64 protein-coding genes (1 of these 64 only partly in view) are annotated in these 57,054 nt (G+C 30.2%); 21 read left to right on the top strand and 43 right to left on the bottom strand.

Features of this window, described 5'->3' with window-relative positions:
• The 5 genes in view from AMN80_RS00910 to AMN80_RS00890 are tightly spaced (each overlapping or abutting the next) and all read left to right on the top strand, a layout consistent with a single transcriptional unit that may run on beyond the window.
• A protein-coding gene (locus tag AMN80_RS00910) for a GMC family oxidoreductase (RefSeq protein WP_075520154.1) crosses the window boundary here: on the top strand, positions 1–1,145 show its 3' portion. It extends 475 nt beyond the left edge of the window; only the last 1,145 of its 1,620 coding nucleotides appear in the window; its start codon lies off the left edge, out of view; the stop codon is at positions 1,143–1,145.
• Positions 1,142–1,723, top strand: a complete 582-nt coding sequence (locus AMN80_RS00905) for a TerC family protein (protein WP_075520153.1) — start codon at positions 1,142–1,144, stop codon at positions 1,721–1,723. The genes AMN80_RS00910 and AMN80_RS00905 overlap by 4 nt, the downstream gene beginning before the upstream one ends.
• Positions 1,723–2,490 (top strand): SDR family NAD(P)-dependent oxidoreductase, encoded by a 768-nt coding sequence (locus tag AMN80_RS00900; protein ID WP_075520152.1) that lies wholly within the window; start codon positions 1,723–1,725, stop codon positions 2,488–2,490. Before AMN80_RS00905 ends, AMN80_RS00900 begins: the two co-directional genes overlap by 1 nt.
• Positions 2,475–3,287, top strand: a complete 813-nt coding sequence (locus tag AMN80_RS00895; protein WP_075520151.1) for a M23 family metallopeptidase — start codon at positions 2,475–2,477, stop codon at positions 3,285–3,287. The genes AMN80_RS00900 and AMN80_RS00895 overlap by 16 nt, the downstream gene beginning before the upstream one ends.
• A complete protein-coding gene (locus AMN80_RS00890; RefSeq protein WP_075520150.1) occupies positions 3,284–4,060 on the top strand; it encodes a fumarylacetoacetate hydrolase in 777 nt (258 codons plus the stop codon). Before AMN80_RS00895 ends, AMN80_RS00890 begins: the two co-directional genes overlap by 4 nt.
• Positions 4,061–4,073: 13 nt before the next feature.
• On the opposite strand, the gene xsc is transcribed toward AMN80_RS00890, so the two are convergent.
• Entirely contained in the window at positions 4,074–5,858 is a 1,785-nt protein-coding gene (gene xsc, locus AMN80_RS00885) for a sulfoacetaldehyde acetyltransferase (RefSeq protein WP_075520149.1), read from the bottom strand.
• A gap of 81 nt (positions 5,859–5,939) precedes the next feature.
• Between xsc and AMN80_RS00880 the strand changes: the two genes are divergently transcribed.
• Positions 5,940–6,227, top strand: a complete 288-nt coding sequence (locus tag AMN80_RS00880) for a UxaA family hydrolase (RefSeq protein WP_075520148.1) — start codon at positions 5,940–5,942, stop codon at positions 6,225–6,227.
• 2 nt (positions 6,228–6,229) lie between these two features.
• Positions 6,230–7,396 carry a UxaA family hydrolase gene (locus tag AMN80_RS00875; protein WP_075520147.1) on the top strand — a complete coding sequence of 389 codons (1,167 nt, stop codon included), beginning with the start codon at positions 6,230–6,232 and terminating at the stop codon, positions 7,394–7,396.
• Positions 7,397–7,398: 2 nt separating this feature from the next.
• Here AMN80_RS00875 and AMN80_RS00870 read toward each other — a convergent pair whose 3' ends face one another.
• The 12 genes from AMN80_RS00870 to AMN80_RS00815 all read right to left on the bottom strand — a co-directional run bounded on the left by AMN80_RS00870 (position 7,399) and on the right by AMN80_RS00815 (position 19,134).
• Positions 7,399–8,493, bottom strand: a complete 1,095-nt coding sequence (locus AMN80_RS00870; protein WP_075520146.1) for a sulfite exporter TauE/SafE family protein — start codon at positions 8,491–8,493, stop codon at positions 7,399–7,401.
• A gap of 237 nt (positions 8,494–8,730) precedes the next feature.
• Positions 8,731–9,081, bottom strand: a complete 351-nt coding sequence (locus tag AMN80_RS00865) for a hypothetical protein (RefSeq protein WP_075520145.1) — start codon at positions 9,079–9,081, stop codon at positions 8,731–8,733.
• A 19-nt stretch (positions 9,082–9,100) separates the two neighbouring features.
• Positions 9,101–10,960, bottom strand: a complete 1,860-nt coding sequence (gene aprA, locus AMN80_RS00860) for an adenylyl-sulfate reductase subunit alpha (RefSeq protein WP_075520144.1) — start codon at positions 10,958–10,960, stop codon at positions 9,101–9,103.
• Positions 10,960–11,430 (bottom strand): adenylyl-sulfate reductase subunit beta, encoded by a 471-nt coding sequence (aprB, locus tag AMN80_RS00855; RefSeq protein WP_075520143.1) that lies wholly within the window; start codon positions 11,428–11,430, stop codon positions 10,960–10,962. Before aprB ends, aprA begins: the two co-directional genes overlap by 1 nt.
• 31 nt (positions 11,431–11,461) lie before the next feature.
• Complete coding sequence (locus AMN80_RS00850; RefSeq protein ID WP_075520142.1) at positions 11,462–12,250, bottom strand: adenylyl-sulfate reductase; 789 nt, start codon at positions 12,248–12,250, stop codon at positions 11,462–11,464.
• A 94-nt stretch (positions 12,251–12,344) separates the two neighbouring features.
• Positions 12,345–12,743: an HIT family protein gene (locus AMN80_RS00845; protein WP_075520141.1), complete on the bottom strand. Its 399-nt coding sequence runs from the start codon at positions 12,741–12,743 to the stop codon at positions 12,345–12,347.
• A gap of 2 nt (positions 12,744–12,745) precedes the next feature.
• The gene (locus tag AMN80_RS00840) at positions 12,746–13,495 is read right to left on the bottom strand and encodes an aminotransferase class IV (protein WP_075520140.1); all 750 of its coding nucleotides are present in this window, start codon (positions 13,493–13,495) and stop codon (positions 12,746–12,748) included.
• Between the two features lie 65 nt (positions 13,496–13,560).
• Complete coding sequence (gene glnT / locus AMN80_RS00835) at positions 13,561–14,883, bottom strand: type III glutamate--ammonia ligase (RefSeq protein WP_082256517.1); 1,323 nt, start codon at positions 14,881–14,883, stop codon at positions 13,561–13,563.
• Positions 14,884–14,998: 115 nt separating this feature from the next.
• Entirely contained in the window at positions 14,999–15,556 is a 558-nt protein-coding gene (locus tag AMN80_RS00830) for an aminodeoxychorismate/anthranilate synthase component II (protein WP_075520138.1), read from the bottom strand.
• A complete protein-coding gene (locus AMN80_RS00825; RefSeq protein ID WP_075520137.1) occupies positions 15,553–16,695 on the bottom strand; it encodes a chorismate-binding protein in 1,143 nt (380 codons plus the stop codon). The genes AMN80_RS00830 and AMN80_RS00825 overlap by 4 nt, the downstream gene beginning before the upstream one ends.
• A 49-nt stretch (positions 16,696–16,744) precedes the next feature.
• The gene (locus AMN80_RS00820; protein ID WP_075520136.1) at positions 16,745–17,962 is read right to left on the bottom strand and encodes an MFS transporter; all 1,218 of its coding nucleotides are present in this window, start codon (positions 17,960–17,962) and stop codon (positions 16,745–16,747) included.
• Positions 17,959–19,134 carry a trans-sulfuration enzyme family protein gene (locus tag AMN80_RS00815; protein WP_075520135.1) on the bottom strand — a complete coding sequence of 392 codons (1,176 nt, stop codon included), beginning with the start codon at positions 19,132–19,134 and terminating at the stop codon, positions 17,959–17,961. Before AMN80_RS00815 ends, AMN80_RS00820 begins: the two co-directional genes overlap by 4 nt.
• A gap of 171 nt (positions 19,135–19,305) precedes the next feature.
• On the opposite strand from AMN80_RS00815, the gene AMN80_RS00810 reads away from it, so the two are divergent.
• Complete coding sequence (locus tag AMN80_RS00810) at positions 19,306–19,995, top strand: hypothetical protein (RefSeq protein ID WP_075520134.1); 690 nt, start codon at positions 19,306–19,308, stop codon at positions 19,993–19,995.
• Here AMN80_RS00810 and mnmA read toward each other — a convergent pair whose 3' ends face one another.
• On the bottom strand, positions 19,996–21,111 hold the full coding sequence (gene mnmA, locus AMN80_RS00805) for a tRNA 2-thiouridine(34) synthase MnmA (protein WP_075520133.1): 1,116 nt from the start codon (positions 21,109–21,111) through the stop codon (positions 19,996–19,998).
• A gap of 42 nt (positions 21,112–21,153) precedes the next feature.
• Here mnmA and AMN80_RS00800 point away from each other — a divergent pair, with 42 nt between their 5' ends.
• From AMN80_RS00800 to AMN80_RS05525, 3 genes are read left to right on the top strand one after another with little or no spacing between them, the layout of a single operon-like run.
• Entirely contained in the window at positions 21,154–21,333 is a 180-nt protein-coding gene (locus tag AMN80_RS00800; protein ID WP_075520132.1) for a DUF3553 domain-containing protein, read from the top strand.
• Positions 21,323–22,105 (top strand): 3'(2'),5'-bisphosphate nucleotidase CysQ family protein, encoded by a 783-nt coding sequence (locus tag AMN80_RS00795; protein WP_075520131.1) that lies wholly within the window; start codon positions 21,323–21,325, stop codon positions 22,103–22,105. The genes AMN80_RS00800 and AMN80_RS00795 overlap by 11 nt, the downstream gene beginning before the upstream one ends.
• Positions 22,098–22,247 carry a hypothetical protein gene (locus tag AMN80_RS05525; protein WP_179850264.1) on the top strand — a complete coding sequence of 50 codons (150 nt, stop codon included), beginning with the start codon at positions 22,098–22,100 and terminating at the stop codon, positions 22,245–22,247. Before AMN80_RS00795 ends, AMN80_RS05525 begins: the two co-directional genes overlap by 8 nt.
• Here AMN80_RS05525 and AMN80_RS00790 read toward each other — a convergent pair.
• Positions 22,231–22,794: a regulatory protein RecX gene (locus AMN80_RS00790; protein ID WP_075520156.1), complete on the bottom strand. Its 564-nt coding sequence runs from the start codon at positions 22,792–22,794 to the stop codon at positions 22,231–22,233. The genes AMN80_RS05525 and AMN80_RS00790 overlap by 17 nt on opposite strands.
• A gap of 28 nt (positions 22,795–22,822) precedes the next feature.
• On the opposite strand from AMN80_RS00790, the gene AMN80_RS00785 reads away from it, so the two are divergent.
• Positions 22,823–23,296, top strand: coding sequence for an ABA4-like family protein (locus AMN80_RS00785; RefSeq protein ID WP_075520130.1), 474 nt, complete (start codon positions 22,823–22,825; stop codon positions 23,294–23,296).
• Positions 23,289–23,873: a DsbA family protein gene (locus tag AMN80_RS00780; RefSeq protein WP_075520129.1), complete on the top strand. Its 585-nt coding sequence runs from the start codon at positions 23,289–23,291 to the stop codon at positions 23,871–23,873. The genes AMN80_RS00785 and AMN80_RS00780 overlap by 8 nt, the downstream gene beginning before the upstream one ends.
• Here the strand turns inward: AMN80_RS00780 and AMN80_RS00775 are convergent.
• Positions 23,866–24,249: a rhodanese-like domain-containing protein gene (locus AMN80_RS00775; RefSeq protein ID WP_075520128.1), complete on the bottom strand. Its 384-nt coding sequence runs from the start codon at positions 24,247–24,249 to the stop codon at positions 23,866–23,868. The two genes, AMN80_RS00780 and AMN80_RS00775, sit on opposite strands and share 8 nt — an antisense overlap.
• A gap of 29 nt (positions 24,250–24,278) precedes the next feature.
• Here AMN80_RS00775 and AMN80_RS00770 point away from each other — a divergent pair, with 29 nt between their 5' ends.
• Genes AMN80_RS00770 through AMN80_RS00760 form a run of 3 tightly spaced genes read left to right on the top strand, consistent with a single transcriptional unit; the run spans position 24,279 to position 26,031 of the window.
• Positions 24,279–25,271, top strand: coding sequence for a glycosyltransferase group 2 (locus AMN80_RS00770; protein WP_082256518.1), 993 nt, complete (start codon positions 24,279–24,281; stop codon positions 25,269–25,271).
• Positions 25,271–25,582, top strand: a complete 312-nt coding sequence (cutA, locus tag AMN80_RS00765; RefSeq protein ID WP_075520126.1) for a divalent-cation tolerance protein CutA — start codon at positions 25,271–25,273, stop codon at positions 25,580–25,582. The genes AMN80_RS00770 and cutA overlap by 1 nt, the downstream gene beginning before the upstream one ends.
• Positions 25,579–26,031: a peroxiredoxin gene (locus tag AMN80_RS00760; protein ID WP_075520125.1), complete on the top strand. Its 453-nt coding sequence runs from the start codon at positions 25,579–25,581 to the stop codon at positions 26,029–26,031. The genes cutA and AMN80_RS00760 overlap by 4 nt, the downstream gene beginning before the upstream one ends.
• A 69-nt stretch (positions 26,032–26,100) precedes the next feature.
• Here the strand turns inward: AMN80_RS00760 and AMN80_RS00755 are convergent, their stop codons facing one another.
• The 6 genes from AMN80_RS00755 to AMN80_RS05520 form a co-directional block, all read right to left on the bottom strand.
• The gene (locus AMN80_RS00755; RefSeq protein WP_075520124.1) at positions 26,101–27,402 is read right to left on the bottom strand and encodes an ammonium transporter family protein; all 1,302 of its coding nucleotides are present in this window, start codon (positions 27,400–27,402) and stop codon (positions 26,101–26,103) included.
• Between the two features lie 143 nt (positions 27,403–27,545).
• Entirely contained in the window at positions 27,546–27,821 is a 276-nt protein-coding gene (locus AMN80_RS00750; protein WP_075520123.1) for an HU family DNA-binding protein, read from the bottom strand.
• Between the two features lie 146 nt (positions 27,822–27,967).
• Entirely contained in the window at positions 27,968–29,077 is a 1,110-nt protein-coding gene (rseP, locus tag AMN80_RS00745) for an RIP metalloprotease RseP (protein ID WP_075520122.1), read from the bottom strand.
• 18 nt (positions 29,078–29,095) lie between these two features.
• Entirely contained in the window at positions 29,096–30,526 is a 1,431-nt protein-coding gene (locus AMN80_RS00740; RefSeq protein WP_075520121.1) for a sodium:solute symporter family transporter, read from the bottom strand.
• Positions 30,527–30,632: 106 nt separating this feature from the next.
• Positions 30,633–31,910 carry an isocitrate lyase gene (gene aceA / locus AMN80_RS00735; RefSeq protein ID WP_075520120.1) on the bottom strand — a complete coding sequence of 426 codons (1,278 nt, stop codon included), beginning with the start codon at positions 31,908–31,910 and terminating at the stop codon, positions 30,633–30,635.
• 39 nt (positions 31,911–31,949) lie between these two features.
• Positions 31,950–32,114, bottom strand: a complete 165-nt coding sequence (locus tag AMN80_RS05520) for a hypothetical protein (protein WP_179850263.1) — start codon at positions 32,112–32,114, stop codon at positions 31,950–31,952.
• Between the two features lie 112 nt (positions 32,115–32,226).
• On the opposite strand from AMN80_RS05520, the gene AMN80_RS00730 reads away from it, so the two are divergent.
• Positions 32,227–33,657 carry a helix-turn-helix domain-containing protein gene (locus AMN80_RS00730; protein ID WP_075520119.1) on the top strand — a complete coding sequence of 477 codons (1,431 nt, stop codon included), beginning with the start codon at positions 32,227–32,229 and terminating at the stop codon, positions 33,655–33,657.
• Position 33,658: 1 nt separating this feature from the next.
• Here AMN80_RS00730 and AMN80_RS00725 read toward each other — a convergent pair whose 3' ends face one another.
• From AMN80_RS00725 to folE, 7 genes are all read right to left on the bottom strand, one after another.
• Positions 33,659–34,714 carry an ABC transporter ATP-binding protein gene (locus AMN80_RS00725; protein ID WP_075520118.1) on the bottom strand — a complete coding sequence of 352 codons (1,056 nt, stop codon included), beginning with the start codon at positions 34,712–34,714 and terminating at the stop codon, positions 33,659–33,661.
• On the bottom strand, positions 34,715–36,328 hold the full coding sequence (locus AMN80_RS00720) for an ABC transporter permease (protein ID WP_075520117.1): 1,614 nt from the start codon (positions 36,326–36,328) through the stop codon (positions 34,715–34,717).
• A 78-nt stretch (positions 36,329–36,406) separates the two neighbouring features.
• Positions 36,407–36,577, bottom strand: coding sequence for a hypothetical protein (locus AMN80_RS05515; RefSeq protein ID WP_179850262.1), 171 nt, complete (start codon positions 36,575–36,577; stop codon positions 36,407–36,409).
• Between the two features lies 1 nt (position 36,578).
• Positions 36,579–37,604 (bottom strand): extracellular solute-binding protein, encoded by a 1,026-nt coding sequence (locus AMN80_RS00715; protein WP_075520116.1) that lies wholly within the window; start codon positions 37,602–37,604, stop codon positions 36,579–36,581.
• A 119-nt stretch (positions 37,605–37,723) separates the two neighbouring features.
• Positions 37,724–38,614 (bottom strand): LysR family transcriptional regulator, encoded by an 891-nt coding sequence (locus AMN80_RS00710; RefSeq protein ID WP_075520115.1) that lies wholly within the window; start codon positions 38,612–38,614, stop codon positions 37,724–37,726.
• On the bottom strand, positions 38,614–39,615 hold the full coding sequence (locus AMN80_RS00705) for an acrylyl-CoA reductase family protein (RefSeq protein WP_075520114.1): 1,002 nt from the start codon (positions 39,613–39,615) through the stop codon (positions 38,614–38,616). Before AMN80_RS00705 ends, AMN80_RS00710 begins: the two co-directional genes overlap by 1 nt.
• 17 nt (positions 39,616–39,632) lie before the next feature.
• Positions 39,633–40,244, bottom strand: a complete 612-nt coding sequence (folE, locus tag AMN80_RS00700; RefSeq protein ID WP_075520113.1) for a GTP cyclohydrolase I FolE — start codon at positions 40,242–40,244, stop codon at positions 39,633–39,635.
• Between the two features lie 77 nt (positions 40,245–40,321).
• Between folE and hisI the strand changes: the two genes are divergently transcribed.
• Genes hisI through AMN80_RS00685 form a run of 3 tightly spaced genes read left to right on the top strand, consistent with a single transcriptional unit; the run spans position 40,322 to position 41,776 of the window.
• On the top strand, positions 40,322–40,789 hold the full coding sequence (gene hisI, locus AMN80_RS00695) for a phosphoribosyl-AMP cyclohydrolase (protein WP_075520112.1): 468 nt from the start codon (positions 40,322–40,324) through the stop codon (positions 40,787–40,789).
• A complete protein-coding gene (locus tag AMN80_RS00690; protein WP_075520111.1) occupies positions 40,789–41,409 on the top strand; it encodes a putative 2OG-Fe(II) oxygenase in 621 nt (206 codons plus the stop codon). Before hisI ends, AMN80_RS00690 begins: the two co-directional genes overlap by 1 nt.
• Positions 41,402–41,776 carry a DUF2237 family protein gene (locus AMN80_RS00685; RefSeq protein ID WP_075520110.1) on the top strand — a complete coding sequence of 125 codons (375 nt, stop codon included), beginning with the start codon at positions 41,402–41,404 and terminating at the stop codon, positions 41,774–41,776. Before AMN80_RS00690 ends, AMN80_RS00685 begins: the two co-directional genes overlap by 8 nt.
• 1 nt (position 41,777) lies before the next feature.
• Here AMN80_RS00685 and AMN80_RS00680 read toward each other — a convergent pair whose 3' ends face one another.
• The 6 genes from AMN80_RS00680 to AMN80_RS00650 form a co-directional block, all read right to left on the bottom strand.
• The gene (locus tag AMN80_RS00680; protein ID WP_075520109.1) at positions 41,778–43,397 is read right to left on the bottom strand and encodes an electron transfer flavoprotein-ubiquinone oxidoreductase; all 1,620 of its coding nucleotides are present in this window, start codon (positions 43,395–43,397) and stop codon (positions 41,778–41,780) included.
• Between the two features lie 3 nt (positions 43,398–43,400).
• Complete coding sequence (locus AMN80_RS00675) at positions 43,401–44,354, bottom strand: electron transfer flavoprotein subunit alpha/FixB family protein (protein WP_075520108.1); 954 nt, start codon at positions 44,352–44,354, stop codon at positions 43,401–43,403.
• The gene (locus tag AMN80_RS00670) at positions 44,354–45,103 is read right to left on the bottom strand and encodes an electron transfer flavoprotein subunit beta/FixA family protein (protein ID WP_075520107.1); all 750 of its coding nucleotides are present in this window, start codon (positions 45,101–45,103) and stop codon (positions 44,354–44,356) included. The genes AMN80_RS00675 and AMN80_RS00670 overlap by 1 nt, the downstream gene beginning before the upstream one ends.
• Entirely contained in the window at positions 45,103–47,535 is a 2,433-nt protein-coding gene (locus AMN80_RS00665; protein WP_075520106.1) for a GcvT family protein, read from the bottom strand. Before AMN80_RS00665 ends, AMN80_RS00670 begins: the two co-directional genes overlap by 1 nt.
• A 46-nt stretch (positions 47,536–47,581) precedes the next feature.
• A complete protein-coding gene (locus AMN80_RS00660) occupies positions 47,582–47,785 on the bottom strand; it encodes a hypothetical protein (protein ID WP_075520105.1) in 204 nt (67 codons plus the stop codon).
• Positions 47,786–48,076: 291 nt separating this feature from the next.
• Positions 48,077–48,547 carry a hypothetical protein gene (locus AMN80_RS00650; RefSeq protein ID WP_179850261.1) on the bottom strand — a complete coding sequence of 157 codons (471 nt, stop codon included), beginning with the start codon at positions 48,545–48,547 and terminating at the stop codon, positions 48,077–48,079.
• 40 nt (positions 48,548–48,587) lie between these two features.
• On the opposite strand from AMN80_RS00650, the gene AMN80_RS00645 reads away from it, so the two are divergent.
• On the top strand, positions 48,588–49,058 hold the full coding sequence (locus AMN80_RS00645; protein ID WP_075520102.1) for a thioesterase family protein: 471 nt from the start codon (positions 48,588–48,590) through the stop codon (positions 49,056–49,058).
• A 1-nt stretch (position 49,059) separates the two neighbouring features.
• Here AMN80_RS00645 and AMN80_RS00640 read toward each other — a convergent pair whose 3' ends face one another.
• The 8 genes from AMN80_RS00640 to AMN80_RS00605 all read right to left on the bottom strand — a co-directional run.
• Positions 49,060–49,629, bottom strand: a complete 570-nt coding sequence (locus tag AMN80_RS00640) for an NAD(P)H-dependent oxidoreductase (RefSeq protein WP_075520101.1) — start codon at positions 49,627–49,629, stop codon at positions 49,060–49,062.
• Positions 49,626–50,198 carry a peptide-methionine (S)-S-oxide reductase MsrA gene (gene msrA / locus AMN80_RS00635; RefSeq protein WP_075520100.1) on the bottom strand — a complete coding sequence of 191 codons (573 nt, stop codon included), beginning with the start codon at positions 50,196–50,198 and terminating at the stop codon, positions 49,626–49,628. Before msrA ends, AMN80_RS00640 begins: the two co-directional genes overlap by 4 nt.
• A 12-nt stretch (positions 50,199–50,210) precedes the next feature.
• On the bottom strand, positions 50,211–50,672 hold the full coding sequence (locus tag AMN80_RS00630; protein ID WP_075520099.1) for a CoA-binding protein: 462 nt from the start codon (positions 50,670–50,672) through the stop codon (positions 50,211–50,213).
• A complete protein-coding gene (locus tag AMN80_RS00625; protein WP_075520098.1) occupies positions 50,672–51,463 on the bottom strand; it encodes an enoyl-CoA hydratase in 792 nt (263 codons plus the stop codon). The genes AMN80_RS00630 and AMN80_RS00625 overlap by 1 nt, the downstream gene beginning before the upstream one ends.
• On the bottom strand, positions 51,447–51,821 hold the full coding sequence (locus tag AMN80_RS00620) for a cytidyltransferase (protein ID WP_075520097.1): 375 nt from the start codon (positions 51,819–51,821) through the stop codon (positions 51,447–51,449). Before AMN80_RS00620 ends, AMN80_RS00625 begins: the two co-directional genes overlap by 17 nt.
• Positions 51,822–51,861: 40 nt before the next feature.
• On the bottom strand, positions 51,862–54,033 hold the full coding sequence (locus AMN80_RS00615) for an autotransporter outer membrane beta-barrel domain-containing protein (protein ID WP_082256516.1): 2,172 nt from the start codon (positions 54,031–54,033) through the stop codon (positions 51,862–51,864).
• 40 nt (positions 54,034–54,073) lie between these two features.
• The gene (locus tag AMN80_RS00610) at positions 54,074–56,215 is read right to left on the bottom strand and encodes an autotransporter outer membrane beta-barrel domain-containing protein (RefSeq protein ID WP_075520096.1); all 2,142 of its coding nucleotides are present in this window, start codon (positions 56,213–56,215) and stop codon (positions 54,074–54,076) included.
• Between the two features lie 7 nt (positions 56,216–56,222).
• Positions 56,223–57,054: autotransporter outer membrane beta-barrel domain-containing protein (locus AMN80_RS00605; protein WP_143323366.1), on the bottom strand; the 832-nt coding region annotated here is incomplete at its 5' end.

Here is a 57,054-nt window from a genome sequence, read left to right as displayed (position 1 = left end):
TAAATGCAGCAGAAGAAACAGGTATTCCTAAAGTAAATGATTTTAATACAGGGAATAATTTTGGTGTCGGTTTTTTTCAATTTACCACATCTTTTAACAAATTGGGTTTGAAATTAAGATATAGCGCAGCAAAAGGTTACTTAAATCCTGCAAAAAAAAGAACGAATTTGAAAATATTAACTAATGCTCATGTTCAAAAAATTAATTTTGAAGGTAAAAAAGCCTCAGGTATTGAATACTTTCTTGGAGAAAATTTGAGTAAAAGTTCTGCTAATAAGGAGGTTATACTATGTGCGGGCTCAATTGGATCGCCACATATTTTACAAGTCTCTGGAATTGGCGATGGTGATAAATTAAGTAAAATTGGGATAGATTTAATAAAAAATCTTAAAGGAGTTGGTAAAAATTTACAAGACCACTTAATGTTTAGACCAGTATATAAAGTTAAAAATTTAAAATCATTAAATAAAAAAATTAATAGTCTTTTTGGAAAATTTTTAATTGGATTAGAATATATCTTTAATCAAAGTGGACCAATGACTATGGGAGCAAGTCAGGTATGTGGTTTTGCTAAAAGTGATAGTTCTAGAGAAACCCCAAATCTACAATTCCATGTACAGCCCATTAGTACAGATATTTTAGGAGCAACTAAACTTCATGATTTTGATGGAATTACTCCCACAGTTGCTAATATTAGACCAACAAGTAGAGGAGAAATTAATATTGTAAGTAAAAGTATTAAAGATAATCCAAAGATTAAGATGAATTATTTGTCAACTGATGATGATAGGTATGTTGCTGCACAAGGATTAAAGCTTGTAAGAAAAATAATGTTAGATACTGAAACATTTAAAAAATATGAACCAGAGGAATACCGTCCTGGTGCTCATATTAAAGATGATGAGGAGCTAGTTAAAGCCGGTAGTGATTATGCGCAAACAATTTTTCATCCTGTTGGCACTTGCAAAATGGGTCAAGATGAGAATTCAGTTGTAAACGATAGACTTAGAGTTCATGGAGTTGAAAATTTAAGAGTAGTTGATGCATCAATTATGCCCAATATTACATCAGGAAATACAAATGCACCAACTATAATGATTGCTGAGAAAGCATCTGACATGATATTAGAAGACAATCTGCAATGAATGAAGAAATAATAATTTTCACACAAATAGTTTTTATCGATTTAGTTTTAGCGGGTGATAATGCAATAATAATTGGTATGGTTGCATCTCAATTTCCAGCCGCGGAGAGAAAAAAAATCATTTTTTGGGGAATTGGAGGAGCTGTAGTATTAAGAATAATACTAACTCTTTTAACTGCATACTTATTACAAATACCCGGTCTAAGATTAATTGGTGGTTTAGCGTTATTATATATTTGCTATAAACTTTATAAAGATATTTTAAAAAATTCTAATAGTGAAAGAAATAGTAACATAAAAATAGATAAATCTAGTTTTATAAAAGCTATATCAACTGTGTTAATTGCAGATTTTACAATGAGTTTAGATAATGTGCTCGGTGTAGCTGGGGCAGCAAAAGATCACTACGGACTTTTGGTTTTTGGTTTAGTCTTATCAATAGTTTTAATGGCAACTGCTGCTACTTTAATATCTGGGTGGATAAAAAAGTATAAATGGATTGGTTGGGTTGGTTTGTTAGCAATACTGGTAGTAGCAATAGATTTGATTTATACTGACTTAAAAATTTTAATTATTTGATGTATTTAAAAAAATATAACTTAAAAAATAAAACAGCTCTTGTTACGGGTGCTGGCAAAGGTTTGGGGAGAGCCTGTGCAATTGCTTTAGCTGAAGCTGGAACAAATCTAATAATAATTAGTAGGACTGAAAAAGATTTAAAAGAAGTCTCAAAAATTATAAAAAAATTTAGAGTAAAATGTAAATATTTTGTATGTGATGTTACAAAATATGAGCAAATTAAAAAGGTTATTAATTCTCAAAAAAGAATAGATGTTGTTGTCAATAATGCGGGAACAAATATTCCAGAACATTTTACCAAAGTTAAAAAAAGTAACATGGAATATTTGGTAAAAGTTAACACTATAGCTTCATTTAATATAGCTCAGCTAAGCGCATTAAAGATGATTGAACTAAAAACAAGAAAAAAAGCTGGAGGAGTTATAATTAATATGTCTTCACAAATGGGGCATGTGGGTGGACCAATTAGAAGTGTTTATAATATGAATAAATTTGGTTTAGAAGGATTAACTAAAGGAATGTCAATAGATTTAGCCAAATACAATATAAGAGTAAATACTATATGCCCAACTTTTGTTGTAACTCCAATGACTAAAAAATTTTTAAAAGACAAAAAATTTATGAAAGAAGTTCTTGGTAATATTCCACTAGGAAAATTTGCAGAACTGTCAGATATTGCAAGTGCTGTTGTTTTTTTAGCTTCAGATCAAGCATCGATGATTACTGGCACATCTTTATTGGTAGATGGTGGATGGACAGCAAAATAATAAAATATATTTTATTATTTATTTTCATTTTTTCATTTGAAGCAAAATCAATTGAATTCAATGGTAAATTTATTCAAGGTCACTTTATTTTAGGAAAAACAGATCCTGGAGCCAAAATCAAAATTGATGATAAAGAAATAAAAGTTACTGAAGATGGTGATTTTGTTTTTGGACTTGATAGAGATAGAAAAAATGATGTGGTGATCGTCAAAACATTAAATGGTAATAAGACTAAAATAGTTAAAAAAGTAATTAAAAGAGAATACAAAATTCAAAGAATTGATGGTCTTGAGCCTAAGAAAGTCACACCTCCTAAAGAAGTTTATGCAAGAATTAAAAAAGAAAATAAATTAATTGTTAGAGCCAGAGAAATAAATTCAAATTTAAAATTTTTTAAAAATAAATTTATTGCTCCTTTAGATGATGCAATAATAACAGGAATATATGGAAGTCAAAGGATTCTTAACGGTAAGCCCAGGTCCCCCCACTATGGAATAGATTTTGCTGGTAAGCTTGGAACTCCAATAAAAGCAATGGCTAATGGAGTAGTAACACTTGCTGAGAATGATTTATATTACACTGGAGCAACGCTTATTTTTGATCACGGACATGGAATTTCTACATTATATATGCACATGGATAAAATATTTGTAGAAGAAGGTGATATTGTAAAACAAGGTGATATAATCGGCACTGTAGGTTCTAGTGGAAGATCAACTGGACCTCATTTAGACATTAGGCTAAATTGGTTTGGGATTAAGTTAGATCCTTCAACAATTATAGATGTAAAATTATGAAACAAGATAATTTAGAAAAAATCTCAAATAAACTTGTGACTGCGTTTTTGAAAAATAAACTAATAAAAGCAATACCAAATAAATATACAAAAAAAATAAAAGAAGCACAAAAATTAAGAAAACTTTGTGAAAGCAAAATTAAATTGCCTGTAATTGGTTTTAAAGCAGCTGGCACAGGTATTCCTTTAATTAAAAAGTTAAAAGAAAAAGAGCCTTTTTACGCAAAAGTTTATAAAAGAAATTTTTTAAGTAGTGGTAAAAGTGTTAAAATAAATAAAGCAACTTTAGGTATAGAGCTTGAAGTTTGTTATAAGGTTAAAAAGTCCTTTTTTTTATCTAAAGGTGTAATTACCATGAAAAATGTATCAAAATATATTTCTCACATGGCGCCATGTATTGAGGTGGTTGGTTATAGACAAAGAAAAAAAGGAATTACTTCTTTTGGTGACTTATGCAGTGACTTTGGTGCGAATGTAAAATTTTTAATAGGTGCTAAAAAGAAATATAAAAGAATAAACATTGGGAATTTGAAAACTAATATTTCAAATAAAAAAATTAATCAAAGCGTAAGTGGTAACACTAATACAGTTTATATAAACCCATTAAACTCTTTGAGATTTGTTTTGAATAAAGTTAAAAAAGATAAAATAAATTTAAATAAAGATTTTTGGGTTTTTACTGGTTCTTCGGTTGGTGTAGTTCCAATTAAAGGTAAGGGTCTTTATACTGGTAAAGTTGATAAACTAGGTTCTGTTAAAGCAGTTATAAAATAAAAACTTGTTTAAATTAAGAAATTAAAGAAGGTTGTTTCTTCATATCCTCTTTTTTAATACCTGCAACTTTAACAGGTTTTTTCATAGCATCTCTTCTAAAAGGTTCACCAAGCTCTTGATTTAAAATTATTTCAATAAAAGTTGTAAGACCTTTTTTTTGATCTTCGCAAGATTGTTTAATTGCTTTGGTTGTCTCTTCCATTGTTTTACAAGTTATTCCTTTTAATCCACAAGCATTAGCAACTTTTGCATAACTTAATTCTGGATCAAGTTCTGTTCCAACAAAATTATCATCAAACCAAAGTATTGAATTTCTTTTTTCGGCACCCCATTGATAATTTCTAAAAATTACCATTGTGATAGCTGGCCATTCTTCTCTTGCACATGAGCTCATTTCGTTCATACTAATTCCAAAAGCTCCATCACCTGCAAATCCTACCACCGGAGTATCAGGACAGCCGATTTTTGCACCTAGTATGGCTGGAAAACCATATCCACAAGGACCGAATAAACCAGGTGCCAAATATTTTCTTGGTTTTTCGAAAGTTGGGTAAGCATTTCCTATTGCGCAATTGTTACCTATATCGCTAGAGATAATTGCATCTTGAGGTAAAGCGTCTTGAATTGCTCTCCATGCTTGTCTTGGGGACATTCTATCTTTATCTCTTTCCCTTGCTTCTTTGTTCCAAACTGTACCAGGATCGTCCTCCTCATGATCTAAACCAGATAAAGTTTGTAACCACGCAGATTTAGTTTTATGTATTAAATTTTTCCTCTCTTCTCTGCCAGTATTTCCTGCGTCTGAAGAAAGTTTATCTAAAATCTGTTGGGCTACTTGTTTGGCATCTCCACAAATTCCAACTGAAACTTTTTTAGTAAGACCAATTCTGTCAGGATTCATATCTACTTGAATTATTGTTGCCTTTTTTGGCCAATAATCAATTCCATATCCTGGTAACGTTGAAAAAGGATTAAGTCTGGTACCAAGTGCTAGTACTACATCTGCTTTAGATATTAATTCCATAGCAGCTTTAGATCCATTGTATCCTAAGGGTCCAACAGCTAAAGGGTGGCTTCCTGGAAAACTATCATTATGTTGATAACCATTACAAACCGGTGCGTCCAATTTTTCAGCTAATTTTTTACATTCATCAATTGCTCCGCCTAAAACAACTCCAGCTCCAGATAAAATTACTGGAAATTTAGCTTTTGATAAAAGTTTTGCCGCGTTCTCGATTGCTTCTTTACCCCCACCCTGTCTTTCAAATCTAACAATAGGTGGCAATTCAATGTCTATAACTTGCGTCCAATAATCTCTTGGAACATTTATTTGCGCAGGTGCAGAGCCTCTAAATGCTTTTTCAATAACTCTATTAAGAACTTCTGCCATTCTAGATGGATCTCTTACTTCTTCTTGATAGCAAACCATATCTTTAAATAAATTCATTTGTTCAACTTCTTGAAAACCTCCTTGGCCCATAGTCTTGTTTGCAGCTTGTGGTGTAACCACTAACAAGGGTGTGTGATTCCAGTAAGCAGTTTTAATCGGAGTTACTAATCCAGTTATACCCGGACCATTTTGGGCTATCACCATCGACATTTTTCCAGTAGCTCTTGTGTAACCATCGGCTATTAATCCGCCGTTTGTCTCATGAGCTACATCCCAGAATGTTATACCAGCTTTTGGAAATAAATCTGAAATAGGCATAAAAGCAGAACCTATAATTCCGAAGGCGTGTTCAATTCCATGCATTTGAAGAACTTTAATAAAAGCTTCTTCCGTTGTCATTTTAGTCATAAAAAAACTCAATAAATTTTGTTTGCAATCGATTGATTAATATATAAATTCTTTCAAAGTTTCTACTAAGAAATCGTCACAATGGCTAAAACAGACATAATTATTCACGATAAAAAAGACAATGTTGGGGTAATAGTTGTTGAAAAGGTAACTAAAGGCCAAGATTGTGGTTGTTGGATCATGGAAAATGACGCTTCAAATAACATTAAATCTGAAGCAGAAATTCCCCTTGGACACAAAATTGCTTTACAAGATTTTAAAGAAGGTGACACAATTATAAAATACGGACATGATATTGGTAAAGTAGTTAAGTCAATAAAAAAAGGTGACCATGTTCATGTACATAATGTAAAAACAAAAAAGTGGTAAAAATGGATATTCCAAAAAGTTTTTTAGGTTACAAAAGAGAAAATGGAAGAGCGGGTACAAGAAATCATGTAATTATTCTTCCAGTTGACGATATTTCAAATGCATGTGCAGAAGCTGTGTCTAACAATATTAAAGGGACTATTGCTTTACCTCATTCTTACGGAAGGTTGCAATTTGGTGCTGATCTTGAACTACATTTTAGAACAATGATTGGAACAGGTAAAAATCCTAACGTTGCAGCTGTCATTGTTGTAGGTATAGAGCCTAAATGGACTAAAAGAATCGTAGATGCCATTGCAAAAACTGGAAAGCCTGTAGAAGGATTTAGTATAGAGGGTGTTGGAGATATTGATACAATCGCAAAAGTTTCTAAAAAAGCTCAAGAATTCTCAATGTGGGCCTCTGAAAAACAAAGAGAAGAATGCCCAATAAGCGATTTGTGGATTTCTGTAAAGTGTGGAGAATCTGATACAACATCAGGGTTAGCATCAAATCCTACAGTTGGAAATTTAATGGATAAACTTGAACCTTTAGGTGTTCATCTTTGTTTTGGAGAAACATCTGAGTTAACGGGTGCTGAAAATGTTTGTGCTAAAAGAGGTAAAACTAAAGAAGCTCAAGACAAATTTATGAAAACTTGGAGTTCATATAACGATTTCATTTTAAAAGAGGCAACTAACGACCTATCTGAAAGCCAACCAACTGCTGGAAATATTGCAGGAGGATTGACTACAATTGAAGAAAAAGCTTTTGGAAATTTTCAAAAAATTGGATCAAGAAAATTTATTGATGTTCTTGAACCTGCCGAAGAACCGTGTAAGGGAAAAGGATTGTATTTTATGGATACATCCTCAGCAGCTGCTGAGTGTGTCACTCTTCAAGCAGCAGGTGGATTTAATATTCATTTATTTCCAACTGGACAAGGAAATATAATTGGAAATCCAATAGAACCAGTTATTAAATTAACTGCAAATCCATTAACTGCTAAAACTATGAGTGAACACATTGATCTTGATGTATCTAAAATACTTTCTAGAGAAATGAATCTTGATCAAGCAGGTGATGAATTAATAAAAGCAACTCTTAAAGTTGCTAATGGTAGGTTAACTTGCGCAGAGGCACTAGGTCATAAAGAGTTCGTAATGACCAAACTTTATAGAAGCGCTTAAAATTACTTAGTTGATATTGTTGGTTTTGGAATATACTTATCTTTTAATTTAGACAAAACTTTTCGTAAAACTGCAGCTCCAACTCCTAAACCTAAAGCTAAAACTAATGATGCCATACCGTAAAGAAAAGGAACATTTTTAGATAGATCTCTTACAAATTCTGAGACCGGTCCTAGTGAGGTTTTAGAATTTTTGTATATTTCTGATACATTTTCTGCTGCAAAAAAAGTATCGTAAGCAATTGCAACACCAACTAACAGTAATAAAACTGCTAAAATAGTTTTGAATTGCGAGCTATCAACTCTTTCTCCAAGTTTTTGTCCAATTTGTACACCTAATATCGAACCTAAAATTAAAACTGTAACTAATATAAGATCAATTGTTCCATAATTAAATGCATGCAATACAGTAACTATTGCGCTTATAAAAATTGTTACAAATAGAGATGTTCCTGGAATTAATTTTGTAGGCATTCCAATTATATAAATCATGGCAGGAACTAAAATAAAAGCTCCACCGACACCTAATATTGCTGCAATAAAACCTACCAAAAAACCAATTACTATTGGAGTAAATGCACTTTCATAAAGTTTTGATTTCTTAAATCTCATTCTAAATGGTAAGCCATGAAACCAATAATGATCGTGTAATTTTTTCTTAACTACAATTTTTTTTCGTGCTCTATCTATCTCTGTAACACCCTGGACAAGCATCATTGTACCAATGATTGCTAGTATATACATATACGCAAGAGATATGACGATATTAATTTTGCCGATATCTTGAAAATAACTAAACGTATATATTCCTAAGGCAGTGCCAACTACTCCTCCAACTACTATCATCAAACCCATTTTATAGTCTAATGTTCCTTTAAGATAATGTGTGGTTGATCCTGATATAGAAGTTCCTAAAATATTGTTGGCCTCATTTGGTACTGCATAAGCCGGCGGAATTCCCAAAAAAATTAAAAAAGGTGTCATTAAAAATCCACCACCAACACCAAAAAGACCTGATAAGACCCCCACTGCTAAGCTTAATATAAATATGAAAGGCAGGCTTACGTGAACTTCTGCTATTGGAAGAAAGAATTCCATGATTGTTAATTATCCCGAAAATATTTGAAGTCAACTATTTGATTATTAAATTCCAAAGAATGTACTCGAAAGAATTACTACCCAATATGCTGCTAAACCAATGTAAAGTACAAACTTAGCATTTATATATGAAAATATTTTTAAGTTTTTTATTAGCTTGAAGATGTTTAGGTTTTTATTTAAATTTTCAAGCATACTTATCAAGTACACCCAGAAAGAATATTTATCAAGTCTTATTTAAAAAATCGTTGCACCAAAAACTTTGACTGAGTCACCTTCTTCTCCAAGAACTAGTCTACCAAGAAACTCACCTTCCTCTGTGGTGCTCTTCTGTTTAAAAAGAACTGTTACATGTAATCCTCTTCTAAGGCAGCCAAAAGCTTTATAATCATCAGATAAACTACATATTAATTTGTTACTGGCCCACTGCTTTCCTAGCTCTACTTCATTTGCTCCATAAAGCATTTGAGATGAAAAATCTTTAGTAAAACCTCCATAATCCTTCATATTTGAGGACTTAATCAAATTTTGCCAAATTGGTTTGGCAATTTCAATTATTTGTTCATCTGATTTTGATGTGAAACTCATATTTTGAAAATGGTGTGTCTTAGGAGGCTTTTTTCTTCTCTTTATCGTCGACTATGTGATAAACAGGTTTTTTTTCCATAGAGAACTTGCCAGTTTCTGGATCACGTCTTGAAACAGTTAAGCAATGCCAGTTTTCATCATCAAGTTTCATATGATCACCTCTATAATAGTACCCAGGCCAACGAGTTTCCTCTCTATATAAAGTATGTTCTGTAACACACTGAGATGTCAAAGTTCTATGTTTTAACTCCCATGCTCTCATTAGCTGATGGTAATCCTCAGCTCCTACATTTTCCAAGTCTTCCTGTAGCCAATCTAATAATTCCAAAGCTTTTTTGAGAAGGTTATCGTTTGTCATATAGTTATTAGTTATACCACCACAATACTCATCCATAATTTTTTGAAGTCTTTGTAAGCCTTGTATCGGCGAGATATAACTTGGTGAAACTGTACCTCCGGTTATCTCATTTCTGCCAACTGTATAATTTTCTAGTGGTTTATAAATTACTTCTTTCAAATCATTATATTGTTTTTCACTTACTTTAATATTATTTGCTTTTTTATCTTCAATGTATTTAACTGCAGCTTTTGCAGCCAATCTTCCCTCAGTGAAAGAACCCGATGAAAATTTATGTGCGCTCCCACCTACAGTGTCACCTGCACCAAATAAACCTTCAACAGACATCATTCTGTTATATCCCCAAAAATAATCGTCTGGTGCAATGTCCTCTGGACCGCTTACCCAAGCTCCTGAACATGTTGCATGTGAGCCCATAACATAAGGCTCTGAAGTTGTTAATTCTGGATTAGTGTATTTTGGATCAATGTTTTGAGATGCCCAAACTACAGCTTGTCCTACTGTCATACCTAAGAAATTTTCCCAACCCACTGTTTCTAGGTGTGGATCCTGAAAAGCTTCTTTTGTAACCATATGAATTGGACCACCACCTGCTGCTACTTCTTGAATAAAAGCATGGTTTCTTAAACATGTTGGAGTTGGATGATGATCAATGTACTCGCCAACAAGTTTTTTTGTAGCCTCATACCATTTCTTTTCATAGTTCTCGCCATTTGCATTTTGAGTATAAGTTTTTAAATGCAAAAAATATGCGCCAACTGGACCATAACCGTCTTTAAATCTACATAATACAATTCTATTTTCCATTTGTGTCATTTTCGCGCCTGCAGCAATTGGTAATGCGTATGCAGAGCCGTTACTCCAAGGTGCGTACCATGTTCTTCCCATTCCCTCACCAACTGCTCTTGGTTTAAAAATGTGAGAAGCTCCACCAGCTGCAATAATAACTGCTTTAGCTTTAAAAACGTGATAATCACCTGTTCTCATATTAAAACCTACTGCACCTGCAATTCTATTTTCATTTTCTTCATCTTTTAAAAGATGAGTGATCATTATTCTGTTATAAATTTTATCAGCTGATTTCTTTGCTGCTTCAGCAACGATTGGTTTGTAACTTTCGCCATGTATCATAATTTGCCATTTACCTTCTCTTTGGTATCTGCCAGTTTCTTTATTTTTCATCATTGGCAAACCCCATTCATCAAACATATGAACAGTTGAGTCAACATGTCTTGCCATATCATATCCAAGGTCTTCTCTTACAAGTCCCATCAAATCATTTCTTGCATATCTCACATGATCTTCTGGTTGATTTTCTCCCCACTGCATTCCCATGTAACAATTAATAGCGTAAAGACCTTGCGCTACAGCACCACTTCGATCAATGTTTGCTTTTTCTACACAGATTATTTTTAGATCTCTTCCCCAATGTCTAGCCTCGAAGGTGGCCCCTGTTCCAGCCATCCCGCCGCCAACAACTAGAACATCGCAATCTTCAAATACAGTTTTATTTTTTGGCATTAATAATAAACTCCTTTTTTAAAGGAGTTTTTATCAAGTGTTGGTAAATCTTTATCCGTATTTAAACCATGAGGTTCATTGTATAAAATTTGAGAGTTTATTTCTCCTTGATTAGGTTTATCTCCTTCTGAAAGTTTAGGAATATATTTTCCCCAAGGTTTAGTAGTTATTGGGGAAACAAAATCTTTTTCTGTTCCATTTCTAAATTTTATTTTCCAAGATATTGTTCCTTTTTCTTCTTCTCTTCTTACTCTAACGCTGTGCCCCATCGGAGCAAAGTCAGCATAACCTCTGACGTCTATTGCGTGATTAGGACATGCTTTAACGCAAGAATAACATTCCCAACAAAAATTTGGTTCTATATTTTTTGCTCTTCTAATATTTTTATCAATATGCATTATGTCTGATGGACATATATCTACACAGTGTCCGCATCCATCACACCTAGTCATGTATACAAATGTCGACATTTATTTTATCTCCTTGTTAAATTCTATCATATTAATAATGTTTTGGCTCTTCTCTTTTTATACCAAGTCCAAATTGTTCCGGAGCATCTGCTGGTGGTGGTAAATTATCTCTAGAACCATCAGCTTCAGCTAAATTTTTTTGTATCGCAGCACCAGGTTTATAGAACATATGTGCAAATTTAGACCAATATACTCCCCCAAATAAAACTATATTTGATACTGCAAATAGCACTAGAAATAAATTGTCCCATCCAGAAATATTATTAAACTGTAAGAAAGACCATATTAATCCAAATGTGGAAGAAGCTAATAAAGCTAGCACAAAAAGATCTGCTGTAATTATTCTAAATACAGAGTTAGCTTCTGCTGCAACATCTACTCTTAAAAATAACCAAAACCAATAACCGCCTAAGCAAGTCATTATTGCTCCAACATGCCAAAGAATTGGCCAGATTGCTGGTGTGTCTGAAGTTGTATAAAAGAAAATCATTGCACCTGAACCAACCCAGAATAAAATTGTTCCATACATTCCAAGAACGTGAGCTATTCTTCTTTTGCCAAGACCTAACTCTGAAGTAGTGCCAATGTCATGAACAATTGTTTTTGCAATTACTGCAATTCTTTCACCGCTGCCTAATTCTCTTTTAGCATTTTTCTTTGCTTTCTTAGCGTTATTGAAAAAGTATTTTACATTTTTTTTGTGTATCATATCCAACACGGTTCCTAAAATTACAAGTGCAACCATGATAACTACAAAAGATTGTATTCCTATTAACGGGACAGTTTCAGATAAAATAGAAAATGGATTAGTTGAAAACATAAAATTTATAAAATCGTTATATTAGTAGTATACTTAAAAAAATAGTTCAACTGCGATATAGAGCCATTATGAAGATTTTAAATAACCAAAAGTGTTATTTTTTTCTTATATAATGCTGTTTAGAAGGTATAACACTTCGAACACCACCTTGGGGATTTTCTACATCTCCCTCTCTTCTTGGAATCACATGGATATGACAATGAAAAATGGATTGACCTGCAGCTTTTCCTGAGTTTGTTCCTATATTAAAGCCTTTAACAGTATTGTCTTCAGAAAGTATTTTTTTTTGAAGTTTTTTAATTAAATCATTACAAGCTATAATTTCTTGATTATTCAGTTCAAAAAAATTTTTTATACAACGTTTAGGTACAACTAAGGAATGAAATTTAGATACTGGGTAGCTATCTGTTGATGCGTAAGCAAGATTATTTTCAAATAACAATTCGTCTTTTTTAATAGAGCAGAATATACAGGGTTTATTCAAATCTTTCATAACTAACTATGTAATAATTTAAAATATTGATTAACTTTTTTAAACCCAATCATGTCTTTATTTTTCCATTTATATTTATTAATAAATCTTACAGGTGTTACACCTTTACCTGAACCGATTAATAGAATTTCGTCAAATTGATTTATATCTTTTAATTTTATATCTTTAAAAGTTATTCTAATTTTCTTTTTTAAAAAATTAATTGTATTTCCAATATAACAATTGTTTTTAGGTGAATAATATTTATTATTTTTAACTAATAATAAGTTAGAAGTGCATGTTTCAAGGATTTTATTTTCGTAAACCAATAATATATCAACTTTTTTTGTGTCATATGCATTTAATTTTTTAAGAATATATTTATAATATAAATTTTTATATTTTGGGTCCTTTCTTTTGTAATTTAATATTTTTAATTCAAAATTGCTCCGTGGCCTAGGTCTTTTACGAATTGATAATGATATTAATTTTTTCGTTAAAGCAATTCTAAGTAAATGGTTGTACTTTATTTTATTACTTAGATTATTTTTAATCAAATTTTTAATGTCTTTTTCAATACCGTTAGAATAAATTTTGTATTTTTTTATAGATTTAATTAGATTATTTATATGATTTTTGTACAAAATTAGTTTACCAGGTTTACCTACAAGTCTCATAGTTGTAAACACACCGCTAGATCCCCACAAATCTCTAAATTTTGTTTCCTTAAGATTATTAATTTGATAAGATTTTTTTAATAATAATTTTACCATTTATTATAAAGATTGAAAAAAAAGTTTTTTTTACACAACTAGCCATTAAATAAAATAGTGAAATACTAACAGTCTAAGGTATTATCTAGCTCCCACTTAGTAACAGACTTTTTTTTATCGAAAACTTCATTTTTTTTAAATTCCTTAATTTCAGAATTTTTAAGCTTGATATAACTATTAATCACTCGATGGCCAAAGGCCTCATTCATAAATTTATTGTTTTTTAATTTTGTTAATGATTGATCTAATTTATCTGGAAGCTTTAAAAGATTAGGATATTTTTTATATTCCTTATACATATTGCAATGCAATGGTTTTCCTGGATTAATCTTATTTTTTAACCCATCTAAACCAGCTGCTATTATGCTTGCTTGCAATAAATACGGATTGGTGGAACCATCCATCAACCTTAATTCAAATCTCCCTGAGTCTGGAATTCTTATCATATGGGTTCTATTATTGCCTGTATAGGAAATACTACTTGGTGACCACGATGAACCAGATTTTGTAAGTGGAGCACTAATTCTTCTATAACTATTTATAGTTGGATTAAGAAAAGCAGTCAACGACGATGCATTTTTAATTATACCTCCAATAAAATTATAAGCCATTTTACTTAGACCTAGATCATTTGATTTATCCAAAAATTTATTTTTTTTACCATTCCATACAGAGATATGTGCGTGGCATCCATTTCCAGTTAAATTCTTAAATGGCTTGGGCATAAATGTAGCTCTCAGGCCATGTTTCTCTGAAATGGTCTTTACCATAAATTTAAAAAAAGTATGTCTGTCTGCTGTAACCAAACAATCATCATGATTCCAATTCATCTCAAATTGACCATTAGCGTCCTCATGGTCATTCTGGTAAGGGCCCCATCCCATTTCAATCATGTAGTCACAAATTTCTTTTATTAAATCATATCTTCTCATCAATGCTAATTGGTCATAGCAAGGTTTTGATTGAGTGTCTTTAGAATCTGCGATTGAATTGCCATCTGCTGTAATAAGAAAGTATTCACATTCAACACCAGATTTCATAGTAAAACCTTTTTTTTGCAATTTCTTAATTTGATTTTTAAGCATCACTCTTGGGGATGCGTCCAAAGGCTTTCCATTGATCCAAAGATCTGAAGCTAACCAGCCAACTTCTCTATTCCAGGGCAACTGAATTAAACTATTTGGATCTGGAACAGCAAATACGTCCTTGTCAGCAGGAGTCATGTCTAACCAAGCAGCAAAACCTGCAAATCCTGCGCCATTTTTTTGCATTTCTTTTATAGCTTGTTTAGGAACTAATTTTGACCTTAATACACCAAATAAATCAACAAAACTTATTAAAAAATATTTTATTTTTTTTTCGTTTGCAACTTTAGATAAATTTTTCATAGACAACAAATTAACATAGCTTTTTTAAATATGCTAGAACTTATTAGTGTTATAGTTGAATCGTGTATATTTTAAGATATAAAATTTTGGACTCACAATAAAAATAATTTTAAATTTACTTTGAAAGGATTTTTTTTATAAAAAATTTACCATTTTCGGTCAAGAATGAATCGGGATGAAATTGAAATCCATAAACTTTATTTAAGTTATCTTCAAAAGCCATTGGAATATTCGATTTTGTACAACGCATAGTTATATCTATATCCTTAGACTTAAAAGGCTCATTTAATTTTAATGAATGATATCTTCCAATTTTAAATACTTTATTTTTTTTAAATATTCTACTTTTATTATTTACTTTAACTTTTGATTGATAACCATGAAATATTTTATTCTGTTGTTTAATTTTTCCTCCTTCGTTGGATAATATTAATTGAAATCCTAGACAAATACCTATGATCTTTTTTTTTCCTTTAAACATTTTATATATTTTTGAAGTTTGAGGATAATCTTTAGGAGATCCAGGGCCAGGAGAAAAAACTATTACATTTGATCTTCGAAGTAATTTTAAGTTTAAATTGAAATAGTCAGTACAGTGTACTTTTTCAAATTCAGCAAATTGATGAACAACATTCCATGTGAAAGAGTCTTGGTGATCAATAATATAAATCATCTAAATAATTCAAGTAAAGATTTTGCTTTTATAAAATTTTCGTTGAATTCTTTTTTTGGGGAACTATCCAATACAACCCCTGATGCTGCAGATATTTCAGATTTGTTTTGAAAATTTAAAATTGATCTAATTATTATATTAAAACGCAGATCTTCGTTAAACTTAATAAATCCAAAACTCCCAGTAAATATATTTCTATCTTCTTTTTCTTGACTGTTAAGCAGCTGCAGTGTTCTAATTTTTGGACAACCTATTACAGATCCACCTGGCATCATTGATTTTACAATATCAATAAGTTTTATTTTTTTCTTCAAGTTTCCTTCAATATTAGTCACATAGTGAAAAAGGTGCTTATATTCCTCTACATATTTTTTTCTTGTTATTTTTACACTTCCTGGCACACAAATTCTTGATAAATCATTTCTTTCCATGTCAACAATCATATTATGTTCTTTAGTTTCTTTATTATTATTTTTAAAAAAAATAAGTGCTTTTGATTTATTGAGCTTTGAGTTTTTTTTTAAAGTTCCAGCTATGGGTTTTGTTTTTAATTTTAAGCCTCTTTTTTCAATCAAAGTTTCTGGGGAACAACTGACAATTGAATAATTTTTATCTCTTATCATAAAAGATTCAGGCGAGGAATTTACTTTCATTAATTTCCAAAAAAAATTGACTGGATTTATTACTGACTTATTTTTGTACTTAGTGCAAATTTTAATTTGATAGGTTTCACCTTGTTTGATTTTTTTTGAGAATAAATTAAAAATTTTTTTATATTTTTTGAAATTGATGTTTATTTTAAAAGGGCTTAGAGTCTTTGTCGGGTTAAATTTTTTATTAAATGTATGTTTTTTGATATTTGATAAAATTTTTACTTTATCAGTTATTATAATTACAGTCTCTGGTTTATAAAAAATTCCTTTATAAAAATTAGTTTTTTTCTGATTTTTTAATCTTATATTTAATAAATTGCACAATATTTCATATCCAAAAAAACCTATAAATAAATCCTGTTCTTTTTTATATTTTTTATTTGAAAAACTACTTAAAAAACTTTTTATGTTTGAATTATTAAGTATTATTTTTTTTGAAAAATCTGTAAAAATTTTATATTTGTTTCCAAATTTATAGATAATCATCGGCTTATCGGATTGATATAGCCTTTCCAGATAAGGACTAAATCTTAGTTTATGCTTTTTGTAATCTCTCAATAGCTTGCTCTTTAATTGGTAAGTGTATTAAACCTGCAAAAATTGATAATGCAATTGCCAAATACCACGCATAGTCGTAAGAGCCATATAAATCATAAAATAATCCGCCTAGATAAGCTCCAAAGAATGAGCCAATTTGATGGCTTAAAAAAACCAACCCATACAATAATCCTAGATACTTTGTTCCAAAAATATGTGCAACAATCCCACTGGTTGCAGGAACAGTTGATAGCCACAAAATACCAAAGCTTGCTCCAAAAAAAATAGAACCTAACGTGCTAGGAGGTAAGAAAATAAACAAACATATTGAAACACCTCGTAAGAAATAAATTATACTTAAAATTGTTTTCTTTTTTCTTTTTGTGCAAAGATAGCCACTTAAAAGTGATCCGAAGATATTAAATAATCCTATTAAAGACAATATCATTGCAGCGGTCCAATCTTCTAGACCTCTATCGATAACATATTTTGGAACGTGAGTTCCAACTAATGTTATATGAAAACCACAAACAAAAAAACCAGATAAAAGTAATAAATAACTTTTATATTTAAAAGCTTCACTCAAAGCTTCTATAGTTGATTGACTACCTCCATCTTTTGTTTCATTTATTTGAGGTGAACGAACAAAAAAAGATATCAGAAAACCTAAAGACAAAAATAACATAAAATAAAATAATGTTTGTACCCATCCATAGTTTCCAAGTGAATAATTTGTAAATAATGGCGATAAAAAATATCCAAATGACCCTACTGCTGTTACAATACTCATCGCAATTGTTCTATTTGATAATGGAAAATGCTTACCAACAATCGACATTGGTATGCTAATAGCTGTTCCACCACAACCTATTCCAACTAGAACACCTAACCAAATTTGGAAGTAAATTCCTGTATTGGGACCATTGTACAAAAAGTAAATACCAAAAATGTAAAACACAAAAGCTAAAGATATAGCTTTATGCCCACCATATTTATCAGCAATTGCTCCAAAAATTGGACCAGATAAACCCCAACCTAACATTTGTATACCAATAGCTAAACCAAATTCTGTGTTAGTAATTCCTAAATCTGCATTAAAGTCCATGAAGAACATGCCAAAAACTTGTCTTACACTTAAAGATATAAAAACTACTAGTGATGCTGCAATTAAAGTAACTAATGCTAAATTATTTTTTATAAACTTTTCTGAGCTCATTTAATAAACTTTAATGAACTTTTTAAGTCGTTTATTAAATCTTTAGGATCTTCCAAACCAATATGTAATCTAACGATGTGTTCATCTTTTGATAAATTCAAGTATTTTCTTTTTCCTTGTTCTTTAATTTTTTGGTGCAATGCTAAGCTTTCAAAACCGCCCCAACTATATCCATAACCAAACAATTTTAATGAATTTACAAATCTGTCGATTGAAATTTTATTTTTAGATTTTATTTTAAGACCCATTAAACCAGAGGAACCTTTGTAATATTTTTTCCACATCTTATAATCTTTGGTTCCTTTTTTGAAAGGATACAAAACTGTAATCTTTTTATGTATGTTTAAAAAGGAAGCAATTTTTTTAGTATTTATCTCGTGTCTATCTAATCTCGTATCTAAAGTCCTAAGACCTCTAATTATTAAATAAGCATCATCTGGTCCCATTCTTAAACCAGAAATTTTTTCTGCTCTTTGAACAAATTTAAATACCCTTTTATTGACTGCTAAACTTCCCCCCATTACATCTGAATGTCCAGAATAGTACTTTGTGGCTGAAACAATAGCCATATCAAATCCTAACTTAATAGGTTTAAGGAAATACGGAGTTCCCCATGTATTATCCATAGCTGTAAAAATTTTATTTTTTTTAGCAATAGAAATTATTTTTGAGAGATCCTGAAATTCAAATGTGTTGCTGCCTGGATTTTCAACAAATATTAATTTTGTTTTTTTTGTTATATTATTTTTTAGTGTGGACAAATCTCTTGGATTATAAAATATGGCTTTAATATTAAAATCTTTGAAAAAATCCTGAGTTAATATTCTCGTAGGACTATATACTGGATCAGAAACTAGAATTTCATCTCCAGGTCTTACCACACTAAACATTGCAAGAAAAACGGAACCAAAACCAGTTGGTGTTAGGAAAACATGATATGATTCCTCTAATTTTGTTAAAATTTTTGATAATGCATGTGTAGTTGAAGTTCCTTGTCTTCCATAATCAAAATGGCCTCCTGTAGGATCTTTTAAGTGTCTTTTTTGAGTTTTTCTAATGTCATTTAGAGACTTAAACAAAATTGTAGATGCTCTAACAACTGGAGGATTTACCGACTGATTATAGAAATCTTTAGCAGTATGTTTTAAAAAAGTTTTAAATGAATAACCCATAAAAAAATTTGATAACTAAATATGACAATGCTATATCCCACATATAAGTCAATAAAATAATAAAAGGAGAAAACTTATGGGATACCCAAAGAAACATCGTGGTAGGAGAAAGATGGGGTCAAAAAAAAGAAGAGCTAGAAAAAAAAATAAGAAAAAATAAATCTACTCAAAATGGATACCATAAATAAAGTCAAATCCATAAGTATATGGATTTTTATAATTCCTTTCTTAGCTATTAACACTTGTCTGATATTAATAACGAACTTTCATGAACTATTTCCAAACAAAGAACATGTAATACATAATACAATTCCATATATTGATGGAGGCGCATCAATAAGCAGAACTGCAAGAGTTTTTCCAACATACTTAATTTTCAAACCAGCCATGTTTCTAACGGCTTACTTATTGATAAGATATTGGCTGTATGTTAAAAAAATTATTTTGAACATACATGGTGAACATAAAAATTTGAGAAAAATTATAATATTTGGTATTAGTTCAGCTATCTGTTTAATCATTCATTCAATTTTTTTAGGTATTAAATTTGATTACGATCTGTATAAATTATTCAGAAGAGTAATAATGTTAGTTTTTATTATTTTTGAAGTGGTAGCCCAAGCTTATTTAGTTGTTACCTTTTACTCTATAAAAAATAAATTATTAAGTTTTATAAATTTAAAATTCTTAAAATTAAAAGCTATTTTAGTGTCAATTTTAGTGTTTGTAATGATAGTAAGCATACCGATAGTGAGTATGCCAGGTAATAAGCATATTAAGCATGCCCTAGAGTGGGACTTTTTTCTAGGTGTTATATTATTTTATGTCCTAACTTTCTTCATGTGGAAAAAACAAAACTAACTACCGAGTAATCCAGCCTCCGCCTAAGACTCTATCGCCATCTATATCTTTTTTATAAAAAACACATGCTTGACCTGGTGAAATACCATATTCATCTTCTAATAGTGTTAAAGATATTTTGCTATTATCTAGATTTAATTTAGATTTTAAAAGTTTGCCTGTAGATCTTACTTTTACAAAAATATTTTCATCAAAATATTTCTTATCAGCTAAAAGATTTAAGTTTTTTAAATTAATATTTTTTTTTATTAATTCTTTTTTTTCACCAACAATTATTTCATTATTGTCAGGATTTATATCTATTACATATAAAGGTTCTTTTGCTGCGATTTTTATTCCTCTTCTTTGACCAATAGTAAAGTTTACAACCCCTTCATGTACTCCTAAGACTTTACCAACAGAATTTTTTATATTTCCTTTTTTAAATGCATCAGGCCTAAATTTTTGAATAACTGATACATAATCACCATTTGGTACAAAGCAAATATCTTGACTATCAGGTTTGTCTGCAACATTTAATTGAAGTTTTTGTGCTATTTCTCTAGTTTCTTTTTTTAACAAATTTCCTAATGGAAATCTTAAAAAATTTAATTGATCTCTAGTAGTGTTGAACAAAAAGTAGCTTTGGTCTCTGTTTGTGTCGATGGCTCTGTACATTTCTGTTTGATTATTTTTTGTTATACTTTTTACATAATGACCAGTAACTAAAGCATCTGCTTTAATGTTTAACGACTCTTGAAATAAATCGTTAAATTTTACAGTCTTGTTACATTGAACACACGGAATTGGTGTTTCTCCTTTTAAATAGCTGTCTACAAAGTTGTCTATAACACCCTCCTTAAATTTATTTTGGTAATATAAAATTTTGTGTTCAATATTTAATTTGTTAGCTACTCTTTTAGCATCAAATATATCTTGACCTGAGCAACAAGTTTTTGAAGCAGCTACCTCCTTATTATCATCATATAACTTTAGGGTGATACCAATTACGTTATAACCCTCTTTTTTCATCATGCCTGCAACAGTAGAAGAGTCTACTCCGCCTGACATTGCAACAACAACAGTTGTATCTTTTGGGCTCTTTTCAAATCCAAGAGAATTTAAAATATTTTTCATAAGTTTGGAAATTATACTTTTTTCTATTATAAGTTAAACTATATGATTTTAGATTTTGAGCCAGGTGACAAAGTAGTTAATCCTAAAGAAAAAGACTGGGGAATTGGACAAGTACAATCTATTATCAAAGGGAAAGTTACTGTTAATTTTGAAAATGTAGGTAAAAAAGTAATAAATTCAAATATAGTTGAGTTAACTAAATTAAAAATAAATGGACGATAAGTTAAAAAAAAAAATTATTCATGAATTAATTAAAACTTTTATTAATGCTGGAGATATTGCTCTTAAGTTAAGAGATGAGGGTTTAAAGAAAATTATAAAGGATGATAATACTCCTGTTACTAATGGGGATTTAGAGGTCAATAAAATAATAACTAGTAAATTAAAAGAAATAACTCCTGAAATTCCAATTGTTTCAGAAGAAGTATCTGACAATAAAGACTCTGATAGTCTATCAACTTTTTGGTTGATAGATCCAATAGATGGAACATACGACTATTTAAATAATAAAGAAGAATTTACTTTAAACGCTGGTTTAATTATTAATAAAAAACCTGAGATAGCGATTATTAATGCACCAGCAAAAAAAAGGTTATTTTATACTTTTGGTATTAATAACAGTTTTGAATTAAAAAATAATGTAGAAATTAAATTAGATTCTGGGGGCAGTTCTATAAATAAAGAACTAAATGCTTTAGTTTACTCTGATAATATCAAAAGTGAAATAAAAGATATTCATAAAAAATATGACATAAAAAAAATAACAAAAATGAAAAGTTCTTATAAGTTTTGTGTTATTGCCTCTGGAGAGTTTGACTTATATGTTGCAGATCCTAGAGCTTCTGAATGGGATATAGCAGCAGGTGATGCAATTTTGAGAAATGCTGGAGGTTCGGTAAAAGATATAAAAGGTAATGAAATATTTTATGGAAAAAAAGGTTTTAAAAATCCTAGTTTAGTAATAAAAAGTGCAAGATTGCTTCTTAATGAGTGAACAGCTTAGAATAATTTTAATTATAATTGTTAGTGTATCAATTTTTGGTTTAATTATTTTCGTAGTAGTTAAAAACTTTATTAAATCAAAAATTGATTATTATTTAGTTGAAAAAAATAAGAAAACTAAAAAAGACGAGTAATTTTTTCAAACTCTTCTTTGGAAAGATCCATAACTCGTTTTGATGTATCGAAATCAAAACCATTTCTAGCTAAAACTGCAATATCCTTTTTATAAAATAACGGTCTGTTGTCCTCTACTCTACATGGGCCTATTCTTCTTTTTTTACATATTTTTAATGCAGAAAAAAAATCTTGATCTTCATTTTCATCTTTTATTTTATCTAAAGTTTCTTTAACAAATTTTTGGTTTATGCCTTTTGACATTAAATAATTTCTTATCTTGTTGATAGAGCTACCTCTTTGAATAAGATTTTTTGCTTTGCTATTAGAATAAAATTTGTCGTTTAAATATTTGGAGTTTTCTAAATCATTCAGAACTACATCAATCAAATCTTTTATTTCATTTTTTTTTATTCCTACAGCTCCAAATTTCAAATATTTTTTAAGTAAATATGTCCTTAATTGCTGCTTTGATGGAGCATACTTTTCAATGTACTTCGTTGAAAAATCTCTCATCTCTTGAACTGTATCTTCAAAACTTTTTTTTTTATTTTTTAAAGGAATCATTTTAATTTTTAATATATTATAAACTTTAATGATTGAACAAATTAATAACTTCTTCACAGTCCCAATAATTTACTTATGGTTGAATTTAGGTGTTCTACCCTTTTGGTTAGTACTATTATTTTTTCCCACTTCTGGTGTAAGCAAATATATGGTTAGATCAATATTTCCATTTATGATTTTTTCATTTATTTATGCATATTTATTATATTACTTCTTTCTAACAGAATTTGATTTTAAGAATAATTTTAATCTTTATCTAGGTTTGGCTCAATTATCTGAATTATTTTCTGAAACAGGTTTTTTAATTATGTTTTGGTGCCATTTTTTAGCGGTAAATTTATTTTGTGGTGCGTGGATTGTTAGTGATAGTTTAAAATTTTCTATGTCAAAATTTTTGGTTTTTTTTCCTCTATTGATTACATATTTTATAGGTCCAATTGGATTGTTTTTTTACTGGCTAATAAGAATCTTTTTCGCAAAAAAATTATCATTGTATGACTAAAGTAATCGAGTTTTATTATGATTTTTCGAGTCCATATACTTATATTGCGCACAAAAAAATTAAAAAAATTATAAAAGTTAAAAATATTAATTTTTCATACAAACCAATGCTTTTAGGTGGTTTGCACAAATTAGCTGGGATAACCGCTAATGCATTTATTGGTCATAAAAATGAATTTATGATTCAAGATTGTGAAATGATTTCAAAGAAACTTGGTATCAATTTTCATTTTAATGAAAAATTTCCTATTAATTCTTTATATTTAATGAGAGGAACTTTAGTTTTAAAGGATAATTTACTTGAAAAATATATAGATACTTTTTTTAATTCCTACTGGCAGTTAAATTTAGATTTATCAGATAGAGGTATTTTTGAAAAAAAATTAAAAGAGATAAGCATTGATGTTAATAAGTTTTTTCAAGATATAGAGAAAAAGGAGACTAAAGAAAAGCTAAAATTGCTCACCGATGAAGCCTTTTCTAAAAAAATCTTTGGTGCTCCGACCTTTATTTATAATAATAAAATTTATTGGGGGCAAGACAGGTTAGATTATGTTATTGATGAGGTAATTAAATAATTTCAAAATCGCTTGCTTTAATAGTATTAAAACCACCATTAACATGAGACACATTTTTAAAACCCATGTCTTGCAAAGTTTTAGTGGCAAGAGCAGATCTTAAACCAGCAGCACAAAACAATATTGTTTCTTTTGATGGATCAATTTTTCCTTGTTTGTAATATGGACTAGATGGATCCATCCAAAATTCTAACATACCTCTCGGAATATGTAGTGAATTTTTTACTCTTCCATCTCTTTCAAGTTCTCTAATGTCTCTAATATCAATTAAATTACATTTATTTTCCTTAAATAATTTTGCAGCCTCATTGCTTGTAATAGTCTTAATTTCTTTTAATGCATTATTAACGAGATCTTGTGATGATTTAATAGTCATATATGTGTAATCTGTTAATATCAAAAAAAATGAAAAAAAACATCTTTAAAAAATTGTTTATAAAGATAAGTAGGTTAATAGGCTTCGAGTTAATAGATCAAAACGAATTTTACTCACCTACTCTTGAAAAAAACCTTGATGAAAAATTATCTAGTAAAGATAAGTCAATAATTCTTCCTTTAGGTGAGGTAAAATTAACAAAAAAAATTAAAAATTTGTCAATTATATTTAGAACTAATTCTAACATAGACATTTGGGACCAAAATAAAAAGAGAGTTTTTGAAGAACCAAAAATCGAGTACGTATTAAGATGTTTATTTTCATTAACAAAATCTATTAACAGACTTAAAAAAGAGAATTCATTAATTAATATTAACTTAGTAATTATTGATGACAATTCTAAATCAGATAATTTAAATAAAATTAAGAGTGTTCTAGATAAAAACCACCCAAAATATTCAATCATAAATCATAAAAAAGAAGAACATAAGGAAAAGATACTTGAAAATAATAATAACGAAACATTTTCTAACTTATCTAGCTTATTAAAATGTTTCGAAACTGCAAAAAAGGAAAATAGTGATTTAATTTATTTTGTGGAGGATGATTATTTGCATTTTGAAAATTCTTTAAATGATATGATCAATACTTATGAAAGGGTAAGCTCACAAATTGAAAAAGATATTATAGTTTGTCCCTGTGATTATCCATTTAATTATATGACTAATGAAAAAACAAATATTTTAATAGGTAGTAATCAACACTGGAGAACAGTCCAAAAAATTTTATGTACCTTTATAATATCTAAAAATATGCTGGAAAAATATTGGGATAATTTAAAAAAAACTTGTGAAAAAAGACATGACCCTTTTGAAAAATATATTAACGAAATTTTGTTAAATGAGATTGGTATATCACCAATAAATACACTGTCTATTCATCTAACCAATGTAAATTCAAGTTATGGCTTATCTCCCTTCGTAGATATTAAAAAGCTTTGGGATGAAAATAATATAAGTTGATGCAAATATTTTTTTACATAACTTGCACCAATATTAAAGAGGCTAAAAAAATTTCATCAGTTTTGGTAAAAAAAAAATTGATAGCCTGTGCAAATATTTTTAATAATATCCAATCTGTTTTTTCTTGGAAAAGCAAAGTCAAATTCTCCAAAGAGGTTATAATAACAGGAAAGACAACAAAAAAACTGCAGACTAAAATAATTTCAGAGGTAAAAAAATTACACTCTTATGACGTGCCTTGTATTATATTTTCTAAAATTTCCTCAGGTAATGAAGATTTTTTAAAATGGATTAGAAATTCCACAAGATGAGAAAAGCAAAAAATTTTAAGCTAATAGGAACATCTAATGAGATAGTTATATTAAATAAAATTAAATCAAAATTTACAGTTTTGTATTTTTATCCTAAAGATGATACTCCAGGATGTACACTAGAAACAAAAGATTTTAACTCGTTTTACAATAAATTTAAAAAGCTTAACTGTGAAATATATGGAATTTCTAAAGATACAATCGAAAGTCATTTAAAATTTAAAAAGAAATACAAAGTAAAATTTGAGTTGTTATCTGATGAGGATAAAATTGCTATTAAAGATTTTAAAGTTTGGGGTAAAAAAAAGTTCATGGGAAAAGAATTTATGGGTTTAATTAGAAGTACTTTTTTATTAAAGAAAAATGTTATTTTAAAAGAATGGCGAAATGTGAGGGTTAAAGGTCACGCAGAAGAAATTTATAATTTTCTTAAAGATAATAAACTTTAAAATAAATAAAAAAGGCCTCCTATTTCTAGGAGGCCTTAATTAAACGTCAAACCAAAGAGGGAGAGATGTTTAATCTCGTATAGCGTAACCTATTACGCCAGTTTCAACGACGTCTGTACCTTTAAGTTCTGCTTCTTTACTTAATCTGATACCAATAGTATTTTTCATAATCGCCCAAACAATGTAAGCAACCACAAAAACGAAAGCATTAATTGAGATTATTCCAAGTAACTGAGCTCCAAAACTTGTATCTGGATTTGTTAACGGAACTGCTATTGTACCCCATATACCAGCAAACATGTGAGCTGGAATTGCTCCAACTACATCATCAATTTTCATGGCAAAAAGCAATTTAGTTCCATAAACAACTATAATACCACCTACTGCACCGATTAATATTGCAGCAAATGGTGATGGCATTAATGGTTCTGCTGTGATTGCAACTAATCCACCAATACATCCATTTAACATTTGTATTACATCTGTTTTACCAAAGTGTAATCTAGTCATAGTTGCTGCTGCCATTACTCCACCGGCACCTGCTAAAAATGTATTCATGAAGATTGTTGATACTGCAATAGCATCATCTGCTGTACCCATTGCTAACTGTGATCCACCATTAAATCCAAACCAACCTAGCCATAATATAAATACTCCAACTGTTATTAAAGGTATTGAAGAAGCTGCAAATGGTTTCATTGGAGCTGGATCTCCTTTTTTTGTAAACCTTCCAAGTCTTGGTCCAAGTAATAACGCACCTGCTAATGCTGCTGCACCTCCAGTTGAGTGTACTAAAGTTGAACCGGCAAAATCTGAAAAACCTGCAGAAGCTAACCAGCCTCCACCCCATTGCCAACCCATTACTATTGGGTATATAATTCCTGCTAATATTGCAGCAAATAATAAGAACGGCCACAATTTAATTCTCTCTGCTAATGCACCAGAACAAATTGATACTGTTGTTGCACAAAATACCATTTGGAAATACCAATCAGAGCCATCTGAATAGCCTGTGTCTACAGCGCTAGCATCTGACCACGGTAAAAATTTACCAATATAACCACCCTCTGGAATTCCATAGGCTAGATTATATCCAAATAGCCAAAACATCATTCCTGCAATAGAAAATAGACCGATATTTTTTGCACATATAACTGATACACTTTTTGAAGTTACACTTCCTGCTTCAAGCATTGCGAATCCTGCAGCCATAAACATTACCAAAAATCCACAAACTAAAAATAAGAAAGTATTAAATATAAATCCGACTTCAGCGGATACTGTAGTTTCAGCATAACCAACACTGGTCATGTTTAGTAAGAAAGTAAAACCTACTACTGATCCTAACAGTTTATTAAATAGTTTTTTCATTATTCCTCCCTTTTAGAAAATCTTGTTATAAATTTTTGTAAGGTAATAACTATTGCTAACTCGATTTAATAGGTATGCATAAATTGCATGTAGAAACAGCCTTTATTAACTTTTAATTAATAAAGGCTGTTTAGAGGAAATATCTATTTATTGAATATTTCTTTAAGTGCTTTTGCAGGTAAAAATTTTACCTTTTGAGAAGCAGCGATTTGGATTTGTTCTCCTGTTCTTGGATTTCGACCAATTCTTGCTTTTCTTTTAGCAACTTTATAGGTACCAAAACCTGCTATTTTAACAGAATCATCATTTTTTAAAGCATCTAAAATGGTGTTTGTTATGGTATCGAATGTTCGCTCAGCATCAGCTTTGCTTTGATTTAAAGATCCAGCTAATTTAGCGACTAGTTGTTTTTTGTTCATTTTAGCTCCGGTATTAGGTTATTTCTATATTTGACAAAATCCTTTGTAAATCAAGCTTTTTTTTAGTGTTTAATCTGGTTTTAAACACAACATGTAGTGTAAAAAAAACGTTGATTTCATTGGTTTTTTTAATGTTAAAAAACCCTTTAAAATAAGCCTAAATCTTTGAGGTCATTGTAAGTTGCAAAAAACATTAAACTCAACAGTAAAAACATTCCGATTCGAAAAAAACCTTCTTGGGTTTTTTCGCTTAAGGGTCTTCCAAGGATTTTTTCTATTCCATAAAACATTAAGTGACCACCATCAAGTAATGGTATTGGAAATAGATTAATTAAACCAAGACTTATAGAAATATAAGCCATCATGCTTAAAAAAGGAATAATACCAAATTCTGCAACTTGACCAGAAATTTTTGCAATTCTTATGGGTCCACCTAGCTGAGAACTATCACCTTTTCCAGTAATTATAGTCCCAAGATACTTTAGTGTAGAGGTAGTAACAAAATAAACCTCAGTCAATGAATAATACATTGCTTTGATTGGTCCAAGTTTTTTATGATTAACGTTATTATTGTAAGGCAGTAGAGTTATTCCAATCATTCTTTTTTTAACTTTATTACCTAAACTATCTTCAGAATCTATAAAATCTGGTCTAACCTTAACTAAAATTTTTTGGTCATATCTCGAAACTTCAAAATCGATAAATTCTGCAGTGGAAAGAGTAATGTACTTTGATACATCTAAAATACTTTTTACATCATTATTATCTATTGATAAAATTACGTCATTTTTCTTCAAACCAGCGGTATAAGCGGGACTGTCTTTTTTAACCTCATCAATCATAGCTGGCGTAAAATCCTTACCAGCAAACATATTAATCATTAAAAAAATTACTACTGCTAGAATAAAATTGGCCAAAGGTCCACCAAAAACAATTAAAGATCTTTGGTACAAAGGTTTTAAAGTGAAAAGTTTTTTTCTATCCTCTTCTTTGTATTTTTTTAAAATTTCATCTCGGTCTGACTGAGAAAATACATTTCTATCTCCAAAAAATTTTACGTAGCCGCCTAAGGGTATTAAACATATTTTCCATCGAGTTCCAGTTTTATCGTTCCATCCAAACAATTCTTTTCCAAAACCTATAGAAAAATCTGTTACACCAACACCATATCTTCTTGCAAAATAGTAATGTCCATATTCATGAACAAAAACTACAACGATAATTAATATTATAAAGGGTAAAACAAATTCAAACATTTTTACATAATAATATATTTACTTTACTTTCCAAGTTAAAACTGGAAGTAATGTTGCCGCTATAAACGAGAGAAATAAAAGAGATTGTGTTACAAAATCTGGGAAATAACTTGCAGGAAACAGAATGCCAACTAAGATGCTTTTTGAAAAATCAGGACTTGGAAATAACAATATACCTCCTAACAACCCGACTACAATTGAGATATAAGCTGTTTTTTCACTAAATGATTTTGAGTAAAAACTATAAAATATACTCAAAACCGCCGTACAACAAAACAAGTCGGCTAGCAAAAATAGATACAAGATACTAAATCCTTTTGAGGCAACATATAAAGCGATAAAAGAAAGGCCTATAATTATATTTCTAGATAATTTTAAGTAATCTTTATTAGAACTTAAAATTTTTTTTCCATCTACTATAATTAGGCTTGATATAGCATTTATAAGTGTATCTATACTGCTTATAGTCAAAGATATTCCCAGCACAATGACTATAATAGACAACGTAGGTATTTCTTTATTTAATAATAAGGAAAAAAAAGCGAGATCAGGTGTTACATTCAAATTTTTAGATTCAGACACTAATCCTGTAAAACCCATCATATATACAATGGGAATTATTATTAAAAAGGAAAATAACAAACTCTTTTTTAAAACATCGTTATTTTTTGCAGCATAAACTCTTTGCCAATTTCCTTGGTGAAAAAGATTAGTAGCTGCAACAGCAATAAAGAATGTTAAGCCTGCGGTAAAGTTAGGAATGTAATTTTTGCTTAATAAATTTGGCTTATTTTTATTTATAAATTCAAAACTAAATTCGTTTGTATTAAATGAAAATAAATAAGAAAAAGCTATTAACAATAATAATGTAAAAACTACGAATTGGATATTGTCAGTGAATATTGAAGCTCTTAAACCACCATATAGTGTATATATAAGTGAACTAGAAATAACTATCAAAGCAGTAACCCATAATTTGGTTCCTGAAATATAATTTATCAAAATAGATACAGCTGTAACCTCTGCAATCAAAAAAATGGTCATGTAAAATATCGACAAAATTAAGATCAACTTAAATATATGTTTTCCAAACCTTAATCTAATAACTTCAATTAAAGTTTTTGCTTTTGGGTAAGAATTTCTAAATATTTTTCCAATAAAAATAATTGCAAATAAGGGAAACGCAGTTCCAAGTGAATAACCAATAACCGCACCTATCCCGCCCCATGTTGCAGCTGATGCAGGACCGAACAAAATCCAGGTACCCAAAGCAGAAGCTACTAAACTACATGTTAATGAGAATGTTCCAACTGATCTATTCGCTACTAAGTAATTATTTAAACCTTTAAATTTTTTTGAGTAAAAAAAACCAATAATAACAAAAGAAAAGCTAATTAATAAAATTAATATAATAGCAGATGTTGGATTTAAAATGTTTTGTTGTTCCATTTATCCCTTTCTGAATTACCGGACAGGTTCAATGGGTATTTCTCAGCCTTAACAGCACCCCATTGAATAAATTTATATAAATATTTTTTGATTGTAAATAATTAATTTAAAATTGCTCTTTTTCCGTTGAACCTTCCATGGCAGTTGTAGAACTCTTTCCACCACTAATCGTATTTGAAACAGCATCAAAATATGATGTTCCAACTTCTCTTTGATGTTTAACACTAGTGTATCCGTCTTTTTCTCTAGCAAATTCCTGCTCTTGAATTCTTGAATATGCGGTCATTCCTTCTTTTTTATACTTTTCTGCTAATTCAAAAATTGCAATATTTTGCGTATGAAAGCCCGCAAGTGTGATGAATTGGAATTTATATCCCATCGCACTAATTTTTTGTTGAAAAGTTGCAATTTCAGAGTCAGACAAATGTTTTTTCCAATTAAAAGATGGAGAGCAGTTATAAGCTAGTAATTTACCTGGAAATTTATTGTGTATTGCGTCAGCAAATTTTTTAGCTTCTTCCAAATTTGGAGTTGCTGTCTCACACCAAATTAAGTCAGAGTATGGTGCATATGCAAGTCCTCTAGATATTGCTTGATCAATTCCGTGTTTAACATAATAAAATCCTTCTGGTGATCTTTCACCAGTTAAAAATGGTTTGTCGTTTTCATCATGATCGTTTGTAATTAATTTTGCTGCATTAGCATCTGTTCTTGCTAAAATTATCAAAGGAACATCGGCAATATCAGCAGCTAACCTAGCGGCTTTTAAATTTTTTATCATTGTACTTGTTGGAACCAATACTTTTCCTCCCATATGTCCGCATTTTTTCTCACTTGCTAGCTGGTCCTCAAAATGAACTCCAGCAGCGCCAGCTTTTATAAATTTTTTAGCTAACTCAAAAACATTAAGTGGTCCACCAAATCCAGCTTCACCATCAGCAATTATCGGTAACATATAATCAACTCTGTCTTTAGATTTCATTTGACCATCATTGATTTCCATGTGCTGAATTTGATCAGCTCTCATCAAAGCATTATTCATTGACTCTACAAGTTTTGGGGCACTGTCATATGGATATAATGATTGATCTGGATACATTTCACCTGCGCTATTAGCATCTGCTGCCACTTGCCATCCACTTAGGTAAATTGCTTTAAGGCCAGCTTTTGCATGCTGGACTGCGTGATTTCCAGACAACGAACCTAATGTATTAACGTAAGGCTCGGAGTTTAACAATCTCCACAATTTTTGAGATTGATGTTTGCACATCGAATATTCTATTTTTATAGATCCTCTTAATCTTTCTACATCTTCCGGGGTATAATCTCTTTTTACTCCAGCAAATCTTTTTAGGTCATATGATATCTTAGACTCGGAGCTCATTTTTTTCCTTAGAAATAATTAATAATTAAGACTTTAAAATTAGTTACTATTATACTCTTTAGTAAACTCATTCATTCCACTTGAACCCCAATCGCAATGATCATCTCTTAAATAAATGCCAGAGTTGTCAGAGTGATTTTGATTCTCATGGTCAGAATTTAAAGCCTTATTTACTTGATTTTTTATTTTGTTTTTGTTGTTCATGTAAACTTTATAATTTACAAAGTTTACAAAATCTATAAATAACTTAATAATACTTGTAAAATCAATAAATTTATTGTAAATTATTATTTACAAAATTTACAAATAGAAAATTATGAGTCAATTAGATGTAAAAATAGGCCCAAAAATCAAGTCTTTTAGGAGACAATTGGGACTTCAAGCTAACAAACTAGCTGAGCAACTAGGAATTTCACCTAGTTACCTCAATTTAATAGAAAGTGGTAAAAGAAAAATCGATGGAGATCTACTTCTTAAAGTTTGTGAAGAGCTCAAAATAGAATTATCAGATTTAACAAATAAATCAGATTTAAATTTAGTGAATGATATTTCAGAATTGTTAGATGATCAATTATTTGAAGATCTAGATATTCTTGGTCCTGAAGTGAAAGATCTTGTAAATACTAACCCTAAGATAGCAAGAGCTTTGATCAAACTAGGAGATAATTATAAACAAAAAGACCATGAAATTATAAGTAAAGTTGAAACACTTTCAGGTAAAATAATTGACAGCCGTAAGACTTCATTTCCGGGTGAAGTAATATCAGATTTTTTACAAGAGAAAAAAAATTATTTTCCAAAACTTGAAGAGTTTGCAAATAAAATTTTTAATAAAGTACAATTAAACAATAGAACTAGATATGTTGCTCTTTGTGATTTTTTAAAAACAGAGTATTCAATTAATGTTAAAGATATTATTCCGGAAGAAGGAAAACCATTTTCAAAAATTTTTAACAAAAATAATAAAGAACTTTTATTAAGCGAATATAATTCATTAGAGACAAAAAAATTACATGCTGCTGCTCAAATAGCACAGGAAGGAGCTATAAATGAAATTAATGAGTATTTATCAGAATTTAAATTTCCCTCAGATGAGGCAAAAAGATTAACAAAAATAGCCTTATTAAATTATTGTGCTGCAGCTATATTGATGCCCTACAAATTATTTCATTCTGAATGTAAAAAATTAAAATATGATTTGGAATTACTACAAAATACATTTGCTACGTCTTTTGAACAAGTGGCACATAGAGTAACTTGTCTGCAGGATCCTAAGTTACCTGGTATACCTTTTCATATGTTAAGAGTAGATATAGCTGGAAACATATCAAAAAGATTTTCTTTGTCTGGTATTGAAATACCAAGATACGGTGGAGCATGTCCTAGATGGAACGTCTATTCAGCCTTTACTAGACCAGGTGTCATTCAAGCAGCTGTAAGTAAAATGAGTAATGGAAAAAAATATGTTTGTATTGCAAAAACAGTAGAGAAAGGTGTTGGTAGATACGGAAGAAAGAAAAGTATGCTGTCTATTGGATTAGGTTGTGAGGCGAAATACGCAAAGGACTTTGTATATACAGAAAATTTAAACTTAAATGATAAAAAAACCGAAATACCGATTGGTGTATCATGTAGAACTTGTGATAGATTAGATTGTTCTCAAAGGGCATTTCCTCCTCTTCATAAAAAATTTGATGTGGATATAGATACAAGAGGTGTTTCGGTTTATGTCAAGACAGATAAATAATTTAAAAGCAAACTAAATGATCAATATAAACCGGTTTTTTTATACCAAATTTTTCATCTATATCATGTTGGTGAATATGGTGAGAGTGAACGAAAACTGGTATTAAATTACCCTTTTCTGTTCTAAGAGTATAAATAAAGTTTGTCCCTCTAAATTTTCTGTCTACCACATCAAATTTTAAGTTACTTTTATCGTCATGAATAAGATCTTCGGGTTGCAAAAGTAATTTAACATTTGAACCTATTTCAGCAGGTTTAACAAATTTACCTTCAATAGTACCTAAATCATCATTTTCTAATGTGTTTTTTCCGGTGACTTTGGCTGGTATCAAAATTCCTCTATTTAAAAAGTTAACTACACTAACAGAATTTGGATAATGGTAGACTTTATAAGGATCATCAAACTGTTTTAATTTTTCATCTAAAACAACCCCACATTTATTACCTAAATAAAAAGCTTCATATGAGTCGTGGGTTACTACAATTGTTGTTATTTTAAGGTTTTTTAGGATTTTTTTTAATTGTATTTGTATTTCTTCCTTAAAGCTTTGATCAACGTTTGACAGTGGCTCATCTAAAAGTAATAAGTCTGGTTCAAATACTAGTGATCTCGCTAGAGAAACACGTTGAGCTTCACCAGCACTTATTTGATGAGGAAATTTTTTTAAGACATTATTTAAATTTAACAATTTAATTATAAAATCAGGACTAATTTTTTTAGTTTTATTTTTATTCTTATTTACAGCTATTTGAATATTTTTTTCTACAGTGTAGTGAGGGAATAAACAATTATCCTGAAAAGCTAATGATATATTTCTATTTTCTGGTTCGACATGATTATCTTTTGAAGAAATTAATTGACCTTTTAAAAAAATTTCACCTTTATTAATTTTTTCAAGCCCTGCGATAGTTCTTAAAATTGTAGTTTTGCCTATGCCTGAAGGTCCTAATAAACAAATTATATCTCCCTCATTTTCAATAGAAAAAGAGACGTTTTTTACTTTTTCAATTCCATCCACTGAAAAATTTACGTTTTTAATTTCAAAAATATTTTTCATTTAATCTCGTAATATAAACTTAGATGTTGACAAAATAAATACACTGGCAATTAAGATTAAAAATAAAGACGGTGCTGCAGCTGCCTCTAATAAATCCTCAGATGCATATATATATGCAGTAGTTGCGAATGTCTCAAAGTTAAATGGTCTTAAAATTAAAGTAATTGGCAACTCCCTAATTATTTCTAGAGAAATTAAAATTGCTACAAACAAAACTGAATTTCTTAAATAAGGTATATGTATATTAACAAATGTTCTAATTTTCGAATAACCTAGTAAATATGCACTTTCATCAACAGAAAGGTTAATTTTTTCGTACCCTGACTTTATACCGTTACACGCTAATGAGTAAAATCTAATAAAATAAACTATAACAAGTCCTAGTATTGAACCAAAAAATACTTTTTTGATAGATTCAAATCCAAATAATTTTACAAAATTATTATCAAACCATGCGATAAAAGTAATAAATGCAATTGCTAAGATTACACCAGGTATTGCATATCCGGATATTGACAGAGTATTCATCACATTTAATGGTTTGCTTTTTGAAACCCTCATTCCGTAATTAGATATAAATGAAAAAATGATAAGTGCTAAACTTGATAAAAAAACTAAATATATGGTATTGTATATTAGACTTAATACTTCTAAATCAAAAAGATTATCAGAATAAATAATTGTCCAATACAACATTTGACTAGATGGAAATATGAAACTTAAAAAAAATATTACAAAGCAAAATAAAAATGCCAAAAAACTTTTTCCTCCATCTAATTTATATTTCTCTCGTTGTTTAAATCTGCTCGATGAGTTTGAATGATATTTTGCTTGTTTTCTTGATAAATTTTCTAAAATGAATAAAGCAAAAATAAATAATAACAAAAAGAATGAAAGTCTATTTGCAAATGCAAGGTCATCAAATGTTATCCATGAATTATATATTCCAGTTGTAAGGGTGTTTATTGAAAAGAAGTCTACAGCACCAAATTCTGCTAAAGTTTCCATTGCTACTAATGACAATCCAGCAACTATTGCGGGCCTAGCAGATGGTAAAATAACCTTTAAAAAAGCCCTTATTTTAGAAAATCCCAAATTTTTACTAAGGTCTATTAAATTTTGAGATTGATATAAAAAAGAAGCTCTAGCTAAAATATAGACATAGGCAAATAAAGAAAAGGATAATGATAATATCGCTCCAAACATGCCACTAAATTTCGGTATGTGTTTATTGTATTCCCCCTCACCAAATAAATTTTTGAGAATGGTAAAAGCTGTTCCATAATTATCAAAGAAAGCAAAAATAGAGTACGCATAAATATACGGAGGAACAGCAAAAGATAATATTAAAGCCCATTTAAAAAAATTACTTCCTGGAAAGACATAAAAAGAAACAAGATAAGCTGTACCTGTTCCAAAAATAAAAGTTAAAATTAAAACTCCAAGTAATAAGGTTGCAGAATTATATATATATTCTACTAAAAAAGTTTCTTTTAAAATTTTGTAATATTCTGTTGTCTCCTCAAAAAAACTGAAAGAAACAGTTGCTATAGGAATTAAAATTACAAAAGAGATGAGAAAAGAGCTTAGGTACCAAATATTAAATTTTTTCATATTATAATCCGCCTTATAATCATGAAATTAAATATGCCCATAGAGGAGATGTCCATTGGCATATAATCAAGAAATTATCTAAAAATCAAAAACTTTTAGGATGTGCGGAACCTCCTTATCTTTAATATCAGATAAATTTCTTTTATTTATTCTGTCATTGATTTTTTTACACTCTGAAAGACACGGTGAGCATCCTTTAGAAGATTTATTATAATCAATTTCAGAAATAAATTCTTTTTTATCTTCCATATTATTTCCAACCAGCTGCTGTCATTACCTCTAATGCATCAGCTTGTTTAGCGCCATAACTTGAAACTTTAGTTTTTAGATCTTGTTTAAAATCTAATCCTATATTGTTTACAACCAGCGGGCTTGGAGAAACACCATCGATCATTGGAAACTCAAAAGTATTATTTGTAAAGTGCTCTTGAGCTTCTGGAGTTAATAAAAACTCTACAAGTTTAATCGCATGTGATTTATTAGGTGCGCCTTTTACTAAAGCAGCACAACTAATATTCATATGTGTTCCTCTATCATTTTGGTTGGGAAAGAAAGCTTTTACTTTTTTTGCAGCAGCTTGTTGCTCTGCTCCTTTGTTTCCTGATAACATTAATGCTAGATAATATGTATTAGCAACAGCAATATCTGCTTCCCCAGCAGCGACTGCCATAATTTGAGCTCGGTCATTTCCTGTTGGTGTCCTAGCCATGTTCGCAACAACACCTTTTGCCCAATCAGCTGTAGCTTTTTTACCATTATTTTTAACTAATGATGCTACAAGTGATTTATTATATATATTACCTGATGCTCTAATTACTAATCTACCCTTCCATTTCGGATCAGCTAAACTTTCATAAGTTAAACCTGACAACTCTGCACCTGATACTCTATCTGGAGCGTAGTAAACAATTCTTGCTCTTTTAGCAATTCCTGTCCAATGGTTTGTTCTAAAGTTTGACGGAACAGCTGCTTTTATTGCAGGTGAAATTAGACCACTTTGCGTCATTCCTTTTGCTTTGAATGCTCCACATCGACCAGCATCAGCAGTGATGTAAAGATCAGCGGAAGAATCTGTTCCCTCTTCGATCATTCTTTTTTCGAGAGCTCCGGCTTTTCCGTTTATTAAATTAACTTTGATTCCAGTTTTGTTTGTGAACTTACTGTAAAGTTCTGCATCAGCTTTGTAATGTCTTGCATTAAAGATATTAACTTCAGCAGCTATCGTTAAACTAGAAATGAAAGTTAGAAGTATTGTATATATACTAAGTTTTTTCATTTATTTATTTACCCTTCTTCCGCACTGTTGATAATGAGAATTAATCTCATTGAAAATGATAATTAATCTCAATGATAATGATTATCAATCGCATATATTGACGCAGGCGTCAAGCGATATTAAAACTCCCACTCTGAGATTTTGCTATATAAAAAGTTTCTAAAAGCCTGAACTCTTGCTACATTTTTCATTGATTGTGGGTAAACAAAATGGGCTTCTGTTATTGGGCCCTCTATATTTGGTAATACTTTAACAATATTTGGCTGATTTACTGTAATGTAATCAGGTAAAGCAGCTAATCCAACTCCACTTTGAACGGCTAACAATAAGCCATAAACACTGTTAACTTTCATCACAGTTTTCCTTTTTTTATTATCTTTAGTACCTAATTTTAAAGCCCAATCAGGATTATAAACTGGTGAAGGAGCGCCTCTTCCAAATGATATAAAAGAGTGTTTATTTAAGTCACTTGTGCTTTTAGGAAAACCATGTTTTTCCAAATATTTTGGAGAACCATAAATATGGTAATTTATATCTATCAATTTTTTTTGAATGTAATTCAATTGTTTAGGTCTTCTCATAAAAATACCAATATCAGCTTGCCTAGTGCTTAAATCTAGCTCTTTGTCATCAAAAATAAGTTCTACTTCTATATCTGGATTTAGTTGCATGAATTCTTGAATTCTTGGGGTTAGCCATGTTGTTCCAAAACTTACAACAGTGGTGACAGTTAGTTTACCACTTGGTTTATTTTTTTGATCTCCAAGTGAAGTTTCGACCTCTTTAAGCTTACTAATTACCTCATGGGCAGTCTTGAATACGTATTCTCCATTTTCTGTTAAAGTAAGACCTCTTGCGTGTCTCTCAAATAGTTTTACTTTCAAGTCTTCCTCTAAAGCCTGAATTTGTCTACTTATTGCTGATTGACTGAGATTTAGATTAACTGTTGCACTTGTAAAACTACCAGCTTCTGCAACTGCATGAAATATTTTTAACTTGTCCCAATCCATTATTTATTAACATTAACAATGTATCTTCCAGAAGTTTTGCCTTCAAGCATTTTTGAATATTCAACTAAAAGTTGTTCGAGACTTATCTCTTTAATTGACTTTTCAAGTAAATCAAAATCTACAAGTTTCGAAACTTCATCCCACAAAAATTCTCTTCGCTTTATAGATACACTTACAGAGTCGATACCCCAAAGTTTTACACCTCTTATGATAAAAGGCATTACAGTAGTATTTAATTTTATACTTGATGCATTTCCACACGCAGCAACTATTCCATTAGGCTTAACATGGGATAGAATGTTAGCTAAAATATTTCCACCAACTGTATCAACTGCACCATCGTACAATCCTTTATCCAATGGTCTAGCCTCTTTGTCTAAATCACCTGATTTTATTATAGTTTTTGCACCTAGTGATTTAAGATATTCTTCATTTGGCTTAGTTGTTGCGGCTGTTACATTGCAACCCATTTTACTTAATATCATGACGGCAATACTACCAACTCCACCAGAGGCTCCTGTAACAATTACATCATTTACTTTTTCTCCAAGCAACAAAACCTCTCTAGTTTGTTTAGTCGTAAAAGCGCATTGGATTGCTGTCATACCAGCAGTACCTAACATCATTGCTTGTCTAGATGTAATTCCTTTAGGTTTTTTTACCAAAAAATTTGAATTTACTTTTGCAAATTGAGAATATCCACCAAAGTAAATTTCACCAACTCTCCAGCCGGTCTGGATTATTTCATCACCCTCTTTAAATTTTTCACTTTTACTTTCAACTACTGTGCCTGAAAAATCGATACCTGGAATATGTGGAAATTCTTTAACTAATCTTGCACCATTTTTTAAAATTAAAGCATCTTTAAAATTTAATGTAGAATAATCAACTTTAACTAAGACATCACCATGTTTTAAAAATGATTTTTCAATAGTTTTAATTTCTCTTGAAAACTTTTCACCCTCTTGATTTACAATTAACGCTTTAAAATTATCAGACATTACTTTTTTTAAATTTATTAGATTTTGCTACTAATAAATCTTAGATATCTATTTTGACAAGCTAGGTCGTCTTTAAATTTACCTAAATAATAATTAGTTATAGTTGTGGCTTGTTCTTTTTTAATTCCTCTAGTTGTCATACATTGATGAGTTGCATTTATTGTTACAGCTACTCCTTTTGCTTCTAAAGAGTCCATCAAGGTTGTTGCAATTTGTTTTGTTAATCTTTCTTGAGTTTGCATCCTTCTTGAAAAAACTTCTACAACTCTAGCAAGTTTACTTAAACCTACAACTCTTTCATTTGGCATGTAAGCCACATGTGCAATTCCTAAAATCGGTGCCATATGATGTTCGCAATGACTTTGAACTGATATATTTTTTTGTATTACCATATCGTTGTATCCCTCTACATCGCCAAAAGTTTTGCTTAGTATTTTATTAGGGTCTTCCTGGTAACCTTTAAAATATTCTCTATATGCTTTTAAAACTCTCTTAGGAGTTTCTAATAATCCTTCTCTGCTTGGATCTTCCCCTATCCATTTTAATATTTTGATATAAGCCTCTTCAGCTTCTTTATCTGATACTTCGTTATTTTTTATTGGCTTATTTTGTTCTTTAACTAATTTCATCGCGATAGTTATATATATAATTTAACTTTTTTAAAATATTTATTATAATCTTTTATGTGCTAAATACTTCTAAAAATATGTTTAAAAAAAGAGAAAATGTCACAGATATTGAGGAGGGAAATTTATTGTCCCCTAAATTTGATAATGATGGATTAATTCCTGTCATCACTACATGTTCAAAGACAAAAGAAATATTAATGCATGGTTATATGAATGTGGAGGCTTTAAAAAAAACAATTGAAACTAAAGAAGCTCATTACTGGAGTCGATCAAGAAATCAAATCTGGCACAAAGGTAAAACAAGTGGTTTTGTGCAAAAAGTTATAGAAGTTAGAATTGATGATGATCAAGATGCCGTATGGTTAACTGTAGACATTGGGTCAGGTTCTAGTTGTCATGTTGGATATAGATCTTGTTTTTATAGATCTGTTCCTCTAGGAAAAATTGACAATGCGAGAGAAATAAAAATGAAATTTGAAGAAAAAGAGAAGAAGTTTGACCCTGAAGTTGTTTATAAAGGTCAACCAAATCCAACTAAAATATAATGTCAAAAAAAATTAATATAATAAGTCCTTTTGGTCCTAAATTAGCAAAAATAAAACTTAGTAAAAAAGTTGTAAACGATATTAATCAAGAGGTCGAAAGAATTATATTAAATGAAAAAAAATCTAAAAAAAAAGATTATTCTAAAAAATTAGTTGGTGAAGTATATCAAGAGATTGAGCTTTCCAAAAATTTTATAAATAAAAAGCTTAAAAAGTTTATTCACGAAAAAGTAAAAAATTATTTGAAAAATACAATTAATAAATCAACCAATAAAATAAATATTAAAAATTTTTGGGTGGTTAGACAATTTAAAAATGAATACAATCCAGTTCATTACCATGACGGGAATATATCTGGTGTAGGATATCTAAAAATACCAAAAAACTTAAATTTTAGTAAAAAGAAAAAGAAAACTAATGGAACAATAGATTTTATAAATGGTTCTAGGATGTTTTTAAATAAAAGTATTTATAATCATGTGCCAAAGGTTGGTGATTTAATATTATTTCCAAACTATCTTATGCATACTGCATATCCTTTTGTCGTTGATGGCGAGAGAAGATCATTCTCTTTTAATGTTGAATTAGACAAAAAAGTTGCTGACGTTTTTCATGACTAAGAAACAAAAAAACGTATTAGGTGAAGATCTTGAATTATGTTCTTCAGATCCATTGACTGGATGGTATAGGGATGGATGTTGTAATACCGATGAAAATGATAAAGGTGTTCATACAGTTTGTGCAAAAGTATCTAATGAATTTTTAAATTGGTGCAAAGAAGCTGGAAATGATTTAATAACACCTCATCCAGAATTTGGATTTCCTGGTTTAAAAGATGGTGATTGCTGGTGTGTTTGTGCAAGTTGGTACGCAAGAGCAATTGATGCTAATAAAGGATGTCCTATTTTTTTAAAAAGAACTCACGAAAATACTTTGAAACTTATTCCGATTGAAACTTTAAAAAAATACGCAATAGACTTATCTTAAATTACATATTCCCGTATCTTGGACCACCACTTCCTTCTGGTGTTACCCAAGTAATATTTTGGGAAGGTTCTTTTATATCACATGTCTTACAATGGATACAATTCTGAGCATTTATTACAAATTTAGGTGAACCATTTTCATTTTGAACTTCGTAAACACCTGCCGGACAATATCTTTGTGCAGGTTCATCATATTTTTCTAAAGTATATTTTATTGGTAACTCTTTATCTTTTAGCTGGAGATGTACTGGCTGATTGTCCTCGTGATTTGTTCCAGTTAAATATACAGAGCTAGTTTTATCAAAAGTTAAGATATTATCTGGTTTTGGGTACTCTATAACTGGCATTTTATTTGCTGGTTTTAAAGTTTCATGATCTGCATGCTTATGTTTCAATGTGAATGGTAGCTTTCCCCTAAATAATATTTGATCAATCCCAGTAAAAATAATTCCTAAAATTAAACCCCAACTAAAGCTTGGTTTAACATTTCTTGCTGCATGTAATTCCTCATAAGCCCAGCTTTTATTAAATTTTTGCTCATATATTGATAAATCTTTTTTATCTTTTAGATGCTCAACTATTGTTTCTGCAGCTATTAAGCCACTTTTCATTGCTGTGTGCGAACCTTTTATTTTAGGCATATTTAAAGTACCTGCATCACATCCAATTAATAAAGCACCAGGCATATACATTTTTGGGAGACTTTGAATTCCTCCCTCAATTAATGCTCTTGCACCATATGAAATTCTTTTACCTCCATTTAGCATTTTCGAAATTGCAGGATGTGTTTTAAATCTTTGAAATTCATCAAAAGGAGAGAGATGAGGATTTTGATAATCTAAACCAATTACATATCCTAAATAAACTTCTTTGTTTTCAGCATGATAAACAAAACTTCCACCGTATGTATTATTGTCTAATGGCCAACCAGCAGTGTGCATAACTAATCCTTCTTCATGATTTTTTTCATCTACTTTCCAAATTTCTTTAAAACCGATACCGTACTGCTGTGGATTTTTTCCTTTACTCAAATCAAATTTTTTAATTAAATTTTTTCCTAAGTGTCCTCTACAGCCTTCGGCAAAAACAGTTACTTTTGCATGTAGTTCCATTCCAGGCTCGTAGCTATCTTTTTTTTCTCCGTTTTTATCTAAACCCATGTCTTGAGTGATAACACCTCTTACAGAGCCATCCTCATGGTACAAAATATCTGATGCTGGAAAGCCTGGGAATATTTCTACACCTAATGTTTCTGCTTTTTCAGCTAACCATCTACACAAATTTGCAAGACTTATAATGTAATTTTTATGATTTTGTTGAACTTTTGGTAGCAGCCATGTTGGCCAACTAATTGATTTTGTTTTTCCAAGAAATAAAAATTTTTCTTTTGTAACTTTAGTTTTAATTGGTGAGTTTAATTCTTTCCAGTTAGGTATTAATTCATCCAAAGCTCTCGTTTCAAAAACATTTCCTGATAAAATATGTGAACCAATTTCTGCTCCCTTTTCTAAAACACAGACATTGATTTCAGAATTTAATTGTTTCAGTTTTATTGCTGTTGCTAATCCTGATGGTCCTCCACCAACAATAACAACATCATATTCCATAACTTCTCTAGTCATGAATTACTTTTGAATACTATTGAGTTTATTTAATTCTTCTAAAAATTGAGGTAATGCTTCAAACAAGTCTGCCTCTAGCCCATAATCTGCAACACTAAAAATTGGAGCTTCTCCGTCTTTGTTGATTGCAACGATTACTTTACTCTCTTTCATTCCAGCTAAGTGTTGGATAGCTCCAGATATTCCAACCGCAATGTACAAATCGGGCACAACAACTTTACCAGTTTGGCCTACTTGATGATCGTTAGTGATATAACCTGCATCGACAGCTGCTCTTGACGCTCCTATCGCTGCGTTAAGTTTATCTGCGATAGCAGAAATCAATTTAAAGTTATCTGAATTTTGCATTCCTCTTCCACCAGAAATAACAACTCTTGCAGTACCTAACTCTGGTCTATCAGATTTTATTTCTTCTCTCTTTACAAATTTTGAACTTTCAAACTTATCTCCTGGCTCAGATTTAACTATTTCTGCTGATCCTCCGGTTGAAGGTGCTGGATCAAAAGATGTTGGTCTAATAGTTACACATTTTTTTTTATCGGTGCTTTTAACAGTTGCAAATGCGTTACCTGCATAAATTGGTCTTAAAAAAGTATCTTCAGAAATAACATTTACTATATCGCTAACTTGTGACGTATCTAGTAATGCTGCCACCCTGGGCATTAAATTTTTTCCAAACGTATTTGCTGAACAAACAATGTGTGAATAATTATCTACATGCTTTAAAATCGTAGATGTGTAATTTTCAGCAGTAAAATTATCAAATATTTCATTATCAACATGGATCACTTTTTTGACTAATGGTATTTCGCTTGCAGCTTTTGCAACGCTATCTGATTTGTTTCCAAGAACTAGAACATGTAAATTTTCATTGATTTTTGATGCGGCTGTTGCTGCGTTAAAAGTAAATGGTCTAAGATCTGAGTTATTATGTTCCGCTATTAATAAAACTGACATTATATTACTTTAGCCTCATTTTTTAATTTTTGAACCAATTCTGATACACTTGCGACTTTTATACCAGCTTTTCTTTTTGGCGGTTCTTCTACTTTAATTTGCTCGATTCTCGCTTTAGTATCAACCCCTAAATCAGATGCATTTAACTGCTCTAAAGGTTTTTTCTTTGCCTTCATAATATTTGGTAATGATGCATATCTTGGTTCATTAAGTCTTAGATCACAGGTTACAATCGCAGGTATATTTACCTCTATCGTTTCTAAACCTTCATCAATTTCTCGAGTGACTTCTAAAGATTTTTCTTTAACCTCAATTTTTGAGGCAAAAGTTGCTTGTGGCCAATTTAATATTGCAGCTAACATTTGACCTGTTTGATTGCAATCATCATCAATTGCTTGTTTGCCCATAAAAACTAAATCTGGATTTTCTTTTTCAACTATTTTTTTTAATATTTTAGAAACAGCTAGTGGTTCAACTATTCCATCAACTTTAACATGAATACCTCTGTCCGCTCCTACAGCAAGAGCTTTTCTTACTGTTTCTTGAGCTTTATCATCTCCTATTGTAATTGCTATAACCTCTTTAGCTTTACCTGATTCTTTTATTTTTACCGCTTCTTCGATTGCATTATCGTCTGGTGGATTGGTTGACATCTTTACATTGTCAGTTACAACACCGGTTCCATCATCCTTTACTCTAACTTGGACGTTGTAATCAATTACTCTTTTTACAGCCACTAATATTTTCATTATGCTCTCAATAACTTATTTTCTGGATCATAAGGACTTTCATCCAGAATGGTTGCATCATATTTCTCACCTAAAATTTCAACTTTTAATTTCTGTCCTACATTACCAAGCTCTGGTTTAACCATGCCTAGTGCAATTGATTTACCTAATCTAAAACCGTAATCACCACCTGTTGCTCTTCCAATAACACTTCCATTTTCATAAATAGGATTGTTTCCAAGAACATCTGCGTCTTTTGGATTATGAATTTCTAATGTGACTAATTTATTATTAAATCCCTTTTCTCTCCACTTGTTTAAAGCTTCTAAACCTATAAAGCTTCCTTTATTTGGGTGAATAAATCTATCTAAACCACTTTCATATGGTGAGTATTCGATAGATAATTCTGTACCAACCAGTTTGTATGATTTTTCAACTCTTAAACTATTCATAGCTCTAATACCAAAAGGTTTAATTCCTAAATCTTTTCCTGCTTCCATTAATTTATCGAAAATGTGATTTTGATATTCAATTGGATGATGAAGTTCCCATCCAAGCTCTCCTACAAAATTCACTCTCATTGCATTAACAGGTGCATAACCTACATCAACCATTTTAGAACTTAACCACTTAAAGTTTTCATTTGAAAAATCGTCTTTTGAAACTTTTTGCATTAGCTCTCTAGCTTTTGGTCCAGCAACAACAAGAACGCCATTGCTATTTGTTAAATTTTCAAATTGAACAGATCCATCATTTGGCATCCATTTTAAAATCCAGTCATGGTCTAATCTTTGAAAAGCACCAGCGGACACAAGATAAAAACTTGTTTCAGACTCTCTCATGATTGTAAATTCTGAGTGAACTCCCCCTTTTGTATTTAGTGCGTGGCAAAGATTAATTCTTCCAATTTTTTTTGGTAATTTATTTGCTACAAGTTTATCTAAAAAAGCCTCAGCACCAGGTCCTTTTATTCTACATTTTGCAAAAGCCGTCATATCTAACAAGCCAACATTTTCTCTTACATTCTTACATTCTTTTTCTATAGCACTGAACCATTTGGATCTTCTAAATGACCAATCATCTTTTTGTTCCATTCCATCTGTTGCAAAAAAATTCGGTCTTTCCCATCCAAATTTTTGACCAAACACAGCACCTAAATTTTTCATTCTATCGTAACACGGAGCTGTTCTTAAAGGTCTTGCTGCAGGTCTTTCTTCATCTGGGAAATGATTTATAAAAACGTGGCTATAAGCTTCTTCATTCTTTTTAATTAAATATGATTTAGAGCAATAGTCACCGTATCTTCTTGGTTCAACACCAAGCATATCAATTGTAGGCTCTCCATCGACAATCCACTCAGCTAATTGCCAACCCGCTCCTCCAGCCGCGGTTATTCCAAAACTATGTCCCTCATTAATCCAAAAATTTTTTAATCCCCAAGCTGGTCCAACAATTGGATTTCCATCAGGTGTATAACAAATTGCACCGTTATAAACTTTCTTAACTCCAACTTCACCAAAAGCTGGGACTCTGTGTATCGCGCCTTCTATATGGGGTGCTAGTCTATCTAAATCTTCTTGAAACAATTCATACTCTGACTCTTTAGATGGTCCATTAACATAACATGCTGGAGCACCATCTTCATATGGACCTAAAATTAATCCTCCTGCTTCTTCTCTCATATACCATCTACTATCACTATCTCTTAAAACTCCCATTTCTGGTAAACCTTCTTTTTTTCTTTTTTGAATTTCTGGATGAGGTTCTGTAACAATGTATTGGTGTTCTACTGGTATAACAGGAATATCTAATCCCACCATTTTACCAGTTTGTCTTGCAAAATTTCCTGAACAAGAAATTACATGTTCACACTCTATTGATCCTTTATCAGTTTCAACAACCCAACCATTTTTAGTTTGTTTAATTCCGACAACTGTTGTGTTTCTATAAATTTCTGCGCCTCTGTTCCTAGCTCCTGTAGCTAAAGCTTGTGTTAAATCTGCTGGTTGAATGTAACCATCTTCAGGATGTTGGATCGCACCAACTAAGTCAGATGTATTACATAGTGGCCAAATTTCTTTTACTTGATCTGGAGTTAAAAATTTTACATCAACCCCAATTGTTTGTGCTACACCTGCATACTGAAAATATTCATCCATTCTATCTTTATTGTTTGCAAGTCTAATATTAGATACTCTACTGAAGCCTACATTTTTTCCTGTCTCTTCTTCTAACTTACCGTACAAGTTAACTGCATATTTATGTAATTGACCAACTGAATAGCTCATGTTGAATAAAGGTAATAGCCCTGCTGCGTGCCAAGTCGATCCTGAAGTAAGTTCTTTTCTTTCAACTAAAACAACATCAGACCAACCTTTTTTTGCTAAATGGTATAGCGCGCTAACTCCTACTACCCCACCTCCAACAACAACTACTTTACTTTTAGATTTCACAGTAAACTTTTACTAAATTTTAATAATTTACGAAACATAAATTTTGCTAATCATCTTCAAAGTCTCGCCAATCTTTTATATACATAAGATAGCCTGCTACTGTAACGCTAATTGCGCCCACAATCATTCCACAATTAAGACCTACTTCTTTACCCCAAAAGTACCATCCAATTTGGTTTGCGCCAATAGGTGGTAAGCAAAGGATTGCCATCAAAATTGGGATTCTTAGATAAAATGGAGGCTTGGACATATTGTGAAATTACCAAAATGAGAATTTTAATATATAATTCTAATGACGCACTATGACAAAAAAAATATTAATTATATTAAGCATTTTAGCTCCTTTTATAACTTTTTATTTAATTAAATTTGCTTTTAAATTATCAGAGAAAAAATTACCTTTTTTGCCCCTTGCATTGATTAGTTTGATACTTTTGATTTTAACCTTGGTTTATTTAAGGTTCGATAACAGTTTCCTTCCAGATACAAAATATTCGCCTCCAAAGATGGAAAATGGAAAAGTTAAACCTGCAGAGAACAATTAAACGGAAGAACCTAATACTTTTGGCGCTAAAACAGCTGTCGTTAACCAGCAATTTTTAAGTGGTCCCTCTTTATTATACTTTTCAACCTGCCACTTAAATTTATAAAATTTTTTATCTTTTCCTAAAATAACTACTTCGTATGTAGCAACGTTTTCATTTTTAAACATCTCTTTTACCTCGTGCGACTTATGATTAATTAAGATTGAATATGTATCTTTTTTAATCATATTTTTAAATTTATCATACGGACCTGTAAAACTTTTATTTTTTGGGTGTGCAAATTCCCAAGTTTGTAAAATTCCAGAGTCGATATTGGGAGAATTGTTATTTTGTAAACTGCTTAATTGTATTTTGACAACTTCAGATGGCAAAATAGAAATATTAGGTTTCAAAATTTCTGCATAAGAAAATTTTGTATTAAAAAAAATAATTATTAAAAAAAATATTTTAAAAATATTAAATTTCACAATTTTATAATATAATATTTAAGTGTAAATTTAAGAAAAAATGACTCTTTATTTAACATCCAAAAAAATAATTAAGGATTGGACGGATTATAATGGGCACATGAATGTCGCATACTACGTTTTGATATTTGATTTGTTTGGTGCAGAAATATTAATGAACAAGTTCCAAATGGGAGAAGAATCTGCAAAAACCACAAAAAAAAGTACAATGGTTGTTGAATCTCATATTACATATAATCAAGAAGTAAAAGAAGGAGAAGATGTAGATGTTAACTTAATTTTTTTTGATCATGACAAAAAAAGACTTCAATACAAACTTGAAATGATTCATAAAGAAAAAAAATATGTTGCCTCAACAATAGAGGTTTTATCATTGTATGTTGATTTAAATCAAAGAAAAGTTGCAGAGTTTGAAGATGAAAAAGTTAAAATTATGGATCAATATATAAAAGAAAATTCATTAAAATTTAATTCTGAGAATTTAAAATTTTCTAATAAGCTAAAAAAATAAATTATAAACTAATAGCAGTATTTTCTACGTCTCTTAAATATTTTTTTCTTCTTTCATCTGATACAAAAGGAACTTCAAAATATCTTCTGTAAAGTACATCTTTGATACCACAGATATAAAAAACTCCTCTTTTTAATCGCCTTATAGGCATATTCAAAAAGAAAGTTGTGACTGCAAATCTTGGTGATCCATAAGTACAAAATATAATAACTTTTTTTCCTTTTAAATTTCCTTTTGGGTAACCGTAATTTCCAAATAACTTTTTAAAAGTAAATGCCCAAGGAGGTGAAAGAACTCTATCAATCCAGCCCTCTACAATTGCTGGCATTCGATAGTTCCAAATAGGTGCAACTAAAACTATTATGTCTGATTTATCAATTCTTTTTTGATGATCTAAAACTACTTCGTCTGGTTTTTCGCCTGCATAAACTGGATTGAAATTCTCTTTATATAAATCAACACAATCTACAGTGTGACCTTTTTTTTCTGCTGCCTCTGTAAATGTATTCTTTATAGCTGCGTTAAATGAATTTTGATTGTAGTGACCATAGACAATAAAAATATTTTTCATTTTTTCCAGATTTGTTCTAGTCTATTCTCTCTACCACAACCCTTTTTATAAAGTAAGTAATTAATAAAATTTGTTTGATAATAATTTTGGTGGTAATCTTCAGCTTTATAGAACTTATCAAAATCTCTAACATAAGTTACAACACTTTTATTGTACTGAGACTCAATTTCTTTGATTCTTTTTTCTATTAAATTTTTTTGCTCTTGGTTTTGGTAAAAAGCAACTGATCTGTAGCTATATCCTTTGTCACAAAATTGACCAGCCTTATCGAAAGGATCAATATTTTTCCAAAATATATTTAATAAGTTTTCAAAGTTCGTAATTTTACTATCGTAAACAATTTCAACTACTTCAAAGTGTCCTGTGTTTCCGTAAGTTACTTCTTTATATGTTGGATTTTTAGTTGTACCTCCAGAATATCCAGATATCACATCTTTTACACCTTTGGCTTTATCAAAAGATTCTTCCATACACCAAAAACATCCTCCACCAAAATAAACTTTTTTTAAATCTTCAGCAAAAGCGTTGGAATTAAATAAAAAAAATGAAATTAAAAATATTCTCAGCATTTTACGGTTTGTTTAATTTTTTAATGCTGGAAAAACTGGATTAACTTTTTGAAAAATATTTTGATAATCCTGTTTAATGCAGCGATTAGAAATATACTTGATTTTTGCATCATTCGCTATTTTCTCTGCTGCGTCATTTTTAATTCCATACTGTAACCATAAAACTTTAGCGTTAATTTTAACTGCATCTTCTGCTATTGCAGGGGTTTCTTTGGATGGTCTAAATACATTAACGATATCTATCTTTTCATTTATATCACTTAGTTTAGCCACTACTTTCTCACCATGAATTATTTCTCCTACTGCAAATGGATTGACCGGTATAACTTTATAACCAAATTCTTGCATATACTTCATAACAATTGTTGAAGGTTTTCTTTTTAAATTTGTTCTATCCTCTTTTTCTTTTAAAGAGCTAACTCCAATCATTGCAATTGTTTTTGAATTTTTTAAAATAATTTCTATTTCTTGCATTATTTATTTTTCCATTTTGGTGATCTTTTACCTAAAAAAGCAGATATGCCCTCTTTGGCATCTTGTTTCATCATATTTAAAGTCATCATTTTACTGGTATATGTGTAAGCTTGTTTTAATGGCATCTCTAATTGTTTATAAAAAGCTTTTTTTCCAATTCTTATTGAGGCATTAGATTTAGATGAAATAACTTTTGCAACTTCTAAAACTTTTTTATTTAATTTTGATTTTGGATAATAATCATTGATTAAACCAATTTCTTTTGCGTATTTTGCATTAATAGGTTCACCTGTTAAAAGCATTTTCATCATTCTTTTTCTATTAATTTTTCTACTGACAGCAACCATGGGTGTGCTACAAAATAAACCTATGTTTACTCCTGGTGTTGCAAATTTTGCATCTGATGATGAATAAGTTAGATCGCAACTAGCAGCTAATTGACATCCTGCTGCGTAAGCTGATCCGTGAACTTTTGCAATAACTGGTTTTCTACATTCAACTATATCAATCATTAATTTAGAACATAAATTGAATAGTTTTAAGTATTTGGATCTTATTTTTAAACCTTTAACCTCTTTTAAATTATGACCAGCACTAAAACCTTTACCATTTCCACTTATGACAATGACATGAGTTTTATTATCGTTATTTAATTTTTTAAATATCTTTATTAAAGATCCTAATGTTTTAAAAGAAAGTGAATTATATGTTTTAGGATCATTTATAATTATATTTTTAATACCATTACCTAAATCTTTTAAAAGAACTGACATTTTACTCAAGTTCTCCATCTTCACGCATTTTTTTTCTAATATTTGTTGCTGATATTTTTTGAATGTCCTCTGGTAATACAATTTCTTCAATTTTATATCCTACTCCTCGTCCATAGCAAATATTTGTAATGTTGGGTACCAATACTATTTTAAATCTTCCCTCAAACTTTGGATTTAATCTTTCTTCTATTTTTTTTTTTACTGTTTCAAAATCAAATGGATTGTCATCAACACCTTGTACATCTCTTATTTGGATACAAACTTGTCCTGTTTTTTTTATAATTTCTTCAAATAAAGCATAATGACCATCGTGAAATGGTTGCCAACGTCCAAGCATTTGTGCTGTTGGTTTTTTATTGTCCCATTGATAACTCATATATACCTCTTTTTTTTGAGTTTAATCTTATTGAAATAAATTAAAAGACTTTATTTAATACAATATTAGCTTCTCTGTTTTCACCTAAATTTGTTAAATCATCATTAACATTAAAGCTTAAATTCAAACCGTTTACATCTTTTTTAAATTCTAATTTCGATAATAAATTTTCTGAACCATTGATTGTAAATGCATATTCGGCACCATCATAAGGTAAATATCCTATTGCAATATACAAATTATCATTGTGACCAGAATTTATAGCTTGATTTCTCTCATAAATTAAAAATATACTATATCTATCAGGGAAAATTAAATCTAAACCAATTTCAGCATTAATATTATGAACAGAGCCTATATGTAGTTTATCCGTGTAAGAATTTGATGGATCATTAGCATAAGTATACTTAATCTTGGAAGACCGATCAATATCAGCTAAATATTCTATTTTACCATGCCTTTTGAATTCATATTTTTCATTTGATAAATCTTCAACTACAGCAATTGATTTTCTTAAATTTAATGTTCCAACATGTTGGTCCTTAACACTTATGGCTGCTTCTGCTTTTCCAGATTCTTTATATCTCTTTAAAAGAGTATGTCCTAAATCTAATTGTTCGGAAGATATAAAAGTTAATTTACCTTTTACAAATTCATCTTTAAGCCTATAAGTTCCGTAAAGTTGGTATCCTTTCCTTTTAGCTGTCAATTTATTTCCACTAACATCAGTGATAATGTCAGAGCTCAATTTTCCTATCCCAAAAATTTTATCTACAAATTTTGTATCATTTTCTACGGGCGATGTATTGTAATAGGTTACATTAAATGTATTAGAATCTAAATGACTTCCAGAATTACCAACATCAACATCATCCCTTCCAAATCTGAAAGCTAATCCATCGATACCATAATCATCAGTGAATTTGTCAAGACCAAAAGTTAAAGAATTTGTACTAATTTCCTTTGTAGATGCAATGCTAGTATCCCCAACTCTTCCTAGCATAATGTTGCCCTCGCTCCAGTAAAAATATTTTTTATTAGACTCAGTATTTTTTTTAATCTTTGATATTTTTTTAAAGGATGAAATAGGTAATTGGTTTAAGGATGAAAGCATGGTATTTGAAAAGTTTAATTTAATATTCTGATTAGATAAATTTTGTTTATCTTCGTTTCTTTTTATCCACTTCAATCTATTTAAAACTGAATTTGTTGATATATTAATTGTTCTTTTTGCAAGTTCCAATTGAGCCTCTGCTATTCCAGCACGGTCACTATTTTGAGTAATCTTTTCACATTTTCCTGCAAAAAGGTTGAACGGACAAGGCAAGTGATGCTCTTGTACTAGTTGGAGTGTAGTATCTGCAATAAACATTCTTAATCCATCAGGACTAAAGTCTATACCATTAGGGTTATTACTTCTGTTTACACCACCATCAAAGGAAGCTGTAGAAATGTTAAAACCTTCAGATAGAGTATATTGATTAACGTCATTACCATTTGTTCCTACCAAAAACATTCTTGTTCCATTCTTATTAAACGCTATACCACTTGGTTCAATTTCATTAGTTGTTAGAGTTTCTATATTAACTGTTGTTTTAGCTGATCTTAAAAGATTAGCTCCACCAGACAAATCAAAACTTTTATTCAATGAATATTGATAAATACTTCTGGTTGAAATAGCCTTCTGACCATCGGTAACATACATCATGGTTCCATCATGACTAAAAGCTAGACCAAGAAATACGCTGGCAACTTCCGATGAGACATCAAAAGAATTTCCAGTATAGTCAGCTTCTGATATATCGAAATTTACAGAGAGCGAATATTCAAATACTTTTTTTTGTGATCTTCCTGCAATAAACATTTTTGATCCATCATTATTAAACCTAACACACATTGGATTACCATCTTCACTGGCAACTGAAAAGCTATCGACAAAAACAGCTGACGATATGTTAAATGCTTCTGATAGAGTATATTCATTTACATCATCACCAACGTTTCCAACAACAAACATTTTTTTTCCATCATTACTAAATGTAACATCTCTCGGCCCAGCTTCTTCACCTGAAACATCAAATGTTCTTACTTCATAATTGGAAGTAGAAAGTGTGTCGCCGCTCTGTAAAATGGCATTAGCGTTTTGAATAAAAATATTAGATATGCAAAAATAAAAAGTTAAAAATAAAAGTGTTTTTTTAAGCGTGCTCATCTAAATTTTAAAGAAATTAATTTAACCCTTAAAATTTAAATTAAAAGACTTTATTTAATGTGAAATTAGCCTCTTTATAATCACCTGAATTTGCTAAATCATCTTTGATGTTAAAACCTAAATTAAACCCATTAATATTTTTTTTAACTTCTAATTTTGATAAAAGATTTTCTGAGCCCTCAATTGTAAGAGCATAATTAGTCTCTTTGTTAGGAAGATATCCAACAGCAATATGCACTTTATCAGTGTGCCCCGTGTCGATTGCTTGATTACGCTCATATATTAAAAATATACTAAAACTATCAGGTAAAACTACATCAATACCAATTTCACCATTGATGTTGTGAAAAGCTTCTAAGTGTAAAGTATCATTGAAATCTACACTTCCATCATCCACATAAGTGTATTTAAAGTTTGAAGAACGGTCGATATCTGCAACGTATTCGATTTTACCATGTCTCTTTATATTATACCTATCGTTAGATATGTCTTCCACAGCTGCAAGACTAGCTCGAATTTTTTTTGATCTTATATGTTGTTTTTGAACATCAATTGCCCCGGCACCAGACTCTTTATAAGATCCTAAAATAGTGTGACCAATATCAAATCTTCCTGAAGGAATAAAAGTTAAATTATTTTTTTTAATTTCATTTTTTATTCTTATTGTTCCATATATTTGATGGCCAGATCTATCAGCTGTTAAATTTTGTCCATCTAGAACAGTTAATAAATCAGAATTTAATTTACCAAACCCAATAATTTTATTTAAAAATTTTGTATCACCTTCTATTGGTGATGTTGAATAAAGGGTAATATTATAAGTATCAGTATCTAAATTGCTTCCAGCAGTTCCTACATCAACATTATTTCTACCCAATCTAAATGCTAAGCCCGCTATTCCTTTATTATCAGTAAATTTATCCACACCGAAAGTTAAAGCATCCATATCGATTTTTTTTGTAGATGAAATACTTGTATCTCCAATTCTTCCAACAGAAATACTTCCCTCACTCCAATAAAACACATCTTCGTCTTTATTTTTATTGTTAACAGCTGATGCTCTAACAATTTCAGTTAAAGAAGCCAATCTTTGATTGGTAAAATTAATATCAATATTTAGGTTTGATAAATTTTGTTTGTCTTTATTTCTTCTAATCCACTTTAATCGGTTTAATGCAGTATCTACTGAATGATCAATAGTTCTTTTAGCAATTTCTATTTGACCTAATGCAATTCCAGTTCTATCTTTATTTTTTGTAATTGAATTACATTTTCCTATGAAAAGATTATAAGGACATTTTAAATGATACTCATTTACCTCGTCCCCGTCGTCACCAACAATAAACATTTTTAATCCAGAAGCACTAAATGCTATACCAGATGGGTTAATTTCCTGAGTGTTTAAATGTAAACCGCCTACAAAAGATAAAGTTGAGATATCAAAAGCTGTAGATAAAGAGTATTGATTAACATCATTACCTTTTGATCCTATTACAAACATAGTTGTGCCGTCTTCATTAAACTCTATACCAAATGGTTCATCTTCATTTGTAGCCAAACTCATGGGATGTGTCAGATCTTTTGATTGTACAAAATTAATACCTTCGGAGAAATCAAAACCCACATTTAATGAAAACTCGTTTATATCATCTCCATTATTCCCAGTAACAAACATTTTTGTACCATCGTTATTAAAATCAAGACCAAAAGGTTTGTTATCGTAAGGTTTAAAATTAAAAGTGGTTTCAGGTGTAGTGCCATTCCCCGAGATTGATGTTATATCAAAAGGTGTACTAAGTAAAAATTCTTTTATAGCTGCACCAGTATCCCAATAACTTACAGTAAACATCTTTGTTCCATCGTTATTAAATTTTACGCTGAAAGAATTACCATTAAAATTAAAAAAACCTCTATAAGAAGCAGTGGATATATCGAAGGCACTAGTCAGAGTGTACTCGTATATTTTATCATTAGTCGTTGCAGTGACATACATTTTTGTTCCATCATTATTAAAAGTGATTCCTTTTGGCCCTGTATCTTGACCACTAACACTAAAGTTTTGTACAAAGAGAGGTGTAGCATGATCACCACTATTTAAAGTTGCATGAGCATTTTGAGCAAAAATTTTAGATATGAGAAAAAAAAAGATAGATAAAAATATGTAGGTATTATTTTTTTTCATTTTTAAACTAAAACTGACGTTTTAAATTAAATGAAATTTCATCGTATTCGTCAGGTTGCATCAAATCATTAGTTAATTTTAGATCAATATTATAATCATTAATATTTTTACTGAATGCATAATTTGATTTCATGCTATCAGTTCCATCTATTGAAAAGGCAAAATTTGTTTCTTTGTTAGGTAGATATCCAACAGCGAGATGTAATTTATCTGTATGTCCTGAGTCGATTGCTTGATTACGTTCATATATTAAAAATATACTAAAGCTATCAGGCAAAACTATATCAATACCAATTTCACCATTGATGTTGTGAAAAGCTTCTGAATGCAAGTTATCATTAAAACTAGTGTTTCTATCACCAACATAGTTATATTTAAAATTTGAAGAGCGATCGACATCTGCAACATATTCTAATTTGCCGTGTCTCTTAAAAGTATATTTATCATTAGATAAATCCTCAATAGCTGATAAACCTGCTCTTATTTTTTTGGACCTAACATGTTGTTTCCTAACATTTATAGCTCCCAGACCAGATTCTTGATAAGATCCTAAAATAGTATGACCAACATCAAATCTTTGGTAAGGAATTAAAATGAGATTATCTTTTTTTATTTCATCTTTAATTCTAAATGTTCCATACATTTGAAGACCGTCTCTCTCTGCCGTTAAATTTTGCCCATCTAGAACAGTTAATAAATCAGAACTTAATTTACCAATCCCAAAAATTTTATCTAAAAACTTTGTATCGTCTTTTATAGCTGTGGTATCGTAATAAGTAATATTATAAGTATCAGTATCTAAATTGCTTCCAGCGTTTCCAACATCCACATCGTTTTTG

It is taken from the genome of Candidatus Pelagibacter communis (genome assembly GCF_001179985.1).
In the GTDB taxonomy this organism is placed as follows: domain Bacteria; phylum Pseudomonadota; class Alphaproteobacteria; order Pelagibacterales; family Pelagibacteraceae; genus Pelagibacter; species Pelagibacter ubique_J.
The sequence above is the reverse complement of the archived record's forward strand: the minus strand, read 5'-3'. Positions and strand labels throughout refer to the sequence as shown.

Excerpts from the sequence above, each read along its gene's own strand:
- AMN80_RS00905 (WP_075520153.1), top strand. The coding sequence starts at position 1,142 with ATGAATGAAGAAATAATAATTTTCACACAAATAGTTTTTATCGATTTA.
- AMN80_RS00900 (WP_075520152.1), top strand. The coding sequence starts at position 1,723 with ATGTATTTAAAAAAATATAACTTAAAAAATAAAACAGCTCTTGTTACG.
- AMN80_RS00895 (WP_075520151.1), top strand. The coding sequence starts at position 2,475 with ATGGACAGCAAAATAATAAAATATATTTTATTATTTATTTTCATTTTT.
- AMN80_RS00890 (WP_075520150.1), top strand. The coding sequence starts at position 3,284 with ATGAAACAAGATAATTTAGAAAAAATCTCAAATAAACTTGTGACTGCG.
- xsc (WP_075520149.1), bottom strand. The coding sequence starts at position 5,858 with ATGACTAAAATGACAACGGAAGAAGCTTTTATTAAAGTTCTTCAAATG.
- AMN80_RS00880 (WP_075520148.1), top strand. The coding sequence starts at position 5,940 with ATGGCTAAAACAGACATAATTATTCACGATAAAAAAGACAATGTTGGG.
- AMN80_RS00875 (WP_075520147.1), top strand. The coding sequence starts at position 6,230 with ATGGATATTCCAAAAAGTTTTTTAGGTTACAAAAGAGAAAATGGAAGA.
- AMN80_RS00870 (WP_075520146.1), bottom strand. The coding sequence starts at position 8,493 with ATGGAATTCTTTCTTCCAATAGCAGAAGTTCACGTAAGCCTGCCTTTC.
- AMN80_RS00865 (WP_075520145.1), bottom strand. The coding sequence starts at position 9,081 with ATGAGTTTCACATCAAAATCAGATGAACAAATAATTGAAATTGCCAAA.
- aprA (WP_075520144.1), bottom strand. The coding sequence starts at position 10,960 with ATGCCAAAAAATAAAACTGTATTTGAAGATTGCGATGTTCTAGTTGTT.
- aprB (WP_075520143.1), bottom strand. The coding sequence starts at position 11,430 with ATGTCGACATTTGTATACATGACTAGGTGTGATGGATGCGGACACTGT.
- AMN80_RS00850 (WP_075520142.1), bottom strand. The coding sequence starts at position 12,250 with ATGTTTTCAACTAATCCATTTTCTATTTTATCTGAAACTGTCCCGTTA.
- AMN80_RS00845 (WP_075520141.1), bottom strand. The coding sequence starts at position 12,743 with ATGAAAGATTTGAATAAACCCTGTATATTCTGCTCTATTAAAAAAGAC.
- AMN80_RS00840 (WP_075520140.1), bottom strand. The coding sequence starts at position 13,495 with ATGGTAAAATTATTATTAAAAAAATCTTATCAAATTAATAATCTTAAG.
- glnT (WP_082256517.1), bottom strand. The coding sequence starts at position 14,883 with ATGAAAAATTTATCTAAAGTTGCAAACGAAAAAAAAATAAAATATTTT.
- AMN80_RS00830 (WP_075520138.1), bottom strand. The coding sequence starts at position 15,556 with ATGATTTATATTATTGATCACCAAGACTCTTTCACATGGAATGTTGTT.
- AMN80_RS00825 (WP_075520137.1), bottom strand. The coding sequence starts at position 16,695 with ATGATTATCTATAAATTTGGAAACAAATATAAAATTTTTACAGATTTT.
- AMN80_RS00820 (WP_075520136.1), bottom strand. The coding sequence starts at position 17,962 with ATGAGCTCAGAAAAGTTTATAAAAAATAATTTAGCATTAGTTACTTTA.
- AMN80_RS00815 (WP_075520135.1), bottom strand. The coding sequence starts at position 19,134 with ATGGGTTATTCATTTAAAACTTTTTTAAAACATACTGCTAAAGATTTC.
- AMN80_RS00810 (WP_075520134.1), top strand. The coding sequence starts at position 19,306 with ATGGATACCATAAATAAAGTCAAATCCATAAGTATATGGATTTTTATA.
- mnmA (WP_075520133.1), bottom strand. The coding sequence starts at position 21,111 with ATGAAAAATATTTTAAATTCTCTTGGATTTGAAAAGAGCCCAAAAGAT.
- AMN80_RS00800 (WP_075520132.1), top strand. The coding sequence starts at position 21,154 with ATGATTTTAGATTTTGAGCCAGGTGACAAAGTAGTTAATCCTAAAGAA.
- AMN80_RS00795 (WP_075520131.1), top strand. The coding sequence starts at position 21,323 with ATGGACGATAAGTTAAAAAAAAAAATTATTCATGAATTAATTAAAACT.
- AMN80_RS05525 (WP_179850264.1), top strand. The coding sequence starts at position 22,098 with ATGAGTGAACAGCTTAGAATAATTTTAATTATAATTGTTAGTGTATCA.
- AMN80_RS00790 (WP_075520156.1), bottom strand. The coding sequence starts at position 22,794 with ATGATTCCTTTAAAAAATAAAAAAAAAAGTTTTGAAGATACAGTTCAA.
- AMN80_RS00785 (WP_075520130.1), top strand. The coding sequence starts at position 22,823 with ATGATTGAACAAATTAATAACTTCTTCACAGTCCCAATAATTTACTTA.
- AMN80_RS00780 (WP_075520129.1), top strand. The coding sequence starts at position 23,289 with ATGACTAAAGTAATCGAGTTTTATTATGATTTTTCGAGTCCATATACT.
- AMN80_RS00775 (WP_075520128.1), bottom strand. The coding sequence starts at position 24,249 with ATGACTATTAAATCATCACAAGATCTCGTTAATAATGCATTAAAAGAA.
- AMN80_RS00770 (WP_082256518.1), top strand. The coding sequence starts at position 24,279 with ATGAAAAAAAACATCTTTAAAAAATTGTTTATAAAGATAAGTAGGTTA.
- cutA (WP_075520126.1), top strand. The coding sequence starts at position 25,271 with ATGCAAATATTTTTTTACATAACTTGCACCAATATTAAAGAGGCTAAA.
- AMN80_RS00760 (WP_075520125.1), top strand. The coding sequence starts at position 25,579 with ATGAGAAAAGCAAAAAATTTTAAGCTAATAGGAACATCTAATGAGATA.
- AMN80_RS00755 (WP_075520124.1), bottom strand. The coding sequence starts at position 27,402 with ATGAAAAAACTATTTAATAAACTGTTAGGATCAGTAGTAGGTTTTACT.
- AMN80_RS00750 (WP_075520123.1), bottom strand. The coding sequence starts at position 27,821 with ATGAACAAAAAACAACTAGTCGCTAAATTAGCTGGATCTTTAAATCAA.
- rseP (WP_075520122.1), bottom strand. The coding sequence starts at position 29,077 with ATGTTTGAATTTGTTTTACCCTTTATAATATTAATTATCGTTGTAGTT.
- AMN80_RS00740 (WP_075520121.1), bottom strand. The coding sequence starts at position 30,526 with ATGGAACAACAAAACATTTTAAATCCAACATCTGCTATTATATTAATT.
- aceA (WP_075520120.1), bottom strand. The coding sequence starts at position 31,910 with ATGAGCTCCGAGTCTAAGATATCATATGACCTAAAAAGATTTGCTGGA.
- AMN80_RS05520 (WP_179850263.1), bottom strand. The coding sequence starts at position 32,114 with ATGAACAACAAAAACAAAATAAAAAATCAAGTAAATAAGGCTTTAAAT.
- AMN80_RS00730 (WP_075520119.1), top strand. The coding sequence starts at position 32,227 with ATGAGTCAATTAGATGTAAAAATAGGCCCAAAAATCAAGTCTTTTAGG.
- AMN80_RS00725 (WP_075520118.1), bottom strand. The coding sequence starts at position 34,714 with ATGAAAAATATTTTTGAAATTAAAAACGTAAATTTTTCAGTGGATGGA.
- AMN80_RS00720 (WP_075520117.1), bottom strand. The coding sequence starts at position 36,328 with ATGAAAAAATTTAATATTTGGTACCTAAGCTCTTTTCTCATCTCTTTT.
- AMN80_RS05515 (WP_179850262.1), bottom strand. The coding sequence starts at position 36,577 with ATGGAAGATAAAAAAGAATTTATTTCTGAAATTGATTATAATAAATCT.
- AMN80_RS00715 (WP_075520116.1), bottom strand. The coding sequence starts at position 37,604 with ATGAAAAAACTTAGTATATATACAATACTTCTAACTTTCATTTCTAGT.
- AMN80_RS00710 (WP_075520115.1), bottom strand. The coding sequence starts at position 38,614 with ATGGATTGGGACAAGTTAAAAATATTTCATGCAGTTGCAGAAGCTGGT.
- AMN80_RS00705 (WP_075520114.1), bottom strand. The coding sequence starts at position 39,615 with ATGTCTGATAATTTTAAAGCGTTAATTGTAAATCAAGAGGGTGAAAAG.
- folE (WP_075520113.1), bottom strand. The coding sequence starts at position 40,244 with ATGAAATTAGTTAAAGAACAAAATAAGCCAATAAAAAATAACGAAGTA.
- hisI (WP_075520112.1), top strand. The coding sequence starts at position 40,322 with ATGTTTAAAAAAAGAGAAAATGTCACAGATATTGAGGAGGGAAATTTA.
- AMN80_RS00690 (WP_075520111.1), top strand. The coding sequence starts at position 40,789 with ATGTCAAAAAAAATTAATATAATAAGTCCTTTTGGTCCTAAATTAGCA.
- AMN80_RS00685 (WP_075520110.1), top strand. The coding sequence starts at position 41,402 with ATGACTAAGAAACAAAAAAACGTATTAGGTGAAGATCTTGAATTATGT.
- AMN80_RS00680 (WP_075520109.1), bottom strand. The coding sequence starts at position 43,397 with ATGACTAGAGAAGTTATGGAATATGATGTTGTTATTGTTGGTGGAGGA.
- AMN80_RS00675 (WP_075520108.1), bottom strand. The coding sequence starts at position 44,354 with ATGTCAGTTTTATTAATAGCGGAACATAATAACTCAGATCTTAGACCA.
- AMN80_RS00670 (WP_075520107.1), bottom strand. The coding sequence starts at position 45,103 with ATGAAAATATTAGTGGCTGTAAAAAGAGTAATTGATTACAACGTCCAA.
- AMN80_RS00660 (WP_075520105.1), bottom strand. The coding sequence starts at position 47,785 with ATGTCCAAGCCTCCATTTTATCTAAGAATCCCAATTTTGATGGCAATC.
- AMN80_RS00645 (WP_075520102.1), top strand. The coding sequence starts at position 48,588 with ATGACTCTTTATTTAACATCCAAAAAAATAATTAAGGATTGGACGGAT.
- AMN80_RS00640 (WP_075520101.1), bottom strand. The coding sequence starts at position 49,629 with ATGAAAAATATTTTTATTGTCTATGGTCACTACAATCAAAATTCATTT.
- msrA (WP_075520100.1), bottom strand. The coding sequence starts at position 50,198 with ATGCTGAGAATATTTTTAATTTCATTTTTTTTATTTAATTCCAACGCT.
- AMN80_RS00630 (WP_075520099.1), bottom strand. The coding sequence starts at position 50,672 with ATGCAAGAAATAGAAATTATTTTAAAAAATTCAAAAACAATTGCAATG.
- AMN80_RS00625 (WP_075520098.1), bottom strand. The coding sequence starts at position 51,463 with ATGGAGAACTTGAGTAAAATGTCAGTTCTTTTAAAAGATTTAGGTAAT.
- AMN80_RS00620 (WP_075520097.1), bottom strand. The coding sequence starts at position 51,821 with ATGAGTTATCAATGGGACAATAAAAAACCAACAGCACAAATGCTTGGA.
- AMN80_RS00615 (WP_082256516.1), bottom strand. The coding sequence starts at position 54,033 with ATGAGCACGCTTAAAAAAACACTTTTATTTTTAACTTTTTATTTTTGC.
- AMN80_RS00610 (WP_075520096.1), bottom strand. The coding sequence starts at position 56,215 with ATGAAAAAAAATAATACCTACATATTTTTATCTATCTTTTTTTTTCTC.